Genomic DNA, 55,910 nt, shown 5'->3' on the forward strand with positions numbered 1-55,910 from the left:
CGCCGCCGGCCCCGGCCGCGATCCGCGCGAGACCGGCCCGCAGCGGTTCGGGCCGGTCGAGCGGCGCGGGCAGGTCGGGGACCAGCGGGAAGAAGTGGACGGACAGCACCAGTCCGCGCTCGTCGGTCCACACCCCCGCCTCGCGTCCGGTGAAGCCGGTCAGGTCCATGCCGGTGATCGGAGTCATGGGGAGATCATCGCGGGCCGCCGTTCCCGCCCGCACCGGGGGGCCTCACCAGTGGGCGGCGTCCCCGACGCCGGAGCGGGCCCTCGGAACTGGATTGCATAAACGTGCAGCGAAACGTATAGTCATGCCATCCAGGAGGAGGGTTTTCCATGGCGGTACGTGCGGCAGTGGCCGGAGCGAGCGGGTACGCGGGCGGAGAGCTGCTGCGTCTGCTCCTGGCCCACCCCGAGGTCGAGATCGGCGCCCTGACCGGCAACTCCAACGCGGGGCAGAGGCTGGGCGCGCTCCAGCCGCATCTGCTGCCGCTGGCCGACCGCGTCCTGGAGGCGACCACGCCCGAGGTCCTCGCCGGGCACGATGTCGTGTTCCTCGCGCTGCCGCACGGGCAGTCCGCCGCCGTCGCCGAGCAGCTCGGCCCGGACGTCCTGGTCGTGGACATGGGCGCCGACTTCCGGCTGAAGGAGGTCGGCGACTGGGAGCGTTTCTACGGCTCCCCGCACGCCGGCACCTGGCCCTACGGCCTCCCCGAACTGCCGGGTGGCCGCGCCGCGCTGGAGGGGTCCAAGCGCATCGCGGTACCCGGTTGCTACCCCACCGCCGTGTCGCTGGCGCTGTTCCCGGCCTACGCGGCCGGCCTCGCCGAGCCGGAGGCCGTGATCGTCGCCGCCTCCGGCACGTCCGGCGCGGGCAAGGCACCCAAGCCGCACCTGCTGGGCAGCGAGGTCATGGGCTCCATGTCGCCCTACGGCGTCGGCGGCGTCCACCGGCACACCCCCGAGATGATCCAGAACCTCGGCGCGGCCGCCGGCGAGCCGGTCTCCGTCTCCTTCACGCCGACCCTCGCGCCGATGCCCCGCGGCATCCTCGCCACCTGCAGCGCCAAGGCCCGGGACGGCGTCACCGGCGAGTCACTGAGGGCCGCCTACGAGAAGGCCTTCGCCGACGAGCCCTTCGTCCACCTGCTGCCCGAGGGGCAGTGGCCCGCGACCGCGTCCGTCCACGGTTCCAACGCCGTTCAGATCCAGGTCGCGCACGACGCCTCCGCCGGCCGCATCATCGCCATCAGCGCCATCGACAACCTGACCAAGGGCACCGCGGGCGGTGCCGTCCAGAGCATGAACATCGCCCTGGGTCTCGACGAGACCACCGGACTGACGACGATCGGAGTTGCGCCGTGAGCGTGACGGCAGCGAAGGGATTCACGGCGGCGGGCATCGCCGCCGGGATCAAGGAGAACGGCAACCCCGACCTGGCCCTCGTGGTCAACAACGGCCCCCGCCGCGCCGCCGCGGGCGTCTTCACCTCCAACCGGGTCAAGGCCGCGCCCGTCCTGTGGTCCGAGCAGGTCCTCAAGAGCGGGCAGCTGTCCGCCGTGGTCCTCAACTCCGGCGGCGCCAACGCCTGTACGGGCCCGAAGGGCTTCCAGGACACCCACGCCACCGCCGAGAAGGCCGCCGAACTGCTGGGCGTGGGCGCCGGAGAGGTCGCCGTCTGCTCGACGGGCCTCATCGGCGTCCTGCTCCCCATGGACAAGCTGCTCCCGGGGGTCGAGACGGCCGCCGGCCTGCTGTCCGAGCACGGCGGCGAGAAGGCCGCCATCGCCATCAAGACCACCGACACCGTGCACAAGACCTCCGTCGTCACCAAGGACGGCTGGACCGTCGGCGGCATGGCCAAGGGCGCCGGCATGCTCGCCCCGGGTCTGGCCACCATGCTCGTCGTGCTCACCACCGACGCCGACCTGGACGCCGGGACGCTCGACAAGGCCCTGCGCGCCGCCACCCGGGTCACCTTCGACCGGGTCGACTCCGACGGCTGCATGTCCACCAACGACACCGTGCTGCTGCTCGCCTCCGGTGCCTCGGGCGTCACCCCGCAGTACGACGAGTTCGCCGAGGCCGTCCGCACCGTCTGCGACGACCTCGGGCAGCAGCTCGTCCGGGACGCCGAGGGCGCCAGCAAGGACATCAAGATCGAGGTCGTGAACGCCGCGACCGAGGAGGACGCCGTCCAGGTGGGCCGCACCATCGCCCGCAACAACCTCCTCAAGTGCGCCATCCACGGCGAGGACCCCAACTGGGGCCGGGTGCTCTCCGCGATCGGCACGACGGACGCCGTCTTCGAGCCGGACCGCCTCAACGTCGCCATCAACGGCGTCTGGGTGTGCAAGAACGGCGGCGTCGGCGAGGACCGCGAGCTGGTCGACATGCGCTACCGCGAGGTACACGTCGTCGCCGACCTCGCGGCCGGCTCCGAGACGGCGACCATCTGGACCAACGACCTCACCGCCGACTACGTCCACGAGAACAGCGCGTACTCCTCATGAGCACTACTCGTAAGCACACCGCCCTGCCCAAGGCGCAGATCCTCATCGAGGCGCTGCCGTGGCTGGTCCGGCACAACGGCAAGACCGTCGTCATCAAGTTCGGCGGCAACGCCATGGTCGACGAGGACCTGAAGGCCGCGTTCGCGCAGGACGTGGTCTTCCTGCACCACGCCGGCCTCAGACCGGTCGTCGTGCACGGCGGCGGCCCGCAGATCAGCGCCGCCCTCGACAAGCACGGCATCGTCAGCGAGTTCAAGGCCGGCCTGCGCGTCACCACCGAGGACGCCATGGACGTCGTCCGCATGGTGCTGGCCGGCCAGGTGCAGCGCGAGCTGGTCGGGCTGCTCAACCAGCACGGCCCGCTCGCCGTCGGCCTCACCGGTGAGGACGCGCACACCATCACCGCCACCAAGCACCAGCCCGAGATCGACGGCGAGGCCGTCGACATCGGACGGGTGGGCGAGATCACCGAGATCGACACCGGCGCCATCGAGGCGCTGCTCGCCGACGGCCGCATCCCGGTCGTCTCGTCGATCGCCCGCTCCCAGGACGATCACCATGTCTACAACGTCAATGCTGATACGGCGGCTGCGGCACTCGCTGCGGCACTGGGCGCCGAGACCCTCATGGTCCTCACCGACGTCGAGGGACTGTACGAGGACTGGCCGAACAGCGACGAGGTGATCAGCCGCCTCACCGCCTCCCAGCTGGAGAAACTGCTGCCGGAGCTGTCCTCCGGCATGGTCCCGAAGATGGAGGGCTGCCTGCACGCCGTGCGCAACGGCGTCACCACCGCCCGCGTCATCGACGGCCGGGTCCAGCACTCGATCCTGCTGGAGATCTTCACCGACGAGGGCATCGGCACGATGGTCGTGCCCGACGAGAACGAGGGGGATGCCGTATGACCAATCAGGAACTGACCGCGCGGTGGCAGGGCGCGCTCATGAACAACTACGGCACCCCGAGGCTCCCGCTGGTGCGCGGTGAGGGCGCGAAGCTCTGGGACGCCGACGGCAAGGAGTACCTCGACTTCGTCGGCGGCATCGCGGTCAACGCGCTCGGCCACGCCCACCCGGCGGTGGTGGAGGCCGTGAGCAAGCAGATCGCCTCCCTCGGCCACGTCTCCAACCTCTTCATCGCCGAGCCGCCCGTCGCGCTCGCCGAACGGCTCCTGCAGCACTTCGGCCGGGACGGCAAGGTCTACTTCTGCAACTCCGGCGCGGAGGCCAACGAGGGCGCCTTCAAGATCGGCCGGCTGACCGGGCGGTCGCACATGGTGGCCACCCGGGGCGGCTTCCACGGCCGCACCATGGGCGCCCTGGCGCTGACCGGGCAGCCCGGCAAGCAGGAGCCGTTCCTGCCGCTGCCCGGCGACGTCACGCACGTGCCCTACGGCGACGCCCAGGCCCTGGCCGCGGCGGTCACCGAGGACACCGCCCTGGTGATCATCGAGCCCATCCAGGGCGAGAACGGCGTCGTCGTGCCGCCCGCCGGGTACCTCAAGGCGGCGCGCGCCATCACCGCCGCCACCGGTGCCCTGCTGGTGCTGGACGAGGTGCAGACCGGCATCGGCCGGACCGGGCACTGGTTCGAGTACCAGGCCCACGAGGGTGTCCTGCCGGACGTCGTCACCCTCGCCAAGGGCCTCGGCGGCGGGCTGCCGCTGGGCGCCACCGTCGCCTTCGGCCGGGCCGCCGAGCTGCTCCAGCCGGGCCAGCACGGCACGACCTTCGGCGGCAACCCGGTCGCCTGCGCCGCCGGTCTCGCCGTCCTCGACACCATCGCGGACGAGGGGCTGCTCGACAACGTCAAGCGGCAGGGCGAGCGGCTCCGCGCCGGAATCGAGGCTCTCGGCCACCCGCTGATCAGCCACGTCAGGGGCTCGGGCCTGCTCCTGGGTATCGTGCTCACCGAGCCGCTCGCGCCCACGGCACAGCAGGCGGCTCAGGACGCCGGAATCCTCGTGAACGCGCCCGCACCCGATGTCGTACGGCTGATGCCGCCGCTGACCCTCGGCGACGACGCGGTGGACGCCTTCATCGGGGCGCTTCCCGGCATCCTTGACCAGGCCCACGAGGCCCACGGGGACGGACGATCCGGAGAATGAGACGACGATGAGCCAGGCGCAGGAGCACGAGCAGACCAACGGGCCTGCCGTACCGCAGACCCGCACCGCACGCCACCGCCGGATCGTGGACATCCTCAACCGGCAGGCGGTGCGCTCCCAGAGCCAGCTGGCGAAGCTGCTCGCCGACGACGGGCTGACCGTCACCCAGGCGACGCTCTCCCGCGACCTCGACGAGCTGAACGCGGTGAAGATCCGCAACAACGACGGCGACCTGATCTACGCGGTGCCGAGCGAGGGGGGCTTCCGCACCCCGCGGGCACCGCTGGGGGAGTCGGCGAAGGAGGAGCGGATGCGGCGGCTGTCGCAGGAGCTGCTGATCTCCGCGGAGGCGTCCGCCAACCTCGTGGTCCTGCGGACCCCACCGGGCGCCGCCCAGTTCCTGGCCTCGGCGATCGACCAGGCGGAGCTGCACGACATCCTCGGCACCATCGCCGGTGACGACACGCTGCTGCTGATCAGCCGGGAGCCGACGGGCGGGCAGGCACTGGCGGATCATCTGCTGAGGTTGGCTCAGAACGGGCACTGAGCGACGCGACGGCTCGTGCCGTCGGTGGGGTGCGGGTGGCCGGTCGCGCAGTTCCCCGCGCCCCCGAGGCGTTGCGGGCGCGGCCGGCCCGAGCGGCGCTCCCTCCGCTCGAGCGAAGCCGAGAGTGGGGGAGGCGCCGCGCCCACGCGGGCGAGTGGTACGCCGGCACCCCGGCAGCTGCGCCGGTCACTCCGAAACGGGGCTCACCCCAGCCACCCCGCCAAACCCCCCGTGCACCGCACCTCGTCCCCCGCGGTCACCAACAGCGCCTCCACCCCGTCCAGGGACTCCAGCCACCGCAACCCCTCCCGCGCCCCCATCGCGAACGCCGCCGTCGCCCAGCAGTCCGCCCACGTCAGCCGCGGCGCCACCACCGTCACCGCCACCAGATCGGTCACCGCGGAGCGCCCGGTGCGTGGGTCGACGATGTGCGCACCCCGCTCCGCCGAGCCGGACGTCGCGACGGCCAGTTCGTCCGCCCGCGCGGCGGAGACCACGGCCGCCAGCCCGCCCGGACGCAGCGGGTCCGACACGCCGACCCGCCACGGCCGCCCCGCCCCCGGCGTCCCGAGCAACTGCACGTCCCCGCCCCCGTTGACGCTGACGCCCGTCGCACCGGCCGCCGCGACCCGCCGGGCGGCGCGCTCCACGGCCCAGCCCTTGACGATCCCGGTCGGGTCGAGCCGGCCCTGGTACGACGTGCTGAACCAGCCGTCGCTCACCCGCTCCGCCTCCGCGGCCAGCTCCAGCACCTCGGCGACCTCGGGCGCGCACGCGCCGAGGGACAGCTCACCGCGCGCCAGCCGGGAGACCTCGCTGCCCTCCCGGTAGGTGCTGAACACCTCGTCGACCCGGTGCAGCCCGGCGACCGCTTCGTCCAGCGCCGTGCGTACGGCCGTGGGTTCCCCGCCGCGGACGTCGAAGGAGAAGACGGTCCCCATCGTCTCCTCCACCCGGCGCACCGCGGCGGGAGCCTGTGCGGAATCGGCCACGGTGTCAGCCACCGGCCCGGTCCAGTGCCGACTGGAGGGACTGCTTGTATCCGGCGCTGGTGTAGGTGGCGCCGGATACGGCGTCGATGTCGGCGCTGCCGGCGGCGATGGCGGCCTGGTTGAGTCGGGGTACGGCGTCGGCGGTGACCCGGTCGCTCTGCCCTCCCTCGGGCGCCTGCACGGCCTCGGCGCCCGTGATCTTCCCACCGCTGACGGTGACACGGACCTGCACGGGCCCGTACTGGGTCTGCGCGACGGCGCCGGTGAGGGTGCGGGTGCCCTGGGAGCCGCTGCCCGAGCCCTGTCCGTCTGTTCCCTCGCCCTGTCCGCCGCCCTGTCCGGCGGATCCCGCGGCCTCCTCCAGCTTGTCCAGTGCCGACTGGAGGGACTGCTTGTATCCGGCGCTGGTGTAGGTGGCGCCGGATACGGCGTCGATGTCGGCGCTGCCGGCGGCGACGGCGGCCTGGTTGAGTCGGGGTACGGCGTCGGCGGTGACCCGGTCGCTCTGCCCTCCCTCGGGCGCCCGCACGGCCTCGGCGCCCGTGATCTTCCCGCCCTTCACCGTGAGCCGGACCTGCACGGGGCCGTACCGGGTACTGGCCGCGTCACCGGTGACCGTGCCGACGCCCGCGCCCCGCCCGCCCTGCGGCGACTGCGCGGCCACCGGCGGGGCCGCGCCGCCCGCCGCGGAGGCGGAGCCCGGGTCGGAGGCCGGTTTCAGCGACAGCAGCAGCACGATCCCGGACACGGTCGCGGCGCCGGCCAGTACGGCACGCCGGACGGGGTGACTCTTCCTCATCTGCCCTGAGCTCCTGATCCTCGGTCACATCTCGAACGACTCGTGATGGATGCGACGGGCGGGGACTCCCGCGCCGCGCAGCGCCTCGTACACCGACTGGGCGAAACCGGGCGGCCCGCACAGGAAGACGTCGTGGCGGTCGATGTCCGGGATCTTGCGGCCCAGCGTCTCCGGCGAGATGTCCGGGCGCTCCCCGTCCGGACTGTTGACCGCGTACATCAGCCTGGCCCCGCGCTCGTCGGCGATCCGGGCGAGTTCGTCCCACAGCGCCAGGTCCTGGGTGCTGTTGGCCCGGTACAGCAGGGTGATGTCGCCGGACGCGCCGGGCAGCGTCTCGAACAGCGCCCGCATCGGTGTGATCCCGACCCCGCCCGCCACCAGCAGCACCTTCCCGCGGCTGCGGCGCTGCGCGGTCAGCGCCCCGTACGGCCCCTCCGCCCACACCCGGGTGCCGGGCTCCAGTTCGCGCAGCCGGGCGCTGTGGTCGCCGATCGCCTTCACGGTGATCCGGAGCATGTCCGGGCGGGGCGCCGCCGACAGCGAGTACGGGTGGGAGCTGAACCGCATCCCCGGCGCCAGGAACCGCCAGCGGAAGAACTGCCCCGCCTCCGCGCCCATCCGGTGCAGCCTGCGCCCGCCGATCAGCACCGACACGATCCCGGGCGTCTCCTCGATCACCGCCTCGACCCGCATCCGGTGCCGCAGGTTGAGGCGGAGCGGGGTCAGGATCCGGTACCAGACCACGAGCGCGGTCACCGTCCCGTACAGGGCGTACCAGACGGTCCTGGCGACCGGCTCGACGGCGAAGTCGTTGCCGGTGGTCAGCTGGTGCCAGAAGGTCAGGAACACCGCCGCGTAGGTGAGCAGGTGCACGTGGTACCAGGCGTCGTAAGGGATCCGGCGGCGGACCGGGCCGATCGAGAGCAGCCCGATGAACAGCAGCAGTCCGGTGCCGATGGCAGCCTTGCCCATGTCCGGCAGCTGGTTCACGGAGTCGACCGTCTGCTGGACGATGTCGCCGAGGCCCTTGCCGGCCTGCGCCGCGTAGCCCCACATGATCAGGAAGACGTGGGCGAGGACCAGGCAGAGCGTGTAGCGGCCGGTCATGGCGTGCCAGCGGGCCACCCGGTCCGAGCCCACCCGCCGTTCCAGCGCGGGCACCCGGGCCATCTGGAGCACCACGAGCGCCATGAGGTACCCGGCCAGCAGGCCGGTGATCCGGCCCGCGTTCAGGATCCTGCCGGTGTCGTCGGAGATGGCGGGTGTGTTGCGCCACCACAGCCACAACACACCCGCCGCGCCCGCCCACACGGCGAGCAGCAGGGGGACGGCCGGGGAGCGGCGCGGACGGATGCGGCGCATCGTCTGGCGTCGGGCGGCACGGCCGCCGGCGAGCGTGGTGGTCACGGTTCCTCCGTGGGGACTCGGCCCTTGGCCCACAGATACGGGCCGCACCACGCGAGCGTTCAGCCGGTTCCGGTTCTGCCGCCGCTCAGTACCGCGTGATCGCCGTCGCCCCGCCCGACGTGCCGATCGCGAGGTGCGGCTCGGCCGCCGGCTCGGCCCAGTCGAGGATCCGTCGCATCGCCTCGGCCGGCACCGACACGCAACCGGCCGTCGCCCCGCGCCCGTCGACGTGCAGGAAGATGCCCGCGCCGCGGCCGCGCACCGGGCGGTGGTAGTTGAAGCCGACGACCATGGCGTGCGCGTACTGGGCCCGGTAGGTGATCAGATGCTCGGCCTCGGCGGCGCGGCAGTCGGCGGCCCGCGGCTCGGTCCAGCGGTTGTAGGAGCGGGAGCGGTTGTCCTGGCACCACCAGGAGCCCTGCCGCACCGGGCGGTACCGGTACGTCGTCCCGCGCGGCGCCGCCTCGATGCCGAAGGCGTAGGGCAGGTCGTACAGCCCGGTCGGGGTGGTGTTCGTGCCCTGTCTGCGCTTCGTCCCGTCCGCCAGTCCGCCGGCCCCGAAGCGCGCGGGCGCGGAACCGGCCTTCACCCAGCTGCCGCCCCTGAGGTCCCACCAGGTGACGGTGCCCCTGGTCGAGCGGGCGCCCGGGGCGACGGCGGTGATCAGCTGGGTGCCGCCGCCGGTGTCCGCCATCCGGGCCGGCAGCGGCCGGGGCGGTGGCCCGCCGGCGGGGGCGGCACCGAGCACGAGGGCGGCCGCGGACAGGAGGGCGGCGACGGCACCGGGACGCATGGCTCAGACGGTAGACGGAGGCAGCGGCAACGGCAGCCCGGGCAGCCCGTCAAGGCTCGTGGCGACGTGCTCCTTCTTGGTGAAGTACTCGCTGAGCGAGGCGTCGTCCTCGCGGGCGAAACGCTTGCCGTGCAGGTCCCGGTCCGTCTCGTACGCCATGAAGGGCACGGCGTACCCGCAGGTGTCGCGGATGAGCTCGGCCGTCACGACGATGATCGCGCGCAGGCCGTGCGGGGCCGGGTCGATGTCCCTGAACCGGGTGAGCAGCTCCGCGAAGCGCGGGTCGTCACGGAAGACCGGCTCGCCGCGGCCGTGCACACGGACGATGTTCGGCGGCCCCTGGAAGGCGCACCACATGAGGGTGATCCGCCCGTTCTCCCGCAGATGGGCGATGGTCTCGGCGTTGGAGCCGGCGAAGTCGAGGTAGGCCACCGTGCGGTCGTCGAGCACCGCGAAGGAGCCCGTGAGGCCCTTGGGGGAGAGGTTGACCGTTCCGTCGGCGTCGAGCGGAGCGGTGGCGGTGAAGAAGAGGGGCTGTGCCTCGATGAAGGTACGGAGTCTGCCGTCTATGCGCTCATAAGTCTTTCCCATGTCTAACGATTATGGGTTGCACGCGCTGCCCTGTCCGGGGAATCACCGCGGGTCCCGGCATCCGGACACGCCGCGGGCGGCCCCGGCCGGCACCCGTCACAGGATTGACGAATCATGCAGGCTTCTGCATACTCATGCAGACAAGGGTGCGCACTGTGAGGAGAAGCCCGTGACCGAGCGCGTCGTGCTCGCCTACCGCCGAGGACCGGCTCGTCGGCATCAAGTCCCGCGAGGTCTACGAGGCCCCGGGCGTGATCGCCCTGATCACCGCCCACCAGGAGCTGGAGAACGTCACCGTCGAGCGTGAACCGGCCCGCCACAAGCGCCAGGCCAGCAGCGCTGGGGCGAACCGGTCTGCGACGGCCAGTGGTTCTCCCCGCTCAAGCGCGCCCTGGACGGCTTCGTGAACGAGGCCGGGCGGCACGTCTCCGGCGACGTCCGGACGACCCTGCACGGTGGCCGCGCCGTCGTCACCGGCCGGCGCTCCGAGCGGTCCCTGTACGACTTCCACCTCGCCACCTACGGCACCGGCGACACCTTCGACCGGTCCGCCGCCAAGGGCTTCATCGACATCCACGGCCTGTCGTCGAAGATCGGGGCCAGGCCCGACCTGGCACAGGCGTAACCTCGCGTACCACCGACCGACCCTCCCTAGGAGCAACGCAAGTGAGCAGCAACAGCGGTGACGTACGGCTCTGGGGCGGCCGTTTCGCCGACGGTCCCGCCGAGGCCCTGGCGAAACTGTCCGCGTCCGTCCACTTCGACTGGCGGCTCGCGCCGTACGACATCGCCGGTTCGCGTGCCCACGCACGTGTGCTGCACAAGGCGGGGCTGCTGACGGCGGACGAGCTGACCCGCATGATCGAGGGACTCGACCGGCTCGAAGCCGACGTCGCCGACGGCTCCTTCGTGGGCACCATCGCCGACGAGGACGTCCACACCGCCCTGGAGCGCGGCCTGCTGGAGCGGCTCGGCCCCGACCTCGGCGGCAAGCTGCGCGCCGGCCGGTCCCGCAACGACCAGGTGGCGACCCTCTTCCGGATGTACCTGCGCGACCACGCCCGGACGATCGGCGGCCTGATCGCCGACCTCCAGGACGCGCTGATCGGCCTCGCCGAGGCCCACCCGGACGTGGCGATGCCCGGCCGCACCCACCTCCAGCACGCCCAGCCGGTGCTCTTCGCCCACCACGTGCTCGCCCACGTCCAGGCGCTCTCCCGGGACGCCGAGCGACTGCGCCAGTGGGACGCGCGCACGGCGGTGTCGCCGTACGGCTCGGGCGCCCTGGCCGGTTCCTCGCTCGGTCTGGATCCGGAGGCGGTGGCGAAGGACCTCGGCTTCGAGCACGGCAGCGCGGGCAACTCCATCGACGGGACGGCCTCGCGCGACTTCGTCGCCGAGTTCGCCTTCATCACCGCGATGATCGGCGTGAACGTCTCCCGGATCGCCGAGGAGATCATCATCTGGAACACGAAGGAGTTCTCCTTCGTGACCCTGCACGACGCCTTCTCCACCGGCTCGTCGATCATGCCGCAGAAGAAGAACCCCGACATCGCCGAGCTGGCCCGCGGCAAGTCCGGCCGCCTGATCGGCAACCTCACCGGGCTGATGGCCACCCTCAAGGCCCTCCCGCTCGCGTACAACCGCGACCTCCAGGAGGACAAGGAGCCGGTCTTCGACTCCATCGACCAGCTGGAGGTACTGCTCCCCGCCTTCACCGGGATGATGGCCACGCTCACCGTGCACCGTGAGCGGATGGAGGAGCTGGCCCCGGCCGGGTTCTCGCTCGCCACCGACATCGCCGAGTGGCTGGTCAAGCAGGGCGTCCCGTTCCGGGTCGCGCACGAGGTGGCCGGCGAGTGCGTGAAGGTGGCCGAGGCCGAGGGCAAGGAGCTGGACGACCTCACCGACGAGCAGTTCTCGAAGATCTCCGCCCACCTGACCCCCGAGGTCCGGTCGGTGCTGAACGTCCCCGGCGCCCTCGCCTCCCGCGACGGCCGCGGCGGTACGGCGCCCGGCGCGGTCGCCGTCCAGCTCGCCGAGGTCCGGGCGGACGTGGCGGCCCAGCACGAATGGGCGAACGCCAAGAAGTAGCGCACACGCGCGCGTGCGGCCCGGTACGCCGCACGCGCGCGTACCGCACCGCCGACGTCCACGCGCGCGTGCGGGCGGGGCATCCCGGTTAGGTTGGTCCTGAGCCGCAAGGAGCCGACCGAACGGAGCCCGCGATGCCCTTCGCCCGCCTGGCCTCGGTGACGACCCCCACCTGCCACATCGGCCTGGGCCTCGCCGCCGTCGGCCGTCCCGGATACATCAACCTCGGCCGGGACCACGACCTCGGAGAGGACCGCAGCGTCGAGGCGCTGCGCACCCGTACCCACGACCTCCTCGACGCCGCCTACGCGCAGGGCGTCCGCTACTTCGACGTGGCCCGTTCCTACGGCCGGTCGGAGGAGTTCCTCGCCGCGTGGCTCGAGGCCCGCCCCGACGTGGACGACGTGGTCGTCGGCAGCAAGTGGGGGTACACCTACACGGCCGGCTGGTCCGCCGACGCCGAGCAGCACGAGGTCAAGGACCACGGCCTCGCCACGTACGAGCGTCAGCGGGCCGAGAGCGACGCCCTCCTCGGCGACCGGCTCGACCTCTACCAGATCCACTCGCTCACGCCCGACAGCCCGGCCCTCACCGACAAGGAACTCCACGCGAAGCTGGCCGAGGCCGCCGTCGGGGGCCTCACCGTCGGCTTCTCCACCAGCGGCCCGGCCCAGGCCGACGCCATCCGTGCCGCGCTCGCCGTGACCGTCGAGGGCGAGCCGCTCTTCCGTACGGTCCAGTCCACGTACAACGTGCTGGAGACCTCCGCGGGACCCGCGCTCGCCGAGGCGCACGACGCCGGGCTCACCGTGATCGTCAAGGAGGGCATGGCCAACGGCCGGCTCGCCGAGCCGCACGCTCCGGACGTGCTGAAGGCCGTCGCCGAGGAGACGACCCTCGGCTGCGACGCGGTCGCCCTCGCGATGATCCTGCGGCAGCCCTGGGCCGGCGTCGTCCTCTCCGGCGCCGCGACCGTCGCCCAGCTCGGCTCGAACCTGCACGCCACCGTCGTCGACCTCGACGAAGACCAGCGGGCACGCCTCGCCGCGCTCGCCGAGGACCCGTCCGCCTACTGGGAGCGGCGCGCCCAGCTGCCCTGGCGCTGACCGGACACCCGCCCCGACACCTGCCGGACGGCCCCGGAGTGATCGAGCCGTGAGTCACGCATGCCCAGTGTGAGACAAAGATGTCTCACATGGGTTACCGTTGTCTCATGGCCGTCGATCGAGAACAGGTACTGCGCAGCGCCGCGGCCCTGCTGACCCGCAAGTCCACCGCGACCATGGACGAGGTCGCCCGGGCCGCCGGGATCAGCCGGGCCACGCTGCACCGCCACTTCGCCGGGCGCGACGCCCTCGTACGGGCACTGGAGGCACTCGGCCTCGCCGAGTGCGAGGCGGCCGTGGAGACGGCCCGCCTGGACGACGGCCCGGCGGCCGGGGCGGTGCGCCGCCTCGTGCGCGAGATCGAGCCGGCGGCCGGTCTGCTCGCCTTCCTCTACACCGAGAACCAGCTGTTCGAGGGCGAGGAGCAGAACGAGGGCTGGGCCCGCCTCGACGCCCGGCTCACCGCGCTGTTCCGCCGGGGCCAGGAGAGCGGCGAGTTCCGTATCGACCTGACCCCGGTCTGGCTCACCGAGGCGCTGTACGGCCTGCTGGCCTCCGGCGCCTGGGCGGTGACGGAAGGCCGCGTGGCGCGCAACGACTTCACCCACCTGATCGTCGAGCTGCTGCTCGGCGGCGCACTCCGGAGAGAGGAATCATGACCCGCACCCTGCAGGCGGCGAACACGACCGAGGCGGTGAAGCGCCCCGGTCGCTGGGTCGCGCTGTCCGTCCTCGTGCTGGCCGTGCTGCTGGTGGCCGTCGACGCGACCGTGCTCGGTCTCGCGACGCCCTACATCAGCGAGGACCTGAGGCCGTCCGGCACCCAGCTGCTGTGGATCGGTGACGTCTACTCGTTCGTGATCGCCGGTCTGCTCGTCTCCATGGGCAGCCTCGGCGACCGCATCGGCCGCAAGCGGATCCTGCTCGTCGGCGCCACGGCGTTCGGCGCGATATCGGTGCTCAACGCCTACGCGACCACGCCCGAGCTGATGATCCTCGCCCGGGCCCTGCTCGGCGTCGCCGGCGCCACCCTGATGCCCGCCACCCTCGCCCTGATCCGCAACCTCTTCCACGACCCGCGCGAGCGCAGCCTGGCCGTCGGTCTCTGGGGCGCCACCGCGTCCGCCGGTACGGCGGTCGGCCCGATCGTGGGCGGTTTCCTGCTGGAGCACTTCTGGTGGGGCTCGGTCTTCCTGATCAACCTGCCCGTGATGGCCGTCCTCGTCCTCGTCGGCATCAGGATGCTGCCCGAGTCCCGCAACCCGAACCCCGGCCCCTGGGACCTGCTCAGCGTCACGCTGTCGCTGGTCGGCATGGTCGGCGTCGTGTACGCGATCAAGGAGGCCGCCTCGCACGGGTTCGCCTGGACGACCCTGGCCGTCGGTCTGCTGGGTGCCGCCGCCCTCTACGGCTTCGTGCGCCGTCAGCTGACCATGCCGATCCCGCTGCTCGACATGCGGCTCTTCCGCAGCCGCGGGTTCAGCGGCGCGGTCCTGGCCGACCTGCTGACCATCCTCGGCCTGTCCGGGCTGGTGTTCTTCCTCTCCCAGTACCTGCAACTCGTCCAGGGCAGGCCGCCGTTCGAGGCCGGCCTCGCCGAACTGCCCGCCGCGATCGGCGCGGTGGTGGCCGGTCTGATCGCGGGCCGCGCGGCCCGGCGCTTCTCCGTCCGCGCCGTGGTCTCCGGCGGACTCGCGGCCGTCGGGTTCGCGCTCGCCGCGCTGACCGTCATCGGCCAGTCCACCGGCTACCCGCTGCTCGGCACGGCCCTGCTGGTCGTCGGCGTCGGCGCCGGGTTCTCGTTCACCGTCACCGCCGACGTGATCCTCTCCAGCGTGCCCAAGGACCAGGCGGGCAGCGCCTCCGCGGTCTCCGAGACGGCGTACGAACTCGGTGCCGCCCTCGGCATCGCCGTACTCGGTTCGATCGTGACCGGCGTCTACCGGGACTTCACGGGCCCGGCGGGCACCCCGGCCGCGGCGCACGAGTCGCTGGGCGGCGCCGTGGAAGTCGCCTCCGGTCTGCCCGCGCACACGGCCGAGGCGTTGCTGGACGCCGCCCGGCAGTCCTTCGTCGACGGGCTGACCCTCGCGGCCGGTGCGGGTGCGGTCGTGCTGCTGGCGGCCTCCGTCGCCGCCTGGTTCCTGCTGCGCGGACAGCGCCTGGAGGACGGGGTCGAGCACCCGTGACCCCTGGCCGGTGAGCGCCGGGTGTTCCGCCCGGCGCCCGGTCGTCCACACGCCGACGGCGGGCCACTTGCTCAGCGGCCCGCCGTCGGGAGGTTCCGCGGCGTCAGGCCGCCTTGGCCTTGCTGGCGTACATGTCCACGTACTCCTGGCCGGAGAGGCGCATGACCTCGGCCATCACGGAGTCGGTCACGGCCCGCAGGACGTAGCGGTCGCGGTCCATGCCCTCGTAGCGGGAGAACTCCATCGGCTCGCCGAAGCGGACCGTGACCTTGCCCGGCCGGGGCAGGCCCGCGCCCCCCGGCTGGAGCTTGTCGGTGCCGATCATCGCGAACGGCACGACGGGGGCGCCGGTCATCAGGGTGAGCCGGGCGATGCCGGTGCGGCCGCGGTAGAGACGGCCGTCGGGCGAGCGGGTGCCCTCCGGGTAGATGCCGAAGATCCTGCCCTCCTCCAGCACCCGGCGGCCGGTCATCAGCGCCGCGACACCGCCCCGGCCGCCGTCGCGGTCGACCGGGATCATGCCGACGCCCGTGAAGAACCAGGCCATCAGCCGGCCCTTGAGGCCCTTGCCCGTGACGTACTCGTCCTTGCCGATGAAGAAGACCTGACGGTCGCAGACCAGCGGCAGGATCATCGAGTCGATGAACGTCAGGTGGTTGCCGGCCAGGATGACCGGACCGTCGCCCGGGATGCGCTCCGCGCCCTCCACCTGTGGGCGGAACATCAGGCGCATGATCGGTCCGAGCACTGCCTTGATGAGCGCGAAGCGGGACAACGGGCCCTCCGGTGTCGGGATGCGGTATGAGTCTGTGCAGGTGAGGACATTACTCGCGGCCCAGGGGGTCGCGCACGTCGGGTTGACCGAGGTGTTACTCAGTGTTGACGCGTGTTCACCTGCGGTGCCGTGGTGTTGCGCGGCCGTAACGCGAACCCGGGGATGTGAGCCAGGTCGCGTCCACAGGGACCGGCGTCGTCGGTCCGGTGGTGCGGACACGGCCCGGATCGAAGCACGCGCGACGCGCAGACGGCGGGAGGCGCGCCGCTGCGGCCGCGCCGCCGACCCCGTTCGCCTTGCCAGGGCCCCGCGGGAACCCTGCCACGACGGCCGCGGTCACTGGCCGCGTACCCCGCCCGTCCGCCCCCAAGCCGACGGTCTGTCAGACATCCAGGCCCACGGGCCACTCCGCGCCCATGCGACATCCGGCGGCACCCGCGTGTTCCGCCCGCGGTCTCCCGTTCGTCATGTACGCGCCCCTACGATCGGCCCGCACTGACGGGTCAACGGCAGGAGGTCGCTCATGGGAACGCGGGAGTCGGACGAGCAGGCGGGCGGGACCGGACGGCGGGCGCTCCTCGGTGCCGCGGTGCTCGGCGCGGGCGGAGCCGTACTCGGCCTGCCGGGCACGGCGAGAGCCGCCGACGCCCGGCAGGGCGGCGGCCAGGGCGGGCTGAAGGGCCTGCCCGTGCCGACGGTCATCGGTCACCGCGGCGCCAGCGGCTACCGGCCCGAGCACACCTTCGGCGCCTACGAGCTGGCCCTGGACATGGGTGCCGACATCGTCGAGGCCGGTGATCTGGTGCCCACCAAGGACGGTCACCTCGTGTGCCGGCACGAGCCGGAGATCGGCGGCACCACGGACGTCGCGGACCACCCCGAGTTCGCCGACCGCAAGCGCACCAAGCTGCTCGACGGCGTCTCCACCACCGGCTGGTTCACCGAGGACTTCACGCTCGCCGAGCTCAAGACCCTCCGCGCCACCGAGCGCATCCCGGCCAACCGGCCGCACAACACCCTCTACGACGGCCGCTGGGAGATCCCCTCCTTCGAAGAGGTGCTCCGCTGGCAGGACGAGCAGACCCGCAAGCGCGGCAAGCAGGTCTGGATCTACCCCGAGCTCAAGCACCCCACCTACTTCCGCAAGCTCGGCCTCGGCACCGAGGAGCGGCTCGCCAGGCTGCTGCGCAGGTACGGCAAGGACAAGAAGAACTCGCCCGTCATCATCCAGTCGTTCGAGCCCACCAGCATCCAGCGGATGAACAAGCTCGTCGGCAACCCGCTCGCCGTGCTGCTGTCCGGCGCGAACACCCGCCCCTGGGACTTCGCCGAGACCGGCGACCCGCGCACGACCGCCGACCTCATCACGCCCGCGGGCCTGAAGGAGATCGCCTCCTACGCCCAGGGCATCGGCCCCACCCTGGACCTGGTCATCCCGCGGGACCCCGCCGGCAACCTCACCGAGCCCACCACCCTCGTCCGCGACGCGCACCGGGCGGGCCTGATCCTGCACCCGTACACCATGCGCAACGAGAACCCGTTCCTGCCCGCGAACTTCCGCAAGGGCAGCGCCAAGGACGCCTACGGTGACGTCTTCGGCGCTTTCCAGGCCTACTTCGCCACCGGCATCGACGGCGTCTTCACCGACCACCCGGACACGGGACTGCTGGCCCGCGAGGACTTCGTCAACCGCTGAGCGGCACCACCCCGGTTGGGGTGACCTTCGGTCGCCCGGGCAACCCGCCGCCCGGGCGACCGCGTCGCCCTGCATATGACGCACGACCTGGTCACCACCCTTCGACCTCTGCTCACCGCCGAGGCGTCCGCCGAGGCACATGCCTCCGGAGCCGAGCCGGGCGACCTGGAACAGGCGGTCTGGCTGCGCCTTCTGGAACGCCTGGAGGCCGACGGCCCGCCGCACGACCCGCACCGCTGGCTGCGCAGCGCGGTCCGCATCGAGGCCCGCCGCACCCGCCGCACGACCCGGATCGAACGGCCGTACGCCGGTGAACCCGCCGACGCCGCCGAACGCGAACCCGAACAGCTCGCCCTCGCCGCCGCCCGCCGCCGCGCCCTGCGCGAGGCCGTGCGCCGGCTGCCCGGCCGCTGCCCGCGGCTGCTGGAGGCGCTGCTGTCCCCGCAGGACCTGACATACCGGGAAATCGCGGGGGAGTTGGGTATCTCACAGGGCAGCCTTGGGCCGGAACGCTCCAGATGTCTGGGATGTCTACGGCGATTGCTGACGCCGGAGGTTGCGGCTCGCTGAGGACGGGGATAGGAGTGGGGGACCACAGGTGATCAGGTGAGCGGGAGGCATGCGCACATGGGCATGAGCGTGACCATCTCGGCGGCGACCGAGCAGGATGCCGAGCAGATCTTCCGGCTGCAGTACCTCTGCTTCCAGAGCGAGGCGGCGCTGTACGGCAACTACCGCATCGACCCGCTCGTCCAGACCCTTGACTCGGTCCGCGAGGAGGTGGCCGCCGACTGCGTCTTCGTGGCCCGGCTCGGTGACGAGGTGGTCGGCTCGGTGCGCGGCCGGGTGGCCGAGGACGGCGCCGCGTCCATCGGCAAGCTCTGCGTCCACCCCCGCCTCCAGGGGCACGGCATCGGCGGCCGGCTGCTGCGCGCCGCCGAGTCCGCCCTCGCCGAAAAGCACGGTGCCAAGCGCTTCCGCCTGCACACCGGCCACCGCAGCGAGAGCAACCTGCGGCTGTACCGGCGGGTGGGCTACGAGACGGTGGGGACCTCGCAGGGAGCGGACGGCGTCCTCATGATCGTCCTGGAGAAGCCGGCGGGCACCTACGCCACCACGGCCTGACGGGGCGTCACCCGCTACGCGGTGCGGGCCCTGCGCAGCCAGTACAGGGCGGTCAGCGGCAGCAGCACGGGAATGAACAGGTACCCCATGCCGTAGTCCGACCACACGGTCGCGTCGGGGAAGGCGGACGGCTCCACCAGCGTCCAGGTGCCGACCGTCAGGACGCCCACGAGCTCGGCGGCGCAGCACACCAGCGCCGCCTTGCGGGCGGTCTCCCCGCCGCGCACCAGGGTGTACGTGATGAAGCCGTAGACGAGGCCCGCCACCGCGGACAGCGAGTAGGCGAGCGGCGCCCGGTCGAACTCGGTCGCGATCTGGTGCACGGACCGCGAGACGGCACCGACGACCATCACCCCGTACAGCCACACCAGCAGGATCCCGGGCCCGCCGATCAGCCGTGCCCGGGCCGGCTTCTCCTCGGTCGCCGCCACCTCAGCCTCCCCAGATGTCATACAGCCGCACCTCGAGGACGGCGAGGACGACGCCGCCCGCGGCCACCGTCACCGAGCCCCAGCGGGTGCGCTCGGCCAGCGACATGAACCCCGCCGCCGGGACGCAGGCGAAGGCGCCCAGCAGATACGCCACGAAGATCGTCGTGCCCTGCTCCGGGTCATCGCCCCGCGCCAACTGCACGATCCCGACCACCAGCTGGACGAGGGCCAGCAGCGACACCACGCCCATGCCGATGAAGTGCCAGTCCTTCGTCGGCTGGTCACGGTAGGCGGCCCAGCCGCACCAGGCGGCGAGCAGCAGCGCGGCGACTCCGGTCACCAGCGTCAGGACGTCAAGCATGGCAGCGACCCTATTACGGGCCGAAAGACCCGATGCGCGCGGCCCCGCCACACGGCCTCCGCCCGTACCCGCCGCCCTGCGCCGCGCTCACGCCCCGGGCGGCGCCCGGCGGCGGCCGTTCGCCGGCGCGGCGCGGGTCCAGGCCCCGACTCGGGCGGACGTGCCCCGCAGGGGCGTGTGCCCGGGGGCGTGTCGCCCGGCCTGGGCGCCGGGGAGCCGGCACCCCGTCCGCGCCGCCCGGCGGGCAGGCCCTCGACCGGTCGCTGCCGCGCGGGCGGCCCCGTCCGGCAGGACGCACCGGCGCCGTAGGGTCGAGGTCATGAAGATCCACGCGCAAGCCCTCCTGTTCGACAACGACGGAACCCTCGTCTCCTCCCTCGACTCCGTGCGCCGCTGCTGGACGCGCTGGGCCGGCGAGTACGGGATCACGGCCGAGGAGTTCGCCCGCGTCGAGCTGCACGGGCGGCCGGCCGCGGAGATAGCCGCCGACCTGCTGCCCGCCGAGGTCGTGCCGGAGGCCGTCGCGCGGATCGAGAAGCTGGAGGTCGAGGACGTCCCCCATCGCGGCGTGCACCTGCTGCCGGGCACCAAGGACTTCCTGGACGGGCTGCCCGCCGACCGCTGGGCTGTCGTCACCTCGGCCACCCGCCGGCTCGCCGAGGCCCGGCTGGACGCCGTCGGCATCCTGCCCAAGACGCTCGTCGCCGCCGACGACATCACCCGCGGCAAGCCCGACCCCGAGCCCTACCTCCTCGGCGCCCGGGCCCTGGGCGTCGACCCGGCCGCCTGCGTCGTCTTCGAGGACGCCCCCGCCGGACTCCAGGCCGGCCGGGCCGCCGGCATGACCACCGTGGCGTTGGCCACAACGCACCCGGCCGGCGAACTCGACGCCGACCTGGTGGTGAACGACCTCTCGGCCCTGTCGGTACTGGTCACCGACCAGGCTGTGGAGATCTCCCTGCGCGGCTGACGGGCGGCCCAGGGGCCCGCCGGCGTCCACCGCTGTCCACCATGCGGACAGCGGTGTCCGGTCAGGACGATACGTCTGCTTTACTGATCGCATGACCACGACGAGCGACCGCACCCCTGCGACCGAGGCGACGACCACGCCCGGTGCTCGTTGTATGTGTCGAATGTGCGCCTTCTAGAGGGCCCCTGCACCACCTGAGCCTCGCGCCCCGAAGCGAGCGCCCGCTCACGTCCGCCGTCGCGCCCCGCGCACGCGACTGAGCCACGCCCCGCGCACACGTTTCTCCCCGGTTCCATCGCCACCGCGAGAACCGTGCCGCGTTCCGAAGGACCCAAGAACCCCGAAGAACAACGCCCCGTGCCCGGCGCACACACCCGCGCCGCGCACTCGACAGTGACGGAAACCCACGTGATCACCACATCGGGCCTCACCAAGGTCTACCGCTCACGCGGCCGCGAGGTCACCGCCCTGGACGGCGTCGACCTGCACGTCCGCGAGGGCGAGGTCTACGGCGTCATCGGCCAGTCCGGCGCCGGCAAGTCCTCGCTCATCCGCTGCATCAACCTCCTGGAGCGCCCCACCTCCGGCACGGTCACCGTCGCCGGTCAGGACCTCACCGCGCTCGCCGGCCGCGGCCCGCGCGCCGGCAAGGAGCTGCGGCAGGCGCGCAGCCGCATCGGCATGGTCTTCCAGCACTTCAACCTGCTGTCCTCACGGACGGTGCAGGACAACGTCGAGCTGCCGCTGGAGATCCTGGGCAAGTCAGGGAAGGAACGTTCCCGCAAGGCGCTGGAGCTGCTGGACCTGGTCGGCCTCGCCGACAAGGCCAAGGCGTACCCCGCCCAGCTCTCCGGCGGCCAGAAGCAGCGCGTCGGCATCGCGCGCGCCCTGGCCGGCGACCCCAAGGTCCTGCTGTCCGACGAGGCCACCAGCGCCCTCGACCCGGAGACCACCCGCTCCATCCTGACGCTGCTGCGCGACCTGAACCGGCAGCTCGGCCTGACCGTCCTGCTCATCACCCACGAAATGGACGTCGTCAAGAGCATCTGCGACTCGGCCGCCCTGATGGACAAGGGCCGTGTCGTCGAGTCCGGCACGGTCGGCGAACTCCTCGCCACCCCGGGCTCCGAACTGGCCGCCGCGCTCTTCCCCGTGGGCGGCGCCGCCACCGGCGACGACCGGACCGTCCTCGACGTCACCTTCCACGGCGAGGCCGCCACCCAGCCCGTCATCTCCCAGCTCTCCCGCACCTACAACATCGACATATCGATCCTCGGTGCGGCCATCGACACCGTCGGCGGCCTCCAGATCGGCCGGATGCGCATCGAACTGCCCGGCCGCTACGAGGACAACGTCGTGCCGGTCGGCTTCCTGCGCGAACAGGGGCTGCAGATCGACGTGGTGAACGAGGACCAGCCGCTGCTGGTGAAGGAAGGTGCCAAGTGACCTGGTCCGAGATGCAGCCCCTGCTGGAGCAGGCGTGTCGGGAGACACTGGTCATGGTCGGCTGGTCGACCCTGATCGCCGTGGTCGGCGGACTCCCGCTCGGCATCCTGCTCGTCCTGACCGACAAGGGCGGCCTGCTGCAGAACACCGTGGTGAACAAGGTCATCGGCCAGGTCGTGAACATCGGCCGCTCGCTGCCGTTCATCATCCTCATGGTCGCGCTGATGAACTTCACGCGCTGGATCACCGGGACGACCATCGGCAGCGAGGCCGCGATCGTGCCGCTCGCCATCGGCGGCATCCCCTTCTTCGCGCGCCTCGTCGAGACGGCCGTCCGCGAGGTCGACGGCGGCCTGGTGGAGGCCGTGCAGGCCATGGGCGGCAACACCTGGACCGTCGTCCGCAAGGTCCTCGTCCCCGAAGCCCTGCCCTCCCTCATCGCGAGCACCACGACCACGGTCATCGCCCTCATCGGTTACTCGGCCATGGCCGGCACCGTCGGCGGCGGCGGCCTCGGCGACCTCGCCGTCCGCTACGGATACAACCGCTTCGAGACCGGCCTGATGTGGGTCACCGTGGCGGTTCTCGCCGTGGCCATCTCGGTCATCCAGTTCGCCGGCGACTACGCGGCCCGCGCCCTGCACCGCCGCGGCGGACGTTCGGGCGCCGGGCCGAAACTGCGCCTGCTCAAGGCCAAGGAGCCTGCGGCCGCCGACGTCGGCAAGGTCGCGTAACCCCACCCGGACCCCCCGTACCGCCCACCCGTCGCCCGACCACCACCCCCCTCAACGACGGCGCTTCGCGCCGGCACCCCTTGATCAAGGGGTCGCACCACCATCAGGAAAGGCACTTTTCGTGCGTAACACCGCCAAGATCACCACCGCCGTCCTCGCCGCCGGAGCCCTCACCCTCGGGCTCAGCGCCTGCGGCTCGGACAAGGACGCCGCCTCCGACACCTCCGGTCCGCTGGTCGTCGCCGCGACGCCCGTCCCGCACGCCGAGATCCTCACCTACGTGAAGGACAACCTGGCGAAGAAGGAGGGCCTGGACCTGCAGGTCAAGGAGTTCACCGACTACGTCACGCCGAACACGGCGACCGAGGACGGTTCGGTGGGCGCCAACTACTTCCAGACCGAGCCGTACCTCGAGGACTTCAACAAGAAGAACGGCACCCACCTGAAGTCCGTCGCCTCGGTGCACCTGGAGCCGCTCGGCCTGTACTCGAACAAGGCCGACAAGGCCGGTGACCTGAAGAACGGTGCGACCATCGCCGTCCCCAACGACAGCGTCACCGAGGCCCGCGCCCTGCAGCTCCTCGCCGCCAACGGGCTCATCACCCTCAAGGACGGCGTCGGTACCGCGGCCACCACCGCCGACATCACCAAGAACCCGAAGAACCTCAAGTTCAAGGAGCTGGAGGCGGCCCAGACCGCACGCTCCCTGAACGACGTCGACGCGGCGGTCATCAACGGCAACTACGCCCTCGAGGCGGACCTGAAGCCGTCCGAGGACGCCATCGTCCTGGAGTCCGCCGAGAACAACCCGAACGTCAACCTCCTCGTCGTCAAGGAGGGCCAGGAGGACGACCCGCGCGTGCAGAAGCTCGCGAAGCTCCTGACCTCCCCCGAGGTGAAGAAGTTCATCGAGGACAAGTACTCCGGGTCCGTGATCCCCTCCTTCTGATCCGGTCTCCCGCCCGCCACGGGGTCCGCTCCGCATGGGAGTGGACCCCGTGGTGCGGTTGAGTGCTTTCATGCTGCATGCTGGGCAGTTCAGCAGGCCCTGACGTTTTCGAAGGCTACGGAGCGGCGCATGACGAGCACCTTCCCCAACATCTCCATCAGCACGGAGCGGTTGGTGCTGCGTCCCCTCGACGAGGACGACGTATCCGCCCTCGCCGCGATGATGAACGACGAGCAGGTCGCCGCCTGGACCGACGTCCCCCAGCCGTTCACCGAGCAGGGCGCCCGCGCCTGGGTCACCGAGGACGCGCCCGCCGAACGCGCGGCCGGCCGCGGACTGGACCTCGCCGTCACCGAGTTCCTCACCCAGCGCCTGGTCGGCGTCATCCGGCTCACGAAGACCAACTGGCACGTGCGCTCCACCGAGCTGTCGTACATCGTCGCCCCCTGGGCGCGCGGCGAGGGATACGCCTCCGAGGCGGCGCTCGCCACCGCCCAATGGCTCTTCGGCGACCAGAAGTTCGAACGCATCGAGCTGCGCACGGCGGCCGACAACACCGCCTCCCAGCAGGTCGCCCAGAAGATCGGCTGCATCAGCGAGGGCGTCCTGCGCAACGCCTGTATAGCGCACATGCGGACCGACGACGGCACCTGGACCGACGTCCGCACCGACTTCATCGTGTGGAGCCTGCTCCCGGAGGACCTCGAAGGCGCCGCGGAGCACATGACCGACACCGGTGGTTTCGCCGGGTTCACCGACTGGAACTGATCCGGGGGGCGACGACACCCGCCGCGCCCCGCGCCCGCACCGGGGTACCCTCACGGAGCCCGCCCACGCGGCAGCCCCCCGACGACGACCTGCACGAAACCTGGAGACTGACGACGATGGCCGACCGGGTCACGGTGATCGGCTGGGACGGTTCGCCGCTGACCGCCGCGGCACGCGCAGCCCTGGGCGCCGCCACGCTGGTGGCCGGCGCCGCCCACCACCTGGCGCTCCCCGAGGTGCCGCCCGCAGCCGAACGCATCCGCCTCGGCAGCGTCTCCCTCGCCGCCCGCCGCATCGCCGCCCACCGCGGCACGGCGGTCGTGCTCGCCGACGGCGACCCCGGCTTCTTCGGCGTCGTACGCACCCTGCGCGCGCCCGAGTTCGGCCTGGAGGTGGAAGTCGTGCCCGCCGTCTCCTCCGTCGCCGCCGCCTTCGCCCGGGCAGGGATGCCCTGGGACGACGCCCATGTGGTCGTCGCCCACCCCCGCACCCTGCGACGCGCGGTGAACGTATGCCGGGCCCACACCAAAGTCGCGGTCCTCACCTCACCGGGTGCCGGCCCCGCCGAACTCGGGCTGCTGATGGAGGGCATCCACCGCACCTTCGTCATCTGCGAGGAACTCGGCACCGCCCGCGAACAGGTCACCGTCGTCACCTCCGAGAAGGCCGCCGACCACACCTGGCGCGACCCGAACGTCGTCATCGTCGTCGGCGGCACCGCCGGCCCGGGCGCCGCGGCCGACGGCGGCGGCTGGATCGCCGGGCGCGACCCCGCCGCCGGACCGCGTGGCTGGTCGCTGCCCGCCGAGGCCCACGGCGGCGAACTCGGCGAAGGGGAGACCGAACTGCTCCGCACGGCCCAGCTCGCCCGGCTCGGGCCACGCCTCGGCGACCTCGTGTGGGACATCGGCTGCGGCAGCGGCGTCTTCGCCACCGAGGCCGCCCGCGGCGGCGCCGCCGTCATCGCCGTGGACCGGGACCCGGACGCCTGCGCCCGCACCGAGGCCACCGCACGCCACTTCGGCGTCCAGCTCCAGATCGTCCACGGCACCGCCCCGCACGTCCTGGAGAACCTCCCCGAACCGGACGTCGTCCGGGTCGGCGGCGGGGGAGCGGCCGTGGTCTCCGCGGTCGCCGACCGCCGCCCGCAGCGCATCGTCGCCCACGCGGCCACCCGCGACGCGGCCGAACTCGTCGGCCGGGACCTGACGGAACACGGCTACCGGGTCGAGTGCGCCCTGCTGCAGTCCGTCGGACTCGACACCCGAAGCTGGACGGAGACGGAACGGAGTGTCGCGTTCCTGCTCAGCGGGGTGCTTCCGGACCGCGCCCCGTGATCGGCTTGTCGTACTGCCCGGGGTAGGCTGGCGGATTGTTGTACCGCACTCGGACACCCGGCGCAGCGTCGGTCAATGTCCGTAAAAACCCGCCCCTTCCGGGCCGGGTGTGGTACGGCAGAACCGGAGGACGCGCAACGTGGCGCAGTCCACAGCGGGCCGTCGCGGGATCAAGCTGTCGTGACGGGTGAACGACCGCGACAATGCCACTCAATGGCTTTGTCGTCTTTTCCGGCGGGTCGTTCGTGCCGCTGGGCACGCACGCTCGTTCTTCCTACGGGGCGGTCGGTGCGCCGTCCCGGGCGAGCTGGTCGTAGAAGCACTAACCGATGGGCGAGGGGTTACGCATGACCGACACCGGCCAGATCCCGGGCGAGGGGCTGCCGGAGAACGCAGGCATGGTGGAGCAACCGGGCGTCCCCGCGCCCGGCGCGTACACCTACCTCTCCGAGACCACCGCCGAGGACGAGGACCTGTTGCTGCTGCCGGGCGCCCAGAGCGCCTGGGGCAACGAGGTCGCGCCGCCCGCGCCCGAGCCGGTCGTCGAGACCGTGCACGAGCCGGGCCCGCACGAGATGTCCGGCCGCGACAGCGGCTCGGTCGACCTCAGCGGCGTCCGCCTGCCGGGCCCCGGCGCGGAACCCCCGTCCGCGCAGGCCCCGCCGCGCCGGCCGCTGCACCTCGGCCCGCCGGTCCCCGACACCTCCGCTAGCCCGGTCCGCTCCCTCGCCGACCGCGGGCCCGCCGACGCGCCCGCACGGCACGCCGGTCCGCCGACCACCGGTCCCGAGTACCTCGACGTCCCCCACGTGGCCGAGATGCCCCCGCAGGGGGCGGCGCCCTGGGGTGCGCAGGCGGTGGCGCAGGCGCCGGTGAGCGCCGGGGCGGCGCCTGCCGAAACGGTTGTCCCGACGCCGGAGCGGATTCCCGAGCCGGCGGGCGCGGCCCAGGCCCTCGTGACCCGCGTCGCGGCCGAGGCCGTCGCCGCGACGGGAGGGACGCCCGCGGAGGCCGCCGGGTCCGGTGGGACCGACGGGGCCGGGATCCCGGCCGTGGACGAGGGAGAACCCGGCACCGACCCGGGCGCGCGGTCCGCCGGGTTCGCCGCACCCGGTGCCGACGCGGTCCCGCAGGGCGGCGAGGCCGTGGCCGCCGGCGGTCCCGTTCCGGGCGCCGCCCCCGAGGCGGTGCAGGCACCGCAGGACGAGGCCGGCCGGGTCTCCGCCGCCACGCCGGCGCCGGACGCCGAGGCCGCGCCTGCCGAGGGCGTGCCCGCGGAGACGGACGTACCGACGCCCGAGCCGGTGGCACCGGAACCCGAGCAGGTCACCGAGGCCGCGCCCGAGCCCGTCCAGGAGTCCCAGGAGGTCGCCGAGCCGTCCGTCCCGGAGGACACCCGTACGGACGAGTCGGCGCAGGCGTCCGTGCCCGAGCCCGCCCAGCCCGTCGAGGTCCCCGCCCCGCAGCAGGAGCACCGGCTCCCCGAGGCGCCCGCCCCCCAGGACGTTGCGGTACCCGGGACGCCCGGCCCCGAGGCCGGCGCCCCCGTGCCGTCGCCCGCGGTTCCCGCGACGCCGCCCCACGGCGTCGCCGGACAGGCCGTCGAGCCGCCCGCACAGGAAGAGACCGCGCCGCCGGTGCCGGACGCGCACGTGGTCACGGAGCCGCAGTCCGTTACCGAGGCCCAGCAGCCCGCCCAGGGCCCCCAGTCGTTGGCGGACGCGCCGGCACCCGCCGCGGCCGACCCGGCCGCCGTCGCGGGCCCCGGCGCGCCGCAGGAGGCGGACGTGCCGCCGGTCGCGCCCGGGTCCCCGGACGCGGGCGCAGACCCGGCCGGTACGGAGGCGCCGGCGCAGGCACCGCAGCCCTCGGCCGCCGTGCAGCAGCCGGCCGCGGAGCCCGCCGCCCCGGAGCCCTCCGAGGCCACGGAACCCGTCGTGCCCGCGGAGGCCGGCGTGCCCGTGGGGCCCACCGCGCCTGCCGAACACGTCCTGGCCCAGCAGCCGGGCGCTTCCGGGGACGCAGCGGTCGCCGCCGAGCCCGGCGTGCCTGCCGATGCCGTCGTCCGCACGGAGCCCACCGTGCCTGCGGATGCCGTCGCGGCCGATGACGCCGTCGTGCCGATACAGCCCGGCGCCCCCGTGGACGCCCCCGGCGGCCAAGAAGCCCACCCGGACCAGCCCATGGGCCAGTTCGTCCCCGTCGAGGGCCAGGTGCCGACCACCCCGCACCTCGCCCCGACCCCGCCGCAGCCCATCGTCCTGCCCGCCGAGGGCCCCGGGGTCCCGGAAGCCGCCGCCTCCGTCCCCGCCCCCCGCGAGGCCGGGTACGGCGAACCGGGCACCGAGCCCGCACCCGAACTCGTACAGAGCGCGGACGACCTGGACACCCAGGGCGCCGACCAGCACGACCACGAAGACCAGGAAGACCCGCACGACGTGAGCACGGCCGCAGTGGCAGAACCCCGACAGTCCACCGGCCCGGCGGCACCCGCCTACGACGACGCCGAACGCGAGGCCGTCCTGAAGGTCATGCGCGAACGCCGGGACATCCGCAACGGCTTCCGCAGCGACCCCATCCCGCACGAGGTGCTGCTGCGCGTCCTGGAGGCCGCCCACACCGCGCCCTCCGTCGGCCACTCGCAGCCCTGGGACTTCGTCGTCATCCGCTCCGCCGACACCCGCCGAGCCATGCACGAACTGGCGATGCGTCAGCGCGACGCCTATGCGAAGTCCCTTCCCAAGGGCCGGGCCAAGCAGTTCAAGGAACTGAAGATCGAGGCCATCCTCGACACCCCGGTCAACATCGTCGTCACCGCCGACCCGACCCGCGGCGGCCGCCACACCCTGGGCCGCCACACCCAGCCGCAGATGGCCCCGTACTCCTCCGCGCTCGCGGTCGAGAACCTCTGGCTCGCCGCCCGCGCCGAGGGCCTCGGCGTCGGCTGGGTCAGCTTCTTCGACGAGCGTGAGATGGTGCGCGCCCTCGGCCTGCCCGAGCACCTCGAAGTCGTCGCCTACCTGTGCGTGGGCTACGTCGACGAGTTCCCGGACGAGCCCGAGCTGATGCAGGCCGGCTGGTCCAAGCGCCGCCCGCTGTCCTGGGTCGTGCACGAGGAGACGTACGGCCGCCGCGCGCTGCCGGGCGAGGACCCGCACGACCTGCTCGCCGAGACCGTCGCGCAGATCCGCCCGCTGGACGCCAAGGCGCTCGGCGAGGCCTGGGAGCGGCAGAAGCGCATGACCAAGCCGGCCGGCGCGCTCGGCATGCTGGAGATCATCTCCGCCCAGCTGTCCGGCCTGTCCCGGCAGTGCCCGCCGCCGATCCCGGAGCCCGCCGCCGTCGCGATCTTCGCCGGCGACCACGGCGTGCACGCCCAGGGCGTCACCCCCTGGCCGCAGGAGGTCACCGCCCAGATGGTGGCCAACTTCCTGGGCGGGGGAGCGGTCTGCAACGCCTTCGCCACCCAGGTCGGCGCCGAGGTCTGCGTCGTCGACGTCGGCGTCGCCGCCGACCTGCCCGCCACCCCCGGCCTGCTGCCCCGCAAGGTCCGCGCGGGCACGTCCGACATGACCACCGGCCCCGCGATGAGCCGCGAGGAGGCCAAGCAGGCCATCGAGGTCGGCATCGAGACCGCCCGCGACCTGGTCGCCGCCGGCAACAAGGCGCTGCTCACCGGCGAGATGGGCATCGCGAACACCACCGCGTCCGCCGCCCTGATCTCCGTCTTCACCGGCGCCGACCCCGCCGAGGTCACCGGCCGCGGCACCGGCATCAACGACGAGACGCTGGCCCGCAAGACCGAGGTCGTCCGCCGTGCCCTCGAACTCCACCAGCCGGACCCGGCCGACCCCATCGGCGTCCTCGCCGCGATCGGTGGCTTCGAGCACGCGGCCATGGTCGGCCTGCTGCTCGGCGGCGCCTCCCTGCGGACGCCGGTGATCCTGGACGGCGTCAGCGCCGGTGCCGCCGCCCTGGTGGCCCGCGCGATCGCGCCCGAGGTCCTGGCGGCCTGCGTCGCCGGTCACCGCAGCGCCGAACCCGGCCACGTCGCCGCGCTCAACAAGCTCGGCCTGCGCCCCCTGGTCGACCTCGACCTCCGCCTCGGCGAGGGCACCGGCGCGCTGCTGGCCCTGCCGATGGTGCAGAGCACGGCGCGGGCGATGCACGAGGTGGCGACGTTCGACTCGGCGGGCGTCACCGAGAAGTAGCCCGGGCACGGGAAGGGGCGGCCGGCGATCCGTCGCGGCCGCCCCGCCCCGCCGTACGCTGAACGCACCTCCCGTAAAATCCCCACATCTTCTGAACCCGCACGTCAGGGCTGCTCCAGAGCCGCAGCGCCCACCGCCCCGCCAGGACGAGGAGCCCACCCTCATGGCCGAACACCCCGCCTACCCCGTAGGTCTCCGCCTCACCGGCCGTCGCGTGGTCGTCCTCGGCGGCGGACAGGTCGCCCAGCGCCGCCTGCCCGCCCTCATCGCGGCCGGCGCCGACATCCTCCTCGTGTCACCCGAGGCGACCGCCTCGGTCGAGGCGATGGCGGACACCGGCGAGATCACCTGGGAGCGGCGCACCTACGCCGAAGGCGACCTCGCCGACGCCTGGTACGCCCTGATCGCCACCAGCGACCCCGAGACCAACGCGGCGGCCTCCGCGGAGGCCGAACGCCACCGCGTGTGGTGCGTCCGCTCCGACGACGCCGACGCGGCCACCGCCTGGACCCCGGCGACCGGCCACAGCGAGGGCGTGACCGTCGCCGTCCTCACCACGAACGCCCGTGGCCGCGACCCCCGGCACACCGCCGCCATCCGCGACGCGGTCGTGGAGGGCCTGCGCGACGGCACCCTCGTCGCCCCGCACCACCGCACCCGCACCGCCGGCGTCGCGCTGGTCGGCGGCGGCCCCGGCGACCCCGACCTGATCACCGTACGAGGCCGGCGCCTGCTCGCCGAGGCCGACGTCGTCATCGCCGACCGGCTGGGCCCGCGCGACCTGCTCGCCGAACTGCCGCCGCACGTCGAGGTGATCGACGCGGCGAAGATCCCGTACGGCCGGTTCATGGCCCAGGAGGCCATCAACAACGCCCTCATCGAGCACGCCAAGGCGGGCAAGTCGGTCGTACGTCTCAAGGGCGGCGACCCCTTCGTCTTCGGGCGGGGCATGGAGGAGGCGCAGGCCCTGGCCGAGGCCGGCATCCCGTGCACCGTGGTCCCCGGCATCTCCAGTTCCATCTCCGTCCCGGGCGCGGCCGGCATCCCGGTCACCCACCGGGGCGTCGCCCACGAGTTCACCGTGGTCAGCGGCCATGTCGCCCCCGACGACGAGCGCTCCCTGGTCGACTGGCCGTCCCTCGCCAAGCTGACCGGCACGCTCGTGATCCTCATGGGCGTCGACAAGATCGGCAGGATCGCGGAGACCCTCGTCGCGCACGGCAAGTCCCCCGACACCCCGGTCGCCCTCGTCCAGGAGGGCACGACGGCCGCCCAGCGCCGCGTCGACGCCACCCTCGCGACGGTGGCCGACACGGTCGTCGCGCAGGAGGTCAAGCCGCCCGCGGTGATCGTGGTCGGCGAGGTCGTGACCGTGGGCCCGGACGGGGCGGTGTGACGTGGGCGAACTCATCACGGTCGAGGACCCCGACGACCCGCGCCTGCACGACTACACCGGCCTGACCGACGTCGAACTGCGCCGCAGGCGCGAACCCGCCGAGGGCCTGTTCATCGCCGAGGGCGAGAAGGTCATCCGGCGGGCCGGCGAAGCGGGCTACGCGATGCGCTCGATGCTGCTGTCGGCCAAGTGGGTCGACACGATGCGCGACGTCATCGACGAGGCCCCCGCCCCGGTCTATGTGGTGGACCCGGCACTCGCCGAACAGGTCACGGGCTACCACGTGCACCGCGGCGCCCTCGCCTCCATGCAGCGCAAGCCCCTGCCCACGGCGGCCGACCTGCTGCGGACCGCCCGGCGTGTGGCCGTCATGGAGTCGGTCAACGACCACACCAACATCGGCGCGATCTTCCGCTCCGCCGCCGCCCTCGGCATGGACGCAGTCCTGCTCTCCCCGGACTGCGCCGACCCCCTGTACCGGCGCAGCGTCAAGGTCTCGATGGGCGCGGTCTTCTCCGTGCCGTACGCCCGCCCGGACACCTGGCCGGGGGGCCTGGAAGCGGTCCGCGAGGCAGGGTTCACGCTCCTCGCCCTCACCCCCGACGAGCGGGCCAAGGCCCTCGACGAGGCCGCCCCGCACCGCATGGACCGGGTGGCCCTCATGCTCGGTGCCGAGGGCGACGGCCTGTCCCGGCGGGCCCTGGCGGCCGCCGACGAGTGGGTCCGCATCCCCATGTCCCACGGCGTCGACTCGCTCAACGTGGGTGCGGCGGCGGCCGTCGCGTTCTACGCGGTCGTCACGGGGCGCCCCGAGGTGTAGACGGGCGGCCGGTCCGGGCCTTCAGGGCTCAGAGCCCGAACGCCTGCCGGTCCGGGGCGCCGTCCCGTACCTGTACGTGCACCTGCTCCTGCTGCGCCCGTACGTTCCCGCGGTCGTCGCCGAGCCCCCGCGACGGTCCCTGACAGCCCTGCGCCGCGGCGATGCCGAGCGCGACCAGCAGTGTCACGACGACGAACACGAACAACCGCTGCCGCAGCAGGCGCGGATTGGCGGGCCGCCGCCCGGTCCCGGTCGGCCTGGAAGCGGGCCGGCCGCCACCGCGCGGCGCGGGCCGGCCGCCGTTGCCGGAGCGGGTGCCGCTGCGTCCGGCGCCGCGGGGGGCGGGGGTGGGGCGTGACCCCGACCGGGACCCCGTACCGGCGCGGGGGGCACCGCCACGGGAGGGCGAGGCCCCGCGTGAAGGAGCGCCCCCGCGCGCGGGGGTGGGGCCTCCGCGCGACGGGGCGGAGCCGCGTGCGGGAGTCGAGCCTCTCGATCCGGCCGTGCCGCGTGGCGCGGGGGTACCCGCGGGGCCCGGCCGGCCCTGCCGTCCCTGCTGTCCGGGCGGACGCCGCTGCACGCGCTCCGGATAGGTGTCGGCGAGCCGTCCGGTGGGACGGTCCGCCTCCCCGGTGCGCGGCGCGGGCGGCCGGAGGTCCGCCAATCCCTGGGCCTCCCGGGCGGCGATCTCCTTGAGCCGCAGCGACAGTTGCAGCGTGCTGGGCCGCTCGTCCGGGTCCTTCGCCAGGCACGCCCGGACCAGCGGCGCGAGGGCGTCCGGGACGCCGTGCAGCTGGGCCTCCTCGTGCACCACGCGGTAGAGCATCACCTCGGAACTGCCGTGCCCGAAGGGCGAGTCGCCCATCGAGGCGTACGCGAGGGTGGCACCGAGCGAGAACACGTCGGTGGCCGGTGTGACGGCCGCTCCGCGCACCTGTTCCGGGGCGAGGAATCCGGGGGAGCCGACCGCGGTGCCGACGTGCGTGAGCGTCGAGGCGCCGGTCGCCCAGGCGATGCCGAAGTCGATGATCCGCGGCCCCTTCGGGGACAGCAGGATGTTGGACGGCTTCAGGTCGCGGTGCACCACCCCGGCCTCGTGCACGGCTACCAGGCCCTCGGAGAGGGCGGCCCCGACGGCGGCGACGTCGGCCGCGCCGAGCGGGCCCTCGTCGACGACCTTGTCGTGCAGGGAGGGCCCGGGTACGTACTGCGTGGCGAACCACGGCCGGTCCGCCTCCAGGTCCGCCGCGACCAGCCGCGCGGTGCACCCGCCCCGGATGCGCCGGGCCGCCGAGACCTCGCGTGCGAAGCGCGAACGGAACTCCTGGTCCTCGGCCAGGTCAGGGCGGATGACCTTCAGCGCGACCCGCTGCCCCTTCTTGTCGGAGCCCAGGTAGACCACGCCCATTCCACCCGCGCCCAGCCGCCTGTGAAGCCTGAACGAGCCGACGACGCGCGGGTCCTCGCGCCTCAGGCGCATCATCGCCATGTTCATCCCCGCTGCCCGGTCCCTGTGACGTGCCACAGCTTACGTTTCCACGGCCGCCCGCGCGCAGAGGCCGCGCCCTCTCGGCCCGATCGATTGTCAGTGCCCGGTGGGAGAATTGAGGGGTGGTCAGGGAGCGCGTGAGCAGGCGGGTTTCGGTCCGCCCCTGATCGCAACCAGCCGTCGCGGAAGGGGGATTGGGCCCGTGAAGGGTGACCGTGTGGAGATAGTCGTTGACGCCGGTGACACGACGCGCACCTACGAGGTGGTGGCGAGCAGGGCGGGCCGCCGGGTGGAGACGGCGGTCCGTCGGGGCGTGGTGGAAGTGAGCGAAGTCACCAGGAACGGGACGGTGGTGCGTACGGCTCGTTTCATGGCGAACCGGGTCCTGGCGCTGGTCGAGCAACCGGTGCCGCGTGAGGACAGCTCGGAGAAAGCGGGGCAGAGCGGGCGCCCCTTCCGGGAACACCCCGAGACGTAGGACCCGGTCTCCACCCAGGGGAGTACACCGGGGGTGACGGCTCATCCTCCGGGAGGCCCGGCAATCGGTACGAGGGCATGACGTCCGGCGATCGCCGGACGCCTAGATTTGAGGTCAAGCGGCGGGTGCAGCACTCGTCCCCCGAGGTCAGACGCCCGCCGCTGCCAAAGACAACCACAACGGTCAGGAGAGGGACCATGGCCCAGACGGCACCGCGGACGCTGGTCCGCATGCGGGAGCGGCGCCGTCAGGGCCGCCGCCACCCCCTGGTGGCGACGGTCATGGCCCTGCCCCTGGCGGTCCTGCTCCTCCTCGTCTTCGACGGGTGGGAGACAGTGGCCACACAGGCGTCGTCCGTGGGTGTGATGCTGGGGCGCTGAGCGGCGACCCCAGGCCCGGAAGAGCGGTCCGGGCGGGGACATCCATCCATGAAACCCCGTGGGGACGGGGGTGCGGCGGACGGCAAAAATGCCGGCGCAGCTGGGGAGCTGCGCCGGCATTGCATGTGCCCACAACGCGCTCACACGGCTCCGCGCCGCCGCGGGCGGTCCTGCCGCCGTGACCACACGGCCAGCCGCGCCGCCGCCGTGACCGCCAGGCGGTCGCACTGCCGTAACCGCCTGGCGCTGCACCGCCTTCACCGCCAGGCGGTCGCACTGCCGTAACCGCTTGGCGCTGCGCCGCCTTCACCGCCTGGCGCTGCGCCGCCGTAACCGCGGGCAGTCGTGCCGCCTGGGGCGGCACGGGTGGGCGCGGCGGCACCCGGCAAGCGCCGGGCCGCGTGACCCACCCCCGGCCCGCACTGACGCCGGGCACAGGGCGAACGCCGGACCGGTGGTGCCCGTACCACCCCGGCCCGCACCGACGCCGGGCACCGCAGCGAACGCCGGACCAGAGCTGCCCGTACCCACCCCGACCCGCACCCACCCCGACCCGCCCCCCCTGCGCACCGCCACAGGCATACTCACCCCCGTGACCACGGACCTCCTCCCCGCCCTGGCAGACCGAGCCCGGGCCGCCGCCCACGCCCGTACACCGGCCTGCCCCTGCGGAGCAGCCACGCTCGCCGACCGCGCCGACGCCACCGTCGTCCGGCACGCCGGCACCGTCGCCAAGGCCCACGCGCCGGACACCGACCCCACCGAACTCGCCCTCCGTGTCACCGCCGCCGCCCACCTCCCCGACATCCTCGTCCCCCCGCTCGGCCCGACGCCCGTCGATCTGCACGGACGGCTCGTGACCTGCTGGCCGTACGGCACCCCCGTCGACCCGGACGACCCGGACGCGGCACCCTGGGAGGCCGCGGCCGCTCTCCTCGCCCGTCTGCACCGCACCCCGGCTCCCGTGACCCTGCCCCCGATGCGCGGCCCCGCGAAGGCGGCCCGCGCCATCGCCGCCCTCCGCGCCCGCGCCGCCCAGCACCCCGGCGCAGCACCCGTACTGCGCGCCTGGGCCGCCCTGCCCGCCTGGGCCCGCGGTGAGGCCGCCATGCCGGACGCGGCCACCCTGTGCCACGGTGATCTCCACCTCGGCCAGCTGGTGCGCCACCCCGCCCCCGAAGGCCCGTGGCTGCTGATCGACGTCGACGACCTCGGCACCGGGGTCCCCGCCTGGGACCTGGCCCGCCCGGCGGCCTGGTACGCCTGCGGACTGCTCCCGCCCGACGAGTGGACGCGCTTCCTGGCCGCCTACCGCGCGGCGGGCGGCCCGGCCGTTCCGCCGGACGGGGACCCCTGGCCGGCTCTCGACGTCCCGGCCCGCGCCCTCACCGCGCAGACCGCCGCTCGAGCCGTCACCAAGGCGGTCGCGGCGGACCGTCCCCTGGACGAGGTGGAGCGGTCGTTGGTCGACGCCTGTGCGCGTATGGCGTCCGTCGCCCTTGCCTTCCCGCGCAGTTGAGCCACAACTTCGCGAAGTAGGGTGCAACCGACCGCAGCCGGACAGAGTCTGTCCTGGCGATACGCGAAGCAGGACCGACCGGCGAGGAGTTGAGCCGACCATGCAGTGTCCCAAGTGCCACGCACCGATGCACACGTACAACCGCAATGGCGTCCAGATCGAGCAGTGCAGCGGCTGCCGGGGGATATTCCTCGACTACGGCGAGCTGGAGGCACTGACCCGTCTGGAGGCCCAGTGGTCGCAGCCCGCGCCGCCGGCCCCGCCCGCCCCGCAGGCCTACCCGGCCGCTCCGGCTCCCGCCTGGGGCGCCCCGCACGGGCACCACGGCCACCACCGCCACAAGAGCTTCGGGCACATGCTGTTCTCCAGCTGAGCGGACGACGAAGCCCCCGGCCGTTCGAGACGGCCGGGGGCTCCGGTCAGTGTGGACGATACTGGGATTGAACCAGTGACCTCTTCCGTGTCAGGGAAGCGCTCTCCCGCTGAGCTAATCGTCCTCGGGACCACGAACCATCACTCCTAGGAGCGGATCATGGGCACTGCGTGCGCGATACTGGGATTGAACCAGTGACCTCTTCCGTGTCAGGGAAGCGCTCTCCCGCTGAGCTAATCGCGCGGGGATCCTCGCGGATCAAGGTCCTTGCGGACCAGTGGACGATACTGGGATTGAACCAGTGACCTCTTCCGTGTCAGGGAAGCGCTCTCCCGCTGAGCTAATCGTCCTTGGAGGTGGAGACGGGATTTGAACCCGTGTAGACGGCTTTGCAGGCCGTTGCCTCGCCTCTCGGCCACTCCACCAGGAGTGTAGGGGATCGGGTGGATCCCCTGTTCCTGCGAGCGGACGACGAGGCTCGAACTCGCGACCTCAACCTTGGCAAGGTTGCGCTCTACCAACTGAGCTACGTCCGCCTGTCGTTTCGGTCCGCTTGCGCGTCCCGGCGACGTGTTGAACTCTAGCGGATTCCGGGGCCAGCACAAAAACGCGTTTGTGCAGCGTGCTGCGGTGCGTCTGCGCGCGGACGTGGTCAGGGCCTCCGGAAGGACACGTTCGGGTCACCTCCGGGACACCCCGCCTAGACTCGGCCACGTGCTCGACCTCCCTCCCCTCGCCCGCTTCGGCGACCGTCTCGCGACCGGTCTCCTCGACGTCACGAGTGATCCCGCCGCCCTGGACTCCCGTGGTTTCTGGGCCGTGTGCGCCGACTTCGAAGGCCGTCTGACCTGCGCCCGCTTCGGGAGCGTCCGGACGGAGCCCGTCCCCGCCCCCGTGCCGGGCGCGTGGCGCGGACCGGGCGTCGGTGACTGGACGTCCTCGCTCGACCGCGCCGCGTACACCGCAGCCGTCCGCCGGATACGCGCGCACATCGCCGCCGGCGAGGTCTACCAGGCCAATCTGTGCCGGGTCCTGTCGGCGCCCGCGGCCCCCGACGCCGACGTGGACGCCCTGACCGCGTTGCTGGCCCGCGGCAACCCCGCGCCGTACGCGGGAACGATTCGCCTGCCGGATCACGGGGTCGAGGTGGCCACCGCCTCTCCCGAGCTGTTCCTGCGGCGCGACGGACGGGTCGTCGAGTCCGGACCGATCAAGGGCACCGGGCGTACCGAGCAGGACCTGCTGGAGAAGGACTACGCCGAGAACGTGATGATCGTGGACCTGGTCCGCAACGACATCGGACGGGTCTGCGCCACCGGGAGCGTCACCGTGCCCGACCTGTGCGCCGTCGAGAAGCACCCGGGGCTCGTGCACCTGGTGTCGACGGTGCGCGGCGAACTGCGCGACGACGCCGGCTGGGCGGAGCTGCTCGATGCCGCCTTCCCGCCGGGTTCCGTGACGGGCGCTCCCAAGTCGAGTGCCCTGCGGATCATCGACGCTCTGGAGACCGCGCCCCGGGGACCGTACTGCGGTGGCATCGGGTGGGTCGACGCCGACCGCGGCGTGGGGGAGCTGGCCGTCGGCATCCGTACGTTCTGGATCGACCGGGCCGAGGGGCGGCTGCGGTTCGGCACCGGCGCCGGCATCACCTGGGGCTCGGACCCGGAGGGGGAGTGGCGGGAGACCGAGCTCAAGGCGTCGCGGCTGCTCGCGGTAGCGTCGGGGGCGTACGAGGTGACCGGAAGTGGAGAGGCACTACAGACGTGAAGATCTGGCTCGACGGCGGGCTGCAGGACATCGAGTCCGCCCGCGTCTCCGTCTTCGACCACGGGCTGACCGTGGGCGACGGCATCTTCGAGACGGTGAAGGCGGCGGACGGCAAGCCGTTCGCGCTGACCCGGCACCTCGACCGGCTGACCCGTTCGGCCCGTGGTCTAGGGCTCCCCGCTCCTGATCTCGACGAGGTGCGCCGTGCCTGCGAGGCCGTCCTGGCGGCGAACCCCGTGCCGCTGGGCCGGCTGCGCATCACCTACACCGGCGGCCACGGACCGCTCGGTTCCGACCGCGGCGAGCACGGCCCGACCCTGGTGGTCGCCCTCGGCGAGACCGGTCGCCGCCCCGACTCCACCGCCGTGATCACCGTGCCCTGGACCCGCAACGAGCGCGGCGCGCTCACGGGCCTGAAGACGACCTCGTACGCCGAGAACGTCGTCGCGCTGGCCCGCGCCCGTGAACGGGGCGCCTCGGAGGCCCTGTTCGGCAACACGGTGGGGCAGCTGTGCGAGGGGACGGGGTCCAACGTCTTCGTCGTGCTCGACGGCGAGATCCACACGCCGCCGGTCGCCTCGGGCTGCCTGGCGGGGATCACCCGCGCTCTGGTCGTCGAGTGGACCGGCGCCCGCGAGACCGACCTGCCGATGGACGCCCTGGAGCGGGCCGACGAGGTCTTCCTGACCTCCACGCTGCGGGACGTGCAGGCCGTCCACCGGATCGACGACCGCGAACTGCCGGGCGCCCCGGGGCCGGTGACCGCCAAGGCCATGCGGATCTTCGAGGAGCGGTCCGGGAACGACCTGGATCCGTGACCGCGTAAATTCGGCTGCCCTCCGCGTCCGCGGCGGGTAGAACACCCGTGATGACCACGACCCTGCGGCCGACCGAGCCGCTTCAGCGCGCGGCCGACGGGACGCGTTCACGCCGCTACCAGGTGTGCGTGAACAGCCGTCCCGTCGGTGCGATACACCTCGGCACCTCCGCCGCCTTCGGCGACTCCGTGGCCGTGATCCACGACCTGGGCATCGACGAACCCGACCGCCGGCGCGGCCGGGGCACGGTGGCCGCGCTCGCCGCGGAGGAGGTGGCACGGGGCTGGGGCTGCCGGCGGATCGAGGCGCGGGTCCCCGCCGACGCGCAGGCGGCCGTGCGCCTCGTACAGGCGCTCGGCTACGTCCGCCGCAACCGCGGCATGGCCAAGCGGCTCGGCGACACCCCGCCGGCCCTCCCCGCGGGCAGCGGCGCCCGGCCCATGACGCAGGCCGAGTACGACGCCTGGCAGGCCCACGAGTCGGAGCAGTACGCGCGCTCCTGGATCGAGCGGGGCGTGCCCGAGGCCGAGGCGTACGCCAAGTCGCGGCGCGACCACGAGACCCTGCTGCCGCGGGGGCTGGACACCGAGAACATGTTGTTCAGCGTGGTGGAGCACGAGGGCACCCGGGTCGGCGTCCTGTGGCTGGCGCTGCGCGAGGACCAGGCGTACGTCTTCGACGTCGAGGTCGACGCGGCCCACCGGGGCCGCGGACACGGCCGTACGCTGATGCTGCTGGCGGAGACCCAGGCCATCGCCGCCGGCCGACGCGTCCTCGGCCTCAACGTGTTCGCGGGCAACACCGCGGCCGAGCGTCTCTACGAGTCACTCGGCTACGAGACCCTGCACTCCACCTACTGCAAGCCGCTTGTGTAGCGGCCCGTCAGACCTCCCGCTCGGCCAGCAGCCGGTCCGCGATCTCCTCGATGCGCTCGCGCAGCCCCTCCTGGCTCTTGCCGCCGTCGAGCCGCTCGCCGCCGATCACGTACGTGGGGGTGCCGGTCACGCCGATCGCCTTGCCCTCGGCCTGGTCGGCGTCCACGATCAGGATGTGCCGGCCGTCGATCAGCGCCGTGTCGAACTCCTCCGCGTCCAGTCCGAGTTCCCGGGCCACCTCGACGAGGAGGGGCTCTCCCTTGCGGTCCAGCTCCGCGACGCGGTCCAGCACGGCCTCCACGTACGGCCAGCCCCGCCCCTGGGCCACGGCCTCCTCGGCGGCCTGCGCCGCGGCGAAGGCGTGCTTGTGCTTCTCGAGCGGGAAGTGCCGCAGCCGCAGCTCCAGACGGTCGCCGTAACGGGCGCGCAGGGCCCTGAGGTCGTCCAGGGCGGTGTGGCAGTCCGGGCACTGGAGCTCGCACCAGACGTCGAGGACGGCGGCGGGACGGACGGGGGAGGAGTCGCTCATGACCCCAGTCTCCCAGCCCGGCTCCGGCGTCCCAACCCGGACCTCGCCCGGTGCGGACGTACGACCACCACCGGCACCTGGGGAGGAGACGACCCCGGAGATCTCCCTGATGTCGGGCCGGCGCATGGCCCGGCGGGGTTCGGACGGTGCAGGATGGAAGGGACGAAACCCGTACCCGCTGCCCGAGCCCACCCTGGAGGACCGGATGATTGCCGAGACCGTCTGCTCCGCGGTGTCCGCGGCCGGCTTGGGCATCGCGGCGGTCACCGCGTACCGCAGGCGCTTCCTGGCGGCGGCCCGCATCGCCGCCTATGCGCTGATCCCCGTCGGCCTCGTGATGACCGGGGTCGTCGAGTGGCTGGCCGACACCGCGTTCAGTCCCACGGCGTGGGCCGGCTTCGCCGTGCTCGGCGTGTCCTGGTTGCTGTTCCTGACCACGCGCACGGTGGAGCGCCGCCGCGGTGGCACCCGCAAGGAGCGCAAGGCGGCCGCCCGCGGCGCCGCGGAGCGCGAGGCGGTCGTCCCGGCGGCCTCCGGTCCGTCCCTGGGCCCGGGCTCCCGCCCGGCCTCCCGGCCCGCGGGCAAGGCCCGGGGCGAGGACGACTTCAGTGACATCGAGGCCATCCTGAAGAAGCACGGCATCTGAGGGCCCGAGCAGGGCGGACTGAATCGACACAGCGGTCCCTGGTCGTCACAGGGCGCGCCGGAATGATCACAACCTGAACCGAGCATCGAGGAAAACGGCGAGCACCCGCTCATACCGGGCGTGTTGATCGCGTAGGGCGTGGGGACTGCGTCATCATCGCCGGCGAGATGCTGGACAGGACACAGCTGGACACACAGCTGGACACGAGACAGAGCGAAACCGCGCCACCGCAGGACGAACCGCGCGGCTGCCTCTTCGCCCTTTCCCAGCCACCGCTGATGATCTTCCTTGCGGTGATCGGGTGTCTGCTGCTCATGGCTTCGTTGCACGATCTGCTGCTGCTGTGAGCCGTACCCGCGCTCCCCGGCGTCACCCGCCGGGGACCGCGTCGCCGGAGGCGGGCCGGACGTCAGCCCGCGGCCTCCTTGCGTCGCGCCCGGTAGGCGGCCACGTGCAACCGGTTTCCGCAGGTACGGCTGTCGCAGTAGCGCCGGGAGCGGTTGCGGGAGAGGTCGACGAAGGCGCGCCGGCAATCGGGGGCCTCGCACCGTCTCAGCCGTTCCTGCTCCCCGGCGACCACGAAGAAGGCCAGGGCCATGCCGCAGTCGGCGGCGAGGTGGTCGGCGACGGAGGCGCCGGGCGCGAAGTAGTGGATGTGCCAGTCGTAGCCGTCGTGGTCGGTGAGCCGGGGGGTGGTGCCCGCGGCGGCGACCAGCTCGTTGATCAGTCCGGCGGCGGCACGGGCGTCGGGGGCCGCGAAGACGGCGGCGAAGCGTCCGCGGATCTTGCGCACCGCCGAGAGATCGAACTCCGAGAGCACGCCGACATCGCTGATTTCGTGCGTTCGCACAAAATTCTCGAGGGCTGCGACGTCCGGCAGCGCGTCCGGTGTCGATTCGTCCTCCGGTGCGGTGTTCACCAGATCCACCACGGTGTCGAGGGCGCACCGGGTGTCGTGGGTGATCAGCACGTTTCGCTCCCTGGCCTGGGGGTCGGGCGGGCGCCCGCCGATGCTGGCCGATGGTAGTGGCTCCCGGCGCGGCCGGACCGGGTCCGATGACGGCCGCTGGGCGCCGTCGTCACATTCCCGCCCGCCCACGGGCGGACGGACGGGGATGCGACGACGTGGCCGAGCCCGGGTTGCCGGTACAACGGTGCCCGGTCGGCCAGGGTTCCCCCGGAGGGAACGGCGCACGGCCGTGCGTCCGGGCGCACGCGTGCCGACGCCGCCCCACGGAGATCCGCGGGACGGCGCCGGCATGTGCCGTATGCGGTTGTCCTGGCCCGTGCCGTCACCCCGAGTCGACGGCGCCGGGCTGCTTCACGGGGGTCTCGCCCCTAGCTTTCCGCCAGGATGTGCGAGAGCTCCTGATCCAAATCGAAATGCCGGTGTTCCGTGCCGGGGGGCACGGCGGCGTCGGTCCGCTTCAGGAAGGACTCCAGGGCCCGCGCCGGGGCCTCGAGCAGTGCCTCACCCTCCGGGGAGCTGAGGGCGATGCACACGACGCCCTGACCGTGGCTGCGCGACGGCCAGACGCGGACGTCGCCGGTGCCGGTGGGACGGTGGAGACCTTCGGCGAGGAGGTCGCGGGCGAACACCCACTCGACGGTCTCCTCGGCTCCGGTGTGGAAGGTGGCGTGCACGGCGTAGGGGTCGGCCGTGTCGTACCGCAGGCCTGCGGGGACAGGCAGGGAGGACTCGCTCGACACAACGAGGCGCAGGTGCAGCTCGCAGCTGACCGTGGTGTTCATAAGCGCCAGGGCCTTTCGCTCAGTGTGCGCTCGGGGATTCGCACGTCGGCGAAATCGACATGCCACCTACGGTGCCGTTGTAAACCCCTCTGAGTGTTTTGCGTGCCTTTACGTAACTCGTCTGGCCGAGAGATCGTTGTCAAGGTGCGGCCATTCCGGTGACTCGTTTGGCTCGGGTAGGGTTTGGGCGTATGAATACGGGGAGTAGCGAGCCGGGCGAGGTTGCTTTGGCGTCGGACGAGACGAAGCCGGACGGGGCGGTGGGCGAGCAGGGACTCGGCTCCCGCGCGCCTGAATTCATCAAGGCGCGCCGCGCGCTGCACCTGAGCTGGCAGGTCGGCGTCTTCATCGTCGGCCTCGCGGTCGTGGTCGCCGGCGTCATCATGCTGCCGCTGCCCGGCCCCGGCTGGGTGGTGATCTTCGGCGGCATGGCGATCTGGGCGACCGAGTTCGTCTGGGCCCAGTTGGTCCTGCGCTGGACCAAGCGCAAGGTCACCGAGGCGGCCCAGCGTGCCCTCGACCCCAAGGTGCGGCGCCGGAACATCATCCTCACGACGATCGGGCTCGTGATCATCGCCGCTTTCGTCGGCTTCTACGTCTGGAAGTTCGGCTTCGTGATGCCCTGGAAGATCGAGGACCAGTGATCCGCGCCGGGGTGACGGCCGGAGCGCCGTCGCCCCCGCACCGATCGCACCCATGGTCACAGGGACCCCCTGACATGCGGTAATGTTCTTCCTGCGCCCGGGCGATTAGCTCAGTGGGAGAGCGCTTCGTTCACACCGAAGAGGTCACTGGTTCGAACCCAGTATCGCCCACCCGGAACGTCGGCCCATCTGCAACAGTGCAGGTGGGCCGACGTCGTTCGTGGCCCCCGGGGTCGTGACGTCCGGCAAAGTCGTCGCTCTCCGCGGCTGGTGCCAGCAAGCGCTTACCCAAAACGATTCACAAAGCCGTGAGATGTCCGAGGAGGCCTCCTGAAGGTGGCCGGGGCTTCCGCGGCCACGCTCGGGCCGGTCGCGACGACCGGCTGTGGGAAAGCGGCGGCGCCGCGGCCGACGGGACGGTGACGATCCGTTACTCCCGGTGGGTGCCGACGAACGCGCTAAGCGGATCAATCAGTCCATCAGGATCTTCGAGAAGAAGTATCCGAAGATCAAAGTCAAGACGGACTTTCAGGACTGCGCCTCTTTCCGGGGGACGTGCCAGACCCGGGTCGCCGGCGGAAATCCCCCGGACGTTTTCCAGAACGCCGTCGGATTTCTTCGGAAGTACGACAAGAGGGGCATCCCGCTGGACCTCAAGTCCCGGGCCGCCGCGGACAGTCTGAGCGTCGAGGCGGACCCGGGCCGGACCTGGGGCGACTACGTCAAGGCCCTCAAGACGATCCACGACAAGACCGAGGCGCCGGAGGCACGGGCTACTTCAGCTGCTCGGCCGTGCAGACCGGGGACGCCGAGCGGGCCTGGGCGAAGTCGTACGACTCCGAGGGCTACCGGGAGTCGGCGCGACACCGCCGTCCACGGCCTCGCCGCCATCGAGGACCTGGCACTCCTGGGGGACGGGATGCCGTAGCCGGCACGTGACGGGCGCGGGCGTGGGCACACTTCCCCACGTGGACTGGAACCATTACCGATTCCGCAGTCTGTGGACCCTGCCCGCGCCCGTGCCGGCCGTGTACCGGGCCCTGGAGCGGATCGAGGACTACCCGCGCTGGTGGCCCCAGGTGCGCGAGGTCACCCGGCTCGACGACACCAGCGGGATCGTCCGGATCCGCTCGCTCGTCCCCTACGACCTGACCTGCACCCTCCGGGAACGGGCGCGCGATCCGGCCGCGGGGATCCTGGAGGTTTCCCTGTCCGGCGACATCGACGGCTGGGCGCGCTGGACGATCACCGCGCGGGGCACCGGCGCCCTCGCCCGGTACGACCAGGAGGTCGACGTCCGCAAGCCGCTGCTGCGCCGGCTGGCCCTGCCGGGCAGGCCGGTGTTCAGGGCCAACCACACGCTGATGATGCGGGCCGGGCGGCGCGGACTCGGCACCCGTCTGGAAGCGGTTTGAAGGAAAGGCGCCGGGACCTGTATTGTTCAGTGCGTTCCCGGGCGATTAGCTCAGTGGGAGAGCGCTTCGTTCACACCGAAGAGGTCACTGGTTCGAACCCAGTATCGCCCACCGGGAAGGCCGGTCCGTCGCACGACGGGCCGGCTTCTTCGTGTGCGCGCCCCCCGCGCTCGGGCGGTGTGCTCAGGCGGCCGCCGCCGGCAGGTCCGGCCGCAGCGGCCAGGCCGGGTCCACCGCCTCCTCGCTCCCGTTGAGCGCGAACCACGCCTGCAGTCCCCGCGCCTGCCCCGCGTGCCACACGGCCTGCAACGTGTGCAACTCGGCGGGGGAGAGCCGCTCCAGCCGCCCCGCGAAACGGCGCCCCACCGCCCGTACGACCTCCAGCGCGGCCTGGGCGTCCGCCGCCGCGTCGTGCGCGCCCTCCAGGGCGACGCCGTAGTGCGCGCACAGGTCGGTGAGGGTGCGGCGGCCCTTGCGGTAGCGGTCCAGGTGCTTGTCGAGCACCCGCGGGTCGAGGACGTGCAGGGACCTCCGCTCCAGCCAGCGTCCGAGGGAGGAGGCGCGGTGCCGGCGCAACTCCCGGTCCAGCAGCGTGAGATCGAACGGCGCGTTCATCACCACGAGCGGCCGCCCGGCGACGGCCTGCTCGGCCAGCGCCTCGGCTATCTCGTACATCACCGGAGCCGGCCAGCGGCCGTTGCGCTGCAGATGCTCCTCCGTCAGCCCGTGCACCGCCGTCGCCGCCTCGGGCACCGGCACGCCCGGGTTCACCAGCCAGCGGCTGATGCGGGGGCGCAGGCCCGGGGCGTCCTGCACGACGAGGGCGGCCGACACGATCCGGTCGGTCTCGACGTCCACTCCCGTGGTCTCCGTGTCGAAGGCGGCCAGCGGCCCCTCGAACCAGCACGTCATAAGGCACCCAACTCCTCGTCCACACACGGCAGCTGACGCGCCGTCTTCTGTCCCGGTTCGGTGATACCCGGGCTGTTTGCGGCGTACGCCGGAAGGACACAACAGGAGTACGGGTCTTTGCAGTTCAGCGGCCCGCAGCGGGGATACACCAGTTCTGGAAGGCTGTTGGTCATGGCCATAACGCAGCCCGAACGGGGCGGGCTGCTGCCCGAGCGCACGGCGCCCTCTCGCGGCTCCCTCGCCACCACCGCCTGCATGGAGACGTTGCAGGTCGGATATCTGCACGCGGTCGCCGCCGCGGCGGGCTGCTCGCTGTCGCAGCCCTTCCCGGACAACGGCATCGACTGGCACGTCAGCCACAGCGCGCCCGGGCACACCGTCGACGACGAGGTCACCATCAAGGTGCAGCTGAAGGCCACCTATCAGATACCGCCGAACCCGCCGGGCCGCTCCTTCTCCTTCGTGCTCGACAACGAGCACCTGGCGAAGCTCGCCCGCACGCCGGTGTCGGTGCACAAGATCCTGGTCGTGATGATCGTCCCCAGGTCGCGGGACCAGTGGCTGCGTGCCGGGCACGACCGGCTCGACCTCAGGCACTGCTGCTACTGGACCAACCTCGCCGGACATCCGGTCACCGGCCGCCGCCGCACGACGGTGCGGATACCGACCGCACGCATATTCGACGACCGGGCGTTGTGCGAGATCATGACGCGGGTCGGGACGGGAGGGAAACCATGACGCACCGCCCGACCGGCGAACGTCTGCGGGCCGTCCGGCCGCATCCCGTCGACGCCGCCTGGGACGGCCGCCCGCCCGAGCCCGACGCCGTCGACCCGGCCGTGCTCGCCACCCTGCTGCAGCGGCACGGCTGGCAGCGGCGCGGTGGCGCCGCCGGGCGGTACGGCCGCTGGACGCCGCCGGGTCCGGGAGGCGGTGCCACGAGTCTGCTGGTGCCGGTCAGCCGCGCCTTCCCCGACAGCGACGACCTGCTGGGCGAGGCGCTGCTCGCCCTGTCCCGCAGCGCCACGCCCTCCGCCCGGGAGATCCTGGTCTCCCTCGCCGTACCCAGCGACGAGATCCGCTGGTGGCGCGACGCCCCGGCCGGGCCCGCCGACACCGCGCCCTGGACCGCCGAGGAAGAGCTGCGCGGCGCCGCCCGCCGGATGCTCATCGCCGGTGCGCTGGCCACGCACGCGCGTGCGGGCTACTACGGCGCCCGGCACCGCCGCGCCGCCGCCGCGTCCCTGGAGAACGTCCTGGTCGGCCCCGCCCCCGACGGCCGGCGCCTGACGGCGTTCGTGCCCGTCGCCGGCGGCCGCGCCCTCGCCGTACGCCTCCACCAGGCGCTGTACGCGGCGCGCGAGGCCGTCGACTACCGGCGGGCCACCGGCGGCATGGACGCCTTCGACTCGGCCGTCGCGGCAGGCGTCAGCCACGAGCTCGTCGAGGCGCTCGTCGCCCTGGTCCGCGGTACGGAAGGCGCAGGGATCGCCGTCGCATGGGCACCGGCCGCCGGGGTCCCCGAGGGCTGCGCCGGCCTCGCCGAGCCCGTCGAGTTCTCGCCCGGCGACCTGCCCGTCCTGCGCGAGGCAGGCGCCCGCTACCTGCGCGCGGAACCCTCCGTGCCGGTGCGGATCACGGGCACGGTGGTACGGATGCGCAGGTCGGGGCCGCGCGGCGTGGGCACCGTACGGCTGCGGGTGCTCGCCGGGGCCGAGGTCCCGCACGTGCGTCTCACGCTGGACGAGGACTCCTACCGGATCGCCGGCCACGCACACCTCGTCGGGCTGCCGGTGCGCGTGCACGGCCGCCTGGAGAGCCGGGGCGGCTTCCGCAGGCTCAGCGGTGCCCGCGAGGTCGTCCCGGTGCAGGTCGACGACGCCGAGCGGGACCGGCTGATGAAGGCGCTGCAGGAGAACCTCGACTGCTTCGGGGAGGCCTGCGGAGGGGACTGATTTCGCGGTGGGCGGGCCGGGGTCGGTACGATCGCCCTCATGCGTGCGCTCCGGTATGGCGCCGCACCCACCTTCAGTCAGGAGAGACCGGTGTCAGACGTCCGTGTGATCATCCAACGCGATTCCGAGCGGGAAGAACGCGTGGTGACGACGGGCACTACGGCCGCCGAGCTCTTCGCCGGCGAGCGCTCGATCGTCGCCGCGCGCGTGGCCGGCGAGCTCAAGGACCTCGCCTACGAGGTCAAGGACGGCGAGACCGTCGAGGGCGTCGAGATCTCCTCCGAGGACGGCCTGAACATCCTGCGCCACTCCACCGCGCACGTCATGGCGCAGGCCGTGCAGGAGCTGTTCCCCGAGGCCAAGCTGGGCATCGGCCCGCCCATCAAGGACGGCTTCTACTACGACTTCGACGTCGAGAAGCCCTTCCACCCCGATGACCTCAAGGCCATCGAGAAGAAGATGCAGGAGATCCAGAAGCGCGGCCAGCGCTTCTCCCGCCGCGTCGTCACCGACGAGGCCGCCCGCGACGAGCTGGCCGACGAGCCGTACAAGCTGGAGCTGATCGGCCTCAAGGGCGCCGCCGGGCAGGCCGCCGACGGCGCCGACGCCGAGGTCGGTGCCGGCGAGCTGACGATCTACGACAACCTCGACGCCAAGACCGGCGAGCTGTGCTGGAAGGACCTCTGCCGCGGTCCCCACCTGCCGACCACCCGTGTCATCCCCGCCTTCAAGCTGATGCGCTCGGCCGCCGCCTACTGGCGCGGCAGCGAGAAGAACCCGCAGCTCCAGCGCATCTACGGCACCGCCTGGCCGTCCAAGGACGAGCTGAAGGCGCACCTGGACTTCCTGGCCGAGGCCGAGAAGCGCGACCACCGCAAGCTCGGCGCCGAGCTGGACCTGTTCTCCTTCCCCGACGAGCTGGGCCCCGGCCTCGCGGTGTTCCACCCCAAGGGCGGGGTGATCCGCAAGGTGATGGAGGACTACTCGCGCCGCCGGCACGAGGTCTCCGGCTACGAGTTCGTGAACACCCCGCACATCTCGAAGGAGCACCTCTTCGAGATCTCCGGGCACCTGCCGCACTACGCGGAGGGCATGTTCCCGCCCATCCAGTTCGACGAGCAGAACTACCGCCTCAAGGCGATGAACTGCCCGATGCACAACCTGATCTTCAAGTCGCGGGGCCGCTCCTACCGTGAGCTGCCGCTGCGCCTGTTCGAGTTCGGGACGGTGTACCGGTACGAGAAGTCGGGCGTGGTGCACGGGCTGACCCGCTCGCGCGGCTTCACCCAGGACGACTCGCACATCTACTGCACCAAGGAGCAGATGCCCGAGGAGCTGGACACGCTCCTGACCTTCGTGCTCGACCTGCTGCGCGACTACGGCCTGACCGAGTTCGAGCTGGAGCTGTCCACCCGCGACGACTCCGACAAGTTCATCGGCTCGGACGAGGACTGGGAGGAGGCCACGGAGGCGCTCCGCCTGGCCGCCGAGAAGCAGAACCTGCCGCTGGTCCCGGACCCGGGCGGTGCCGCCTACTACGGCCCGAAGATCTCCGTCCAGGCCAAGGACGCCATCGGCCGGTCCTGGCAGATGTCGACCATCCAGGTCGACTTCAACCAGCCCAAGCGGTTCGGGCTGGAGTACACGGCGGCGGACGGCTCGCACCAGCAGCCGGTCATGATCCACCGGGCGCTGTTCGGCTCCATCGAGCGCTTCTTCGGTGTGCTCCTGGAGCACTACGCGGGCGCCTTCCCGGCATGGCTGGCGCCCGTCCAGGCGCTCGGCATCCCGATCGGCGACACGCACGTGCCGTACCTGCGGGAGTTCGCCGAGAAGGCCAGGGCGGCCGGTCTGCGCGTGGAGGTGGACGCCTCCTCCGACCGGATGCAGAAGAAGATCCGCAACGCCCAGAAGCAGAAGGTGCCCTTCATGGTCATCGCGGGCGACGAGGACATGGCGAACGGCGCCGTCTCCTTCCGTTACCGCGACGGCTCGCAGGAGAACGGCATCCCCGTCGACGAGGCCATCGCGAAGATCGCGAAGGTCGTCGAGGAGCGGGCGCAGGTCTGACCGACCGGCGCGAAGGCCCCCGGGAGATCCGGGGGCCTTTCCCTGTCCCCAGGCACGACGCCATATGCTGCACGCATGACGAGTGAGCCGGAGCAGCAGTTGGGAGTGGGGACGCAGGACGCGTTCCAGCGCCTGTGGACGCCCCACCGGATGGCCTACATCCAGGGCGAGAACAAGCCGAGCGGCCCCGGGGCCGACGACGGGTGCCCCTTCTGCTCGATCCCGGCCAAGTCCGACGAGGACGGGCTGATCGTCCGGCGCGGCGAGCAGGTGTACGCGGTGCTCAACCTGTACCCGTACAACGGCGGCCACCTCATGACCGTGCCGTACCGCCACGTCGCGGACTACACCGACCTGACCGATGCGGAGACCGCCGAGCTCGCGGAGCTGACCAAGCAGGCGATGACGGCCCTGCGCACGGCCTCCGGCGCCCACGGCTTCAACATCGGCATGAACCAGGGCACGGTGGCCGGCGCGGGCATCGCCGCCCACCTCCACCAGCACATCGTGCCCCGCTGGGGCGGCGACACGAACTTCATGCCGGTCGTCGGCCACACGAAGGTGCTGCCGCAGCTGCTGGGCGACACCCGCAAGATGCTGGCGGAGGCCTGGCCGGCGGCCTGACCTCCTGCCGGAAGGCCGGCATCATCAGCCCGTCCGGCGATTGAGGACGAGGCCGTTCGGACCGAGGCGGGGTCTGGGCGCAGCCCCCGGCGGCGGTCACACCGACCGACCCGCACTCATTCAGCGCGACCGCCAGGGGCCTACGCGTCGTAGACGTCGGCCTTCCGCGGCGACGGGTCCTGCACCGCCGTGCTGAGGAACGCCGACCGCGTCCCGAACTTCTCGGTGTCCGCGCCGTTCTCCTCCAGCACCCGGATCGCCGCGGCGTGCACCACCCGCAGCACCGGCGTCGCCGCGCGCAGCGCGTCGTCGGCCATGAAGCGGTGCCGCCAGGGCTGGTCGGCCCACGCGTGCCGCAGGCCGAACGGCTCGGGCAGCCCTATCGTGCCGCCGAGCCAGTTCAGCAGCGGCGGATACCAGGTGAGCGGGGCGCGGACGGCGAGCCGTACCACCTCGTTCGTGGTGACCAGCGGGAGCATCACCTTGCGCGTCTCCCACGGCTTGAACGACTTGGCGACCTCCTTCGAGGGGGCCTCCGGTTTGGTCGTGAAGAGGGGGTTCACCGGGCCCAGGGCGTGGCCGGTGACCTCGATGCGCAGGGTCGCGTGCAGCACCGTCACCGTGATCAGCATCGTGATGACCAGCTGCCCGTCCCACAGGGTCCACTGGACGCCCAGGTAGTGCCGGTCACCGGCGCCGAACTGCTGCTTGTTGCAGATGTCCTGTATCGCGTGCGACTTGACCTGGTAGGCCTCGACGTCCGTGCCCTCCGGGCGCGACACCGCCTTGGCGTTCTCCCCGATCGGCGTCACGACCCAGTGCCGTATGGACGGCTTGGGGAAGCCGCCGGTGTTCAGCGGTCCGCGCTCCAGCATCCGCAGCTGGTCGTGGATGGACCGTACGACGTCCCAGCTGCGGAAGGGGTGGATCTCCCGCGAGGGGTCGGCGGGCACCAGTTCCTCGGCGAGCTGCCAGCTGCCCCAGCGCGTGCCCATGCCGAGGATGCCCTTGGGGCCGGCGTAGAAGACGGAGTTCGACTGCTGCTCGGCGCCGAGCCTGGCCAGGGACTGGCGCAGCTGCTCGGCCGCGGTCTCTCCCGGATTGCTGGGGACCGCCTCGGGGACCTTGGCGCCGACGCTGCTGCCCGACAGGAGGCTGTCCCAGCGCTCCCGCAGGTCCCTGGCGGTGCGCTCGCAGATCCGCCGGGCCAGGAACCAGCCGACGACGGGCATCAGGACGGCGGCGCGCGCGTACCAGGCCCAGAAACCGGTGAAGGGCATCTTGACGAGGAACAGCACGGCCAGCGCGCCGACCGCGACGAGTACGGCGGTGGCGAGCGCGCCGGCCTGCTTGTTGTCCGCCTTGGAGACGGTGCTGCGGATCTGGAAGGCGAGCAGCCAGACCAGCAGGCCGGGCAGGAACAGCAGACCGCACACCACCATGACGGCGGTCAGCCGGCCGTCGCGCTCCTTGCGGATGCGGTTGGCGGCCAGACAGTGCTCGACGACCACCTGCGGCTCGGTGCCGAAGGACTGGATGAGGGGCTTGCGGTCGCTGCCCAGCATGCGGTCCACCACCGCGCGGGAGAACGCCTCGCCCAGGTTGGGCCGGAAGATCGTCGCCCAGCTGCGGCCCGCCTTGACCTCGGACTGGTGCCACTCGTTGTCGGCCTTCTTGATCTCCTCCATCGGGTTGTCCCGGTACGCCGCCGAGGCCAGGGCGAAGGTCGCCGTCTGGCCCTCGTCGCCCGTACGCGGCACCTGTGGACCGAAGAAGTCCGCGTAACCGCCGTCAACGGTCATTCCCGCCCCCGATCGCCACCACTGTCGCTTGCGGCCTTCCCGACTTCCCTGTCCCGCACACCTGTTGATCAGGTCATCAGCGTATCCGCAGCCACGGACACGCGTCGCCGGACGCCCGAAAGTGCCCTCCCGCGCGCGGGGCGGCGCCGCGACGCGACGGCGCGCGCCGCGACGCAACGGCGCCCGGTCGCGGCGGAGTCGGGCGGCCGGCGCGGGCAACACCCATGCCGGCCGGGCGAGTTGGGCGTGTGGCCCGTAATCCGGCGGGGCGCCGGCGCGGACGGACTCCGCGCCGGCGCCCCGACGAGCCCTACGACGCGGCCCGCGCCTCCTCGCGCAGCCGCTCCGCGATCTGCGGCGGCATCGGTTCGTGCCGCGCGTACCGGCGGTTGAAGCGCGCCGTGCCGTGCGAGAGGGAGCGCAGGTCCACCGAGTACCGGCCGATCTCGATCTCCGGGACCTCCGCCCGTACGAGGGTGCGCCCGCCGGGGGTCTGCTCGGTACCGAGCACCCGGCCGCGGCGGCCCGACAGGTCGCTCATCACCGCGCCCACGTAGTCGTCGCCGACCAGCACGCTCACCTCGGCCACCGGCTCCAGGAGGTGGATCTTCGCGTCGGCCGCCGCCTCCCGCAGAGCCAGCGCGCCGGCCGTCTGGAAGGCGGCGTCGGAGGAGTCCACCGAGTGCGCCTTGCCGTCCAGCAGCGTGACCCGGACGTCGATCAGGGGATGGCCCGCGGCCACGCCCTTGGCGGCCTGTGCCCGGACGCCCTTCTCGACCGAGGGGATGAACTGCCGCGGCACGGCGCCGCCGACCACCTTGTCCACGAACTCGATGCCCGAGCCGCCGGGCAGCGGCTCCACCTCGATCTCGCAGATGGCGTACTGCCCGTGTCCGCCGGACTGCTTGACGTGCCGGCCCCGTCCGGCGGCCTTGTTCCCGAAGGTCTCGCGCAGCGACACCTTGTGCGGAACGACGTCGACCTGGACGCCGTACCGGCTGCGCAGCCGCTCCAGGGCCACGTCCGCGTGGGCCTCGCCCAGGCACCACAGGACCACCTGGTGGGTGTCCTGGTTCTGCTCCAGCTTCATCGTCGGGTCCTCGGCGACCAGCCGGGCCAGGCCCTGGGAGAGCTTGTCCTCGTCCGGTTTGCTGTGCGCCTGGATGGCCAGCGGCAGCAGCGGGTCGGGCATCTCCCACGGTGCCATCAGCAGCGGGTCGTCCTTGGCGGAGAGGGTGTCGCCGGTCTCCGCACGGCTCAGCTTCGCCACGCACGCCAGGTCGCCCGCGATGACGTGGCTGACCGGGCGCTGCTGTTTGCCGAACGGTGTGGACAGGGCGCCGATCCGTTCGTCGACGTCGTGGTCCTCGTGGCCGCGGTCGGCCAGCCCGTGCCCGGAGACGTGCACCGTCTGGTCGGCGCGCAGGGTGCCGGAGAAGACGCGGATCAGCGAGATCCGGCCGACGTACGGGTCGGAGGAGGTCTTCACGACCTCCGCGACCAGCGACTCGCCGGGATCGCACATCCTCAGCTCGCGCGGCCTGCCGTCGGGCGTGGTCACCTGGGGCGCCTCACGCTCCAGCGGTGTCGGGAAGCCGCGGGTGACCAGCTCCAGCAGTTCGACCGTGCCCAGCCCCTGCCGGGCGCCCTCGGCCGCGGGAGCGGCGGCCAGGACGGGGAAGAACGCCCCGCGCACGACGGCCCGTTCCAGATCCTGGATCAGCGTCTTGACGTCGACCTGCTCGCCGCCGAGGTAGCGGTCCATGAGGGTCTCGTCCTCGCTCTCCGAGATGATCCCCTCGATCAGCCGGTTGCGGGCCTCCTCGATCAGGGGCAGCTGGTCCTCGCCCGGCTCGGACTCCTTGCGCTCGCCGGAGGAGTAGTCGAACAGCTTCTGCGACAGCAGCCCGATGAGACCCGTCACGGGCGCGTGTCCGTCGGGTGCCTGCGGGCCGTGCAGCGGCAGGTACAGCGGGAGCACGGCGTCGGGGTCGTCCCCGCCGAAGGCCTCCGCGCAGATCCGGGTCATCTCCTCGAAGTCGGCGCGGGCCGCTTCCAGGTGTGTGACGACGATGGCGCGTGGCATGCCCACGGCCGCGCACTCCTCCCACACCATGCGGGTCGAGCCGTCCACCCCGTCGGAGGCGGAGACGACGAAGAGGGCCGCGTCCGCCGCCCGCAGACCGGCCCTGAGCTCACCGACGAAGTCGGCGTATCCGGGGGTGTCCAGGAGGTTGATCTTGATGCCGTCCCATTCGACGGGCACCAGGGAGAGCTGCACGGAGCGTTGCTGCCGGTGCTCTATCTCGTCGTAGTCGGAGACGCAGCCGCCGTCCTCCACACGGCCGGCCCGGTTCAGTGCCCCCGCCGTCAGGGCGAGAGCCTCCACCAGAGTCGTCTTGCCCGATCCGGAGTGGCCGACCAGCACCACATTCCGTACGGACGCGGGATGGTCGGCCGCCTGTGCCCTGCCGGCGGCTCCGGGGTGGGTGTGTGCCTTGTCGCCCATGTCCTTGCCTCCCGTGGACGGTGAGGTCACTGTGGGCGCGGACACGCGGGACCGCGTGCACTGGCGGCTCCGGCGACGCCCGCGGTCCTTCGAGCTTTCCACTCCCGTCACGCTGCGTCCATACGAACGACCCGATCTCGCCGCCCGCCGGCACCGGGCCGGGGCTCCGGGTCCCGGCCGTCACCCACCCGCGCGCGTGGCTACGATGGGCCAGCCGGTGGCCAGCAGGGGCCACGCGGCCACACCGACCGTCGGGAAGGCCATGCTGAACAAGTACGCGCGTGCATTTTTCACGCGTGTCCTCACACCGTTCGCCGCGTTTCTCATCCGCCGGGGCGTGAGCCCGGACACGGTCACGCTCATCGGCACCGCCGGTGTGGTCGCGGGGGCGCTGGTCTTCTACCCCATGGGCGAGTTCTTCTGGGGCACGGTCGTGATCACGCTGTTCGTGTTCTCCGACCTCGTCGACGGCAACATGGCCCGCCAGCTCGGCCGCTCCAGCCGCTGGGGCGCCTTCCTGGACTCCACGCTCGACCGGGTGGCCGACGGCGCCGTCTTCGGCGGTTTCGCCCTGTGGTACGCGGGGGGCGGGAACGACAACGTCCTGTGCGCCGTTTCGATCTTCTGCCTGGCCAGCGGCCAGGTGGTGTCGTACACCAAGGCGCGCGGCGAGTCGATCGGCCTGCCGGTCGCCGTCAACGGGCTGGTCGAGCGGGCCGAGCGCCTGGTCGTCTCCCTGGTGGCGGCCGGATTCGCCGGGCTGCACAAGTTCGGCGTGCCCGGCATCCAGTACCTCCTGCCGATCGCCCTGTGGATCGTCGCCGTCGGCAGCCTCGTCACGCTGATCCAGCGCGTCGTCACCGTCCGCCGGGAGTCCGCCGAGGCGGAGGCGGCGGCCGGGCAGGAGACCCGGGGGAGCGAGGCGGCCAAGTGAGCATCCAGGAGCGGCTGTCCGACGCGCTCTACGGTGCCGGCTGGAGCACTGTGAAGAGACTCCCCGAACCGGTCGCCGCACGGCTCGGCCGCACCGTCGCCGACCTCGCCTGGAAGCAGCGCGGCACGGGCGTCAGGCGGCTGGAGAGCAACTACGCACGCGTGCTGCCGGACGCGAGCCCGCAGCAGCTCGCCGCGCTCTCGCGCGCGGGCATGCGGTCGTACCTGCGCTACTGGATGGAATCCTTCCGGCTGCCCGCCTGG

Annotated in this window: 55 protein-coding genes, 7 tRNA genes and 1 pseudogene (2 of these 63 cut by a window edge); 42 read left to right on the forward strand and 21 right to left on the reverse strand. The window is 72.5% G+C overall.

All coding sequences use genetic code 11. From position 1 onward, the window contains the following. Positions 1-187 carry the start of a hypothetical protein gene (locus IE260_RS30750; RefSeq protein ID WP_189877799.1) on the reverse strand. The gene continues 425 nt to the left of window position 1, outside the view, so 187 of the gene's 612 nt are visible here — the first part of the coding sequence; the start codon lies at positions 185-187; its stop codon lies beyond the left edge, outside the window. A gap of 149 nt (positions 188-336) precedes the next feature. Between IE260_RS30750 and argC the strand changes: the two genes are divergently transcribed. From argC to IE260_RS30775, 5 genes are read left to right on the forward strand one after another with little or no spacing between them, the layout of a single operon-like run. Continuing rightward, complete coding sequence (gene argC, locus IE260_RS30755; protein ID WP_189877801.1) at positions 337-1,365, forward strand: N-acetyl-gamma-glutamyl-phosphate reductase; 1,029 nt, start codon at positions 337-339, stop codon at positions 1,363-1,365. After that, positions 1,362-2,513, forward strand: coding sequence for a bifunctional glutamate N-acetyltransferase/amino-acid acetyltransferase ArgJ (argJ, locus tag IE260_RS30760; protein ID WP_189877803.1), 1,152 nt, complete (start codon positions 1,362-1,364; stop codon positions 2,511-2,513). The genes argC and argJ overlap by 4 nt, the downstream gene beginning before the upstream one ends. Next, positions 2,510-3,418 carry an acetylglutamate kinase gene (gene argB / locus IE260_RS30765; RefSeq protein WP_189877805.1) on the forward strand — a complete coding sequence of 303 codons (909 nt, stop codon included), beginning with the start codon at positions 2,510-2,512 and terminating at the stop codon, positions 3,416-3,418. The genes argJ and argB overlap by 4 nt, the downstream gene beginning before the upstream one ends. After that, positions 3,415-4,620: an acetylornithine transaminase gene (locus IE260_RS30770; protein ID WP_189877807.1), complete on the forward strand. Its 1,206-nt coding sequence runs from the start codon at positions 3,415-3,417 to the stop codon at positions 4,618-4,620. Before argB ends, IE260_RS30770 begins: the two co-directional genes overlap by 4 nt. Positions 4,621-4,627: 7 nt before the next feature. After that, positions 4,628-5,167: an arginine repressor gene (locus IE260_RS30775; RefSeq protein ID WP_189877809.1), complete on the forward strand. Its 540-nt coding sequence runs from the start codon at positions 4,628-4,630 to the stop codon at positions 5,165-5,167. Between the two features lie 203 nt (positions 5,168-5,370). Here the strand turns inward: IE260_RS30775 and IE260_RS30780 are convergent, their stop codons facing one another. From IE260_RS30780 to IE260_RS30800, 5 genes are all read right to left on the reverse strand, one after another. Next, positions 5,371-6,108 (reverse strand): FAD:protein FMN transferase, encoded by a 738-nt coding sequence (locus IE260_RS30780; protein WP_189877956.1) that lies wholly within the window; start codon positions 6,106-6,108, stop codon positions 5,371-5,373. A 55-nt stretch (positions 6,109-6,163) separates the two neighbouring features. Beyond that, positions 6,164-6,958, reverse strand: coding sequence for an FMN-binding protein (locus tag IE260_RS30785; protein ID WP_189877811.1), 795 nt, complete (start codon positions 6,956-6,958; stop codon positions 6,164-6,166). A gap of 24 nt (positions 6,959-6,982) precedes the next feature. Further along, the gene (locus IE260_RS30790) at positions 6,983-8,365 is read right to left on the reverse strand and encodes a ferredoxin reductase family protein (protein WP_189877813.1); all 1,383 of its coding nucleotides are present in this window, start codon (positions 8,363-8,365) and stop codon (positions 6,983-6,985) included. Positions 8,366-8,450: 85 nt separating this feature from the next. Next, entirely contained in the window at positions 8,451-9,158 is a 708-nt protein-coding gene (locus IE260_RS30795; protein ID WP_189877815.1) for a L,D-transpeptidase family protein, read from the reverse strand. Positions 9,159-9,161: 3 nt separating this feature from the next. Beyond that, a complete protein-coding gene (locus IE260_RS30800; protein ID WP_189877817.1) occupies positions 9,162-9,749 on the reverse strand; it encodes a pyridoxamine 5'-phosphate oxidase family protein in 588 nt (195 codons plus the stop codon). 200 nt (positions 9,750-9,949) lie between these two features. On the opposite strand from IE260_RS30800, the pseudogene IE260_RS30805 reads away from it, so the two are divergent. The 5 genes and pseudogenes from IE260_RS30805 to IE260_RS30825 all read left to right on the forward strand — a co-directional run. Then, positions 9,950-10,374 (forward strand): annotated as a pseudogene (locus tag IE260_RS30805) (argininosuccinate synthase); the annotation flags it as partial. Positions 10,375-10,415: 41 nt separating this feature from the next. Continuing rightward, entirely contained in the window at positions 10,416-11,843 is a 1,428-nt protein-coding gene (argH, locus tag IE260_RS30810; protein ID WP_189877819.1) for an argininosuccinate lyase, read from the forward strand. Positions 11,844-11,977: 134 nt separating this feature from the next. Further along, on the forward strand, positions 11,978-12,949 hold the full coding sequence (locus tag IE260_RS30815) for an aldo/keto reductase (RefSeq protein WP_189877821.1): 972 nt from the start codon (positions 11,978-11,980) through the stop codon (positions 12,947-12,949). Positions 12,950-13,056: 107 nt separating this feature from the next. Next, positions 13,057-13,608: a TetR/AcrR family transcriptional regulator gene (locus tag IE260_RS30820; protein WP_229881475.1), complete on the forward strand. Its 552-nt coding sequence runs from the start codon at positions 13,057-13,059 to the stop codon at positions 13,606-13,608. Beyond that, positions 13,605-15,137: an MFS transporter gene (locus IE260_RS30825; RefSeq protein ID WP_189877825.1), complete on the forward strand. Its 1,533-nt coding sequence runs from the start codon at positions 13,605-13,607 to the stop codon at positions 15,135-15,137. The genes IE260_RS30820 and IE260_RS30825 overlap by 4 nt, the downstream gene beginning before the upstream one ends. Positions 15,138-15,240: 103 nt before the next feature. Here the strand turns inward: IE260_RS30825 and IE260_RS30830 are convergent, their stop codons facing one another. Then, positions 15,241-15,870 (reverse strand): lysophospholipid acyltransferase family protein, encoded by a 630-nt coding sequence (locus IE260_RS30830; RefSeq protein ID WP_229881477.1) that lies wholly within the window; start codon positions 15,868-15,870, stop codon positions 15,241-15,243. A 565-nt stretch (positions 15,871-16,435) separates the two neighbouring features. On the opposite strand from IE260_RS30830, the gene IE260_RS30835 reads away from it, so the two are divergent. The 3 genes from IE260_RS30835 (at position 16,436) to IE260_RS30845 (ending at position 18,733) form a co-directional block, all read left to right on the forward strand. Further along, positions 16,436-17,608 (forward strand): glycerophosphodiester phosphodiesterase, encoded by a 1,173-nt coding sequence (locus IE260_RS30835; RefSeq protein ID WP_189877827.1) that lies wholly within the window; start codon positions 16,436-16,438, stop codon positions 17,606-17,608. A 75-nt stretch (positions 17,609-17,683) separates the two neighbouring features. Continuing rightward, positions 17,684-18,178 (forward strand): sigma-70 family RNA polymerase sigma factor, encoded by a 495-nt coding sequence (locus tag IE260_RS30840; protein ID WP_189877829.1) that lies wholly within the window; start codon positions 17,684-17,686, stop codon positions 18,176-18,178. A gap of 57 nt (positions 18,179-18,235) precedes the next feature. Beyond that, positions 18,236-18,733 carry a GNAT family N-acetyltransferase gene (locus IE260_RS30845; protein WP_189877960.1) on the forward strand — a complete coding sequence of 166 codons (498 nt, stop codon included), beginning with the start codon at positions 18,236-18,238 and terminating at the stop codon, positions 18,731-18,733. A 14-nt stretch (positions 18,734-18,747) separates the two neighbouring features. Here the strand turns inward: IE260_RS30845 and IE260_RS30850 are convergent, their stop codons facing one another. Both IE260_RS30850 and IE260_RS30855 read right to left on the reverse strand, forming a co-directional pair. After that, entirely contained in the window at positions 18,748-19,164 is a 417-nt protein-coding gene (locus IE260_RS30850) for a hypothetical protein (RefSeq protein ID WP_189877962.1), read from the reverse strand. 1 nt (position 19,165) lies between these two features. Further along, complete coding sequence (locus IE260_RS30855) at positions 19,166-19,525, reverse strand: hypothetical protein (protein ID WP_189877830.1); 360 nt, start codon at positions 19,523-19,525, stop codon at positions 19,166-19,168. 319 nt (positions 19,526-19,844) lie between these two features. Between IE260_RS30855 and IE260_RS30860 the strand changes: the two genes are divergently transcribed. The 9 genes from IE260_RS30860 (at position 19,845) to IE260_RS30900 (ending at position 32,156) form a co-directional block, all read left to right on the forward strand. After that, a complete protein-coding gene (locus IE260_RS30860; RefSeq protein ID WP_189877832.1) occupies positions 19,845-20,495 on the forward strand; it encodes an HAD family hydrolase in 651 nt (216 codons plus the stop codon). A gap of 408 nt (positions 20,496-20,903) precedes the next feature. Further along, entirely contained in the window at positions 20,904-21,941 is a 1,038-nt protein-coding gene (locus tag IE260_RS30865) for a methionine ABC transporter ATP-binding protein (RefSeq protein WP_189877834.1), read from the forward strand. Continuing rightward, positions 21,938-22,675, forward strand: coding sequence for a methionine ABC transporter permease (locus IE260_RS30870; RefSeq protein ID WP_189877836.1), 738 nt, complete (start codon positions 21,938-21,940; stop codon positions 22,673-22,675). The genes IE260_RS30865 and IE260_RS30870 overlap by 4 nt, the downstream gene beginning before the upstream one ends. Before the next feature lie 121 nt (positions 22,676-22,796). Then, positions 22,797-23,624 (forward strand): MetQ/NlpA family ABC transporter substrate-binding protein, encoded by an 828-nt coding sequence (locus IE260_RS30875; protein ID WP_189877838.1) that lies wholly within the window; start codon positions 22,797-22,799, stop codon positions 23,622-23,624. 129 nt (positions 23,625-23,753) lie between these two features. Beyond that, positions 23,754-24,392 carry a GNAT family N-acetyltransferase gene (locus tag IE260_RS30880; protein WP_189877840.1) on the forward strand — a complete coding sequence of 213 codons (639 nt, stop codon included), beginning with the start codon at positions 23,754-23,756 and terminating at the stop codon, positions 24,390-24,392. A gap of 116 nt (positions 24,393-24,508) precedes the next feature. Further along, on the forward strand, positions 24,509-25,729 hold the full coding sequence (cbiE, locus tag IE260_RS30885; RefSeq protein ID WP_189877842.1) for a precorrin-6y C5,15-methyltransferase (decarboxylating) subunit CbiE: 1,221 nt from the start codon (positions 24,509-24,511) through the stop codon (positions 25,727-25,729). A gap of 347 nt (positions 25,730-26,076) precedes the next feature. Continuing rightward, positions 26,077-29,940 carry a nicotinate-nucleotide--dimethylbenzimidazole phosphoribosyltransferase gene (gene cobT, locus IE260_RS30890; protein ID WP_189877844.1) on the forward strand — a complete coding sequence of 1,288 codons (3,864 nt, stop codon included), beginning with the start codon at positions 26,077-26,079 and terminating at the stop codon, positions 29,938-29,940. A gap of 163 nt (positions 29,941-30,103) precedes the next feature. Then, positions 30,104-31,336: a uroporphyrinogen-III C-methyltransferase gene (cobA, locus tag IE260_RS30895; RefSeq protein WP_189877846.1), complete on the forward strand. Its 1,233-nt coding sequence runs from the start codon at positions 30,104-30,106 to the stop codon at positions 31,334-31,336. 1 nt (position 31,337) lies between these two features. Next, complete coding sequence (locus tag IE260_RS30900; protein ID WP_189877847.1) at positions 31,338-32,156, forward strand: TrmH family RNA methyltransferase; 819 nt, start codon at positions 31,338-31,340, stop codon at positions 32,154-32,156. 28 nt (positions 32,157-32,184) lie between these two features. On the opposite strand, the gene IE260_RS30905 is transcribed toward IE260_RS30900, so the two are convergent. Beyond that, the gene (locus IE260_RS30905) at positions 32,185-33,651 is read right to left on the reverse strand and encodes a serine/threonine-protein kinase (RefSeq protein ID WP_189877964.1); all 1,467 of its coding nucleotides are present in this window, start codon (positions 33,649-33,651) and stop codon (positions 32,185-32,187) included. Positions 33,652-33,847: 196 nt separating this feature from the next. On the opposite strand from IE260_RS30905, the gene IE260_RS30910 reads away from it, so the two are divergent. The 4 genes from IE260_RS30910 (at position 33,848) to IE260_RS30925 (ending at position 36,395) form a co-directional block, all read left to right on the forward strand. Further along, positions 33,848-34,123 (forward strand): DUF8836 family protein, encoded by a 276-nt coding sequence (locus IE260_RS30910; RefSeq protein WP_189877849.1) that lies wholly within the window; start codon positions 33,848-33,850, stop codon positions 34,121-34,123. A 197-nt stretch (positions 34,124-34,320) separates the two neighbouring features. Continuing rightward, positions 34,321-34,503 carry a hypothetical protein gene (locus tag IE260_RS30915; protein WP_189877851.1) on the forward strand — a complete coding sequence of 61 codons (183 nt, stop codon included), beginning with the start codon at positions 34,321-34,323 and terminating at the stop codon, positions 34,501-34,503. Positions 34,504-35,095: 592 nt separating this feature from the next. Then, positions 35,096-36,022, forward strand: coding sequence for a phosphotransferase (locus IE260_RS30920; protein ID WP_189877853.1), 927 nt, complete (start codon positions 35,096-35,098; stop codon positions 36,020-36,022). A gap of 100 nt (positions 36,023-36,122) precedes the next feature. Next, complete coding sequence (locus IE260_RS30925) at positions 36,123-36,395, forward strand: TFIIB-type zinc ribbon-containing protein (RefSeq protein ID WP_189877855.1); 273 nt, start codon at positions 36,123-36,125, stop codon at positions 36,393-36,395. A gap of 52 nt (positions 36,396-36,447) precedes the next feature. On the opposite strand, the gene IE260_RS30930 is transcribed toward IE260_RS30925, so the two are convergent. The 5 genes from IE260_RS30930 to IE260_RS30950 all read right to left on the reverse strand — a co-directional run bounded on the left by IE260_RS30930 (position 36,448) and on the right by IE260_RS30950 (position 36,931). After that, positions 36,448-36,519, reverse strand: a tRNA-Val gene (locus IE260_RS30930). A gap of 47 nt (positions 36,520-36,566) precedes the next feature. Continuing rightward, positions 36,567-36,638: transfer RNA gene (locus IE260_RS30935), tRNA-Val, on the reverse strand. Between the two features lie 35 nt (positions 36,639-36,673). Further along, positions 36,674-36,745 (reverse strand) — tRNA-Val (locus IE260_RS30940). Between the two features lies 1 nt (position 36,746). After that, positions 36,747-36,820: transfer RNA gene (locus tag IE260_RS30945), tRNA-Cys, on the reverse strand. 38 nt (positions 36,821-36,858) lie between these two features. Continuing rightward, positions 36,859-36,931 (reverse strand) — tRNA-Gly (locus tag IE260_RS30950). A gap of 178 nt (positions 36,932-37,109) precedes the next feature. On the opposite strand from IE260_RS30950, the gene IE260_RS30955 reads away from it, so the two are divergent. The 3 genes from IE260_RS30955 to IE260_RS30965 are packed head-to-tail and all read left to right on the forward strand — an operon-like array spanning position 37,110 to position 39,855. Further along, positions 37,110-38,162 carry a chorismate-binding protein gene (locus tag IE260_RS30955; RefSeq protein WP_189877858.1) on the forward strand — a complete coding sequence of 351 codons (1,053 nt, stop codon included), beginning with the start codon at positions 37,110-37,112 and terminating at the stop codon, positions 38,160-38,162. After that, a complete protein-coding gene (locus tag IE260_RS30960; RefSeq protein ID WP_189877860.1) occupies positions 38,159-38,980 on the forward strand; it encodes an aminotransferase class IV in 822 nt (273 codons plus the stop codon). The genes IE260_RS30955 and IE260_RS30960 overlap by 4 nt, the downstream gene beginning before the upstream one ends. 50 nt (positions 38,981-39,030) lie before the next feature. Further along, positions 39,031-39,855 (forward strand): GNAT family N-acetyltransferase, encoded by an 825-nt coding sequence (locus IE260_RS30965; protein WP_189877861.1) that lies wholly within the window; start codon positions 39,031-39,033, stop codon positions 39,853-39,855. A gap of 7 nt (positions 39,856-39,862) precedes the next feature. Here the strand turns inward: IE260_RS30965 and IE260_RS30970 are convergent, their stop codons facing one another. Then, on the reverse strand, positions 39,863-40,384 hold the full coding sequence (locus IE260_RS30970; RefSeq protein WP_189877863.1) for a DsbA family protein: 522 nt from the start codon (positions 40,382-40,384) through the stop codon (positions 39,863-39,865). Positions 40,385-40,589: 205 nt separating this feature from the next. Here IE260_RS30970 and IE260_RS30975 point away from each other — a divergent pair, with 205 nt between their 5' ends. Next, positions 40,590-41,030: a hypothetical protein gene (locus IE260_RS30975; RefSeq protein ID WP_189877967.1), complete on the forward strand. Its 441-nt coding sequence runs from the start codon at positions 40,590-40,592 to the stop codon at positions 41,028-41,030. A gap of 167 nt (positions 41,031-41,197) precedes the next feature. Next, positions 41,198-41,377, forward strand: a complete 180-nt coding sequence (locus IE260_RS30980) for a hypothetical protein (RefSeq protein ID WP_188180602.1) — start codon at positions 41,198-41,200, stop codon at positions 41,375-41,377. 62 nt (positions 41,378-41,439) lie between these two features. Here the strand turns inward: IE260_RS30980 and IE260_RS30985 are convergent, their stop codons facing one another. Next, positions 41,440-42,000 carry a CGNR zinc finger domain-containing protein gene (locus tag IE260_RS30985; RefSeq protein WP_189877865.1) on the reverse strand — a complete coding sequence of 187 codons (561 nt, stop codon included), beginning with the start codon at positions 41,998-42,000 and terminating at the stop codon, positions 41,440-41,442. A gap of 368 nt (positions 42,001-42,368) precedes the next feature. After that, entirely contained in the window at positions 42,369-42,782 is a 414-nt protein-coding gene (locus IE260_RS30990) for an SsgA family sporulation/cell division regulator (RefSeq protein ID WP_004002642.1), read from the reverse strand. 191 nt (positions 42,783-42,973) lie between these two features. Between IE260_RS30990 and IE260_RS30995 the strand changes: the two genes are divergently transcribed. From IE260_RS30995 to IE260_RS31015, 5 genes are all read left to right on the forward strand, one after another. Continuing rightward, a complete protein-coding gene (locus IE260_RS30995; RefSeq protein WP_189877867.1) occupies positions 42,974-43,426 on the forward strand; it encodes a TIGR02611 family protein in 453 nt (150 codons plus the stop codon). Positions 43,427-43,525: 99 nt separating this feature from the next. Then, positions 43,526-43,597 (forward strand) — tRNA-Val (locus IE260_RS31000). Positions 43,598-43,865: 268 nt separating this feature from the next. After that, the gene (locus IE260_RS31005; protein ID WP_308434710.1) at positions 43,866-44,354 is read left to right on the forward strand and encodes an extracellular solute-binding protein; all 489 of its coding nucleotides are present in this window, start codon (positions 43,866-43,868) and stop codon (positions 44,352-44,354) included. 40 nt (positions 44,355-44,394) lie between these two features. Further along, a complete protein-coding gene (locus tag IE260_RS31010) occupies positions 44,395-44,841 on the forward strand; it encodes an SRPBCC family protein (RefSeq protein WP_189877869.1) in 447 nt (148 codons plus the stop codon). Positions 44,842-44,880: 39 nt separating this feature from the next. Continuing rightward, a tRNA-Val gene (locus tag IE260_RS31015) sits at positions 44,881-44,952 on the forward strand. 72 nt (positions 44,953-45,024) lie between these two features. Here the strand turns inward: IE260_RS31015 and IE260_RS31020 are convergent. Next, complete coding sequence (locus IE260_RS31020; protein ID WP_189877871.1) at positions 45,025-45,753, reverse strand: 3'-5' exonuclease; 729 nt, start codon at positions 45,751-45,753, stop codon at positions 45,025-45,027. A gap of 171 nt (positions 45,754-45,924) precedes the next feature. Here IE260_RS31020 and IE260_RS31025 point away from each other — a divergent pair, with 171 nt between their 5' ends. The 4 genes from IE260_RS31025 (at position 45,925) to IE260_RS31040 (ending at position 50,402) form a co-directional block, all read left to right on the forward strand. After that, positions 45,925-46,491 carry a DUF4365 domain-containing protein gene (locus tag IE260_RS31025; protein ID WP_189877873.1) on the forward strand — a complete coding sequence of 189 codons (567 nt, stop codon included), beginning with the start codon at positions 45,925-45,927 and terminating at the stop codon, positions 46,489-46,491. Next, positions 46,488-47,708 (forward strand): hypothetical protein, encoded by a 1,221-nt coding sequence (locus IE260_RS31030; RefSeq protein ID WP_189877875.1) that lies wholly within the window; start codon positions 46,488-46,490, stop codon positions 47,706-47,708. The genes IE260_RS31025 and IE260_RS31030 overlap by 4 nt, the downstream gene beginning before the upstream one ends. 90 nt (positions 47,709-47,798) lie before the next feature. Next, on the forward strand, positions 47,799-49,778 hold the full coding sequence (thrS, locus tag IE260_RS31035; protein ID WP_189877877.1) for a threonine--tRNA ligase: 1,980 nt from the start codon (positions 47,799-47,801) through the stop codon (positions 49,776-49,778). A gap of 75 nt (positions 49,779-49,853) precedes the next feature. Then, positions 49,854-50,402, forward strand: a complete 549-nt coding sequence (locus IE260_RS31040) for an HIT family protein (protein ID WP_189877879.1) — start codon at positions 49,854-49,856, stop codon at positions 50,400-50,402. Between the two features lie 140 nt (positions 50,403-50,542). Here the strand turns inward: IE260_RS31040 and IE260_RS31045 are convergent, their stop codons facing one another. Both IE260_RS31045 and IE260_RS31050 read right to left on the reverse strand, forming a co-directional pair. Further along, entirely contained in the window at positions 50,543-52,204 is a 1,662-nt protein-coding gene (locus IE260_RS31045) for an AbeC-like domain-containing protein (RefSeq protein ID WP_189877881.1), read from the reverse strand. Between the two features lie 310 nt (positions 52,205-52,514). Next, complete coding sequence (locus tag IE260_RS31050; protein ID WP_189877883.1) at positions 52,515-54,713, reverse strand: elongation factor G-like protein EF-G2; 2,199 nt, start codon at positions 54,711-54,713, stop codon at positions 52,515-52,517. A gap of 205 nt (positions 54,714-54,918) precedes the next feature. Between IE260_RS31050 and pgsA the strand changes: the two genes are divergently transcribed. Next, positions 54,919-55,647, forward strand: coding sequence for a phosphatidylinositol phosphate synthase (gene pgsA, locus IE260_RS31055; protein ID WP_189877885.1), 729 nt, complete (start codon positions 54,919-54,921; stop codon positions 55,645-55,647). Further along, on the forward strand, positions 55,644-55,910 hold the start of the coding sequence (locus tag IE260_RS31060; RefSeq protein ID WP_189877887.1) for a phosphatidylinositol mannoside acyltransferase. The gene runs 663 nt beyond the window's last position; 267 of the gene's 930 nt are visible here — the first part of the coding sequence; the start codon lies at positions 55,644-55,646; the stop codon falls past the right edge of the window. Before pgsA ends, IE260_RS31060 begins: the two co-directional genes overlap by 4 nt.

Source organism: Streptomyces viridiviolaceus, assembly GCF_014650995.1.
In the GTDB taxonomy this organism is placed as follows: Bacteria; Actinomycetota; Actinomycetes; order Streptomycetales; family Streptomycetaceae; genus Streptomyces; species Streptomyces viridiviolaceus.

Coding starts and splice junctions, on each gene's coding strand:
- IE260_RS31040 (WP_189877879.1), top strand. CDS start 49,854: ATGACGAGTGAGCCGGAGCAGCAGTTGGGAGTGGGGACGCAGGACGCG.
- IE260_RS30980 (WP_188180602.1), top strand. CDS start 41,198: ATGCTGGACAGGACACAGCTGGACACACAGCTGGACACGAGACAGAGC.
- IE260_RS30990 (WP_004002642.1), bottom strand. CDS start 42,782: ATGAACACCACGGTCAGCTGCGAGCTGCACCTGCGCCTCGTTGTGTCG.
- IE260_RS30915 (WP_189877851.1), top strand. CDS start 34,321: ATGGCCCAGACGGCACCGCGGACGCTGGTCCGCATGCGGGAGCGGCGC.
- IE260_RS30925 (WP_189877855.1), top strand. CDS start 36,123: ATGCAGTGTCCCAAGTGCCACGCACCGATGCACACGTACAACCGCAAT.
- IE260_RS30775 (WP_189877809.1), top strand. CDS start 4,628: ATGAGCCAGGCGCAGGAGCACGAGCAGACCAACGGGCCTGCCGTACCG.
- IE260_RS31045 (WP_189877881.1), bottom strand. CDS start 52,204: ATGACCGTTGACGGCGGTTACGCGGACTTCTTCGGTCCACAGGTGCCG.
- argC (WP_189877801.1), top strand. CDS start 337: ATGGCGGTACGTGCGGCAGTGGCCGGAGCGAGCGGGTACGCGGGCGGA.
- IE260_RS30860 (WP_189877832.1), top strand. CDS start 19,845: ATGAAGATCCACGCGCAAGCCCTCCTGTTCGACAACGACGGAACCCTC.
- IE260_RS30965 (WP_189877861.1), top strand. CDS start 39,031: ATGACCACGACCCTGCGGCCGACCGAGCCGCTTCAGCGCGCGGCCGAC.
- IE260_RS31030 (WP_189877875.1), top strand. CDS start 46,488: ATGACGCACCGCCCGACCGGCGAACGTCTGCGGGCCGTCCGGCCGCAT.
- IE260_RS30825 (WP_189877825.1), top strand. CDS start 13,605: ATGACCCGCACCCTGCAGGCGGCGAACACGACCGAGGCGGTGAAGCGC.
- IE260_RS30830 (WP_229881477.1), bottom strand. CDS start 15,870: ATGCGCCTGATGTTCCGCCCACAGGTGGAGGGCGCGGAGCGCATCCCG.
- IE260_RS30795 (WP_189877815.1), bottom strand. CDS start 9,158: ATGCGTCCCGGTGCCGTCGCCGCCCTCCTGTCCGCGGCCGCCCTCGTG.
- IE260_RS30770 (WP_189877807.1), top strand. CDS start 3,415: ATGACCAATCAGGAACTGACCGCGCGGTGGCAGGGCGCGCTCATGAAC.
- IE260_RS30820 (WP_229881475.1), top strand. CDS start 13,057: ATGGCCGTCGATCGAGAACAGGTACTGCGCAGCGCCGCGGCCCTGCTG.
- pgsA (WP_189877885.1), top strand. CDS start 54,919: ATGGGCCAGCCGGTGGCCAGCAGGGGCCACGCGGCCACACCGACCGTC.
- IE260_RS30800 (WP_189877817.1), bottom strand. CDS start 9,749: ATGGGAAAGACTTATGAGCGCATAGACGGCAGACTCCGTACCTTCATC.
- IE260_RS30905 (WP_189877964.1), bottom strand. CDS start 33,651: ATGAACATGGCGATGATGCGCCTGAGGCGCGAGGACCCGCGCGTCGTC.
- IE260_RS30785 (WP_189877811.1), bottom strand. CDS start 6,958: ATGAGGAAGAGTCACCCCGTCCGGCGTGCCGTACTGGCCGGCGCCGCG.
- IE260_RS30845 (WP_189877960.1), top strand. CDS start 18,236: ATGGGCATGAGCGTGACCATCTCGGCGGCGACCGAGCAGGATGCCGAG.
- cbiE (WP_189877842.1), top strand. CDS start 24,509: ATGGCCGACCGGGTCACGGTGATCGGCTGGGACGGTTCGCCGCTGACC.
- IE260_RS30835 (WP_189877827.1), top strand. CDS start 16,436: ATGGGAACGCGGGAGTCGGACGAGCAGGCGGGCGGGACCGGACGGCGG.
- IE260_RS31020 (WP_189877871.1), bottom strand. CDS start 45,753: ATGACGTGCTGGTTCGAGGGGCCGCTGGCCGCCTTCGACACGGAGACC.
- cobA (WP_189877846.1), top strand. CDS start 30,104: ATGGCCGAACACCCCGCCTACCCCGTAGGTCTCCGCCTCACCGGCCGT.
- IE260_RS30975 (WP_189877967.1), top strand. CDS start 40,590: ATGATTGCCGAGACCGTCTGCTCCGCGGTGTCCGCGGCCGGCTTGGGC.
- IE260_RS30970 (WP_189877863.1), bottom strand. CDS start 40,384: ATGAGCGACTCCTCCCCCGTCCGTCCCGCCGCCGTCCTCGACGTCTGG.
- IE260_RS30815 (WP_189877821.1), top strand. CDS start 11,978: ATGCCCTTCGCCCGCCTGGCCTCGGTGACGACCCCCACCTGCCACATC.
- IE260_RS31050 (WP_189877883.1), bottom strand. CDS start 54,713: ATGGGCGACAAGGCACACACCCACCCCGGAGCCGCCGGCAGGGCACAG.
- IE260_RS30840 (WP_189877829.1), top strand. CDS start 17,684: ATGACGCACGACCTGGTCACCACCCTTCGACCTCTGCTCACCGCCGAG.
- IE260_RS30880 (WP_189877840.1), top strand. CDS start 23,754: ATGACGAGCACCTTCCCCAACATCTCCATCAGCACGGAGCGGTTGGTG.
- IE260_RS30855 (WP_189877830.1), bottom strand. CDS start 19,525: ATGCTTGACGTCCTGACGCTGGTGACCGGAGTCGCCGCGCTGCTGCTC.
- IE260_RS30780 (WP_189877956.1), bottom strand. CDS start 6,108: ATGGGGACCGTCTTCTCCTTCGACGTCCGCGGCGGGGAACCCACGGCC.
- IE260_RS30995 (WP_189877867.1), top strand. CDS start 42,974: ATGAATACGGGGAGTAGCGAGCCGGGCGAGGTTGCTTTGGCGTCGGAC.
- cobT (WP_189877844.1), top strand. CDS start 26,077: ATGACCGACACCGGCCAGATCCCGGGCGAGGGGCTGCCGGAGAACGCA.
- IE260_RS31025 (WP_189877873.1), top strand. CDS start 45,925: ATGGCCATAACGCAGCCCGAACGGGGCGGGCTGCTGCCCGAGCGCACG.
- argB (WP_189877805.1), top strand. CDS start 2,510: ATGAGCACTACTCGTAAGCACACCGCCCTGCCCAAGGCGCAGATCCTC.